Here is a 57,671-nt window from a genome sequence, read left to right on the forward strand (position 1 = left end):
AGTTCGTTGACTTAGAGTTAACTCTAACGATTAAGGTGTGTTTACGTTTATTCACTAGGAACATACCGATGGAACAATCACGCTTTAACAAAGGATTAGAACTACTCTCTCAAATTGATGGCGACGCTGGTCATAATGTCATCGAAACCTTACAAGATATTTGTCCAGATTTAGCTCAGTACACCATTGAGTATCCGTTTGGCGATATTTATGCTCGCCCGGGCTTAGACCTAAAATCGAGAGAAATCGCAACCGTCGCCGCGCTAACGGCAATGGGGAATTGCGCGCCGCAACTAAAAGTGCACTTAAATGCAGCGCTGAATGTAGGCTGTAGCGAGGATGAGATTAAAGAGATCATTTTGCAGATGTCCGTCTACGCAGGTTTTCCCGCGGCATTAAACGGCATGTTTGCATTCAAAGAAGTGCTAGCGGAAAGAGCAGAGTAATAACGACGTTGAAATCAATTTAACCGCAATTAAAAACGGCCCTTGGGGTTCGGGCCGTGATTAAAACAACGAGTGAATTAGCGCTCAGGAGTTTCAAGCAGTTTAACCGCGCAATCTACCGCGTTGTTAATGCCTTGACTGCTCTCCAACTTGCCTGAACTTGCAGGACCAAGGGCACAAGAATACAAAGCCAGCTGCTTATCGAACGGCAGATCCAACTGTTCATAGAGATTTTGTCGGATTCTTGCATGTTGTTCTGGTTCTTGGTTAGCAAGGCTAATCAACGTTTCATAAATAAGCGTTTTCATGTCTTTCCCTTTTCACTTTATTGCACGGGGTGCATATATATTGTATCCATTTGGGAAGCACAAATCAGAAGCTAGGTCACAGAACGCGTCGCTAAAAAAGTTTATGTACTCGGTAAATTGCAATACAAACTTAAAGTCGTTTAGAAAAAGGGCAACTGATAACTCGATAGATCAGCCGATTAACTAGCATTCGCCGCTGTTTGTTTATAATCGTGTCCGATATAAACAAAAACGTCGCTGTATCAGCGACGTTTTATCTCGACTTTAGTTAATCGAATTTTTTTAGTTGAAGTGCACTAGCATTTCAACGTCATCGCCTTGCTCTGGAGCCTGAAGAGCGAAGTGCACGTACCCTGCTTCAGTCATAGGAATCGCAAGGTATTCATTGCTGCCTGCATAGTTGGACGCATACTCGTGCTGCTCTACTGTAGGCCAATGCTCCCTACTCGCGTATAGATCGACATTACCAGTTTGAGAGTGAGCCGTTAGCCATACACGAACCTCTTCAACACCTTCAGGCACATAAACTGCTGCATAACGCTGCTTGTGAACGGTAAGCATTTTGGCTTCACCAGACTCTAATACCACAGGTGCTAAATCATCTTGCACTTGGGTTGGCGGTGTTTGCGCTTCCACTTCTAACGCAGCCACAAGATTCACTGAGTCATAGCTATCACGTCCAGTTAAGCTGATGTAGTAACGACCCGCTTTAACGTAACCATCTTGCTCTGGTTCAAACACAATCTCTTCATTGCTGCCATCAGCATATTGACTCATTTCGAAATCATAGTAATGCGCGACTTTGTTGTAGCTCATGTAAAGATCCGCATCACCCGCACCCTCAATAGATACATTGAAGTTAACGGTGTTGGCTGGAACATCAACGTAGAACAGTTTTTCGCTGTATGCTTCGCCACTGAGCTGAAGGCTTTGGTTCGCCGTCAATTCAGTCACTTTTGCTTCAGGGCTTGTTGGTTCTGTTGGTTCTTCTGGGTCTGTACCAGGTTGCTCAGGTTCCACTTTTAATGTGTCCAACCAACGTTCAAACTCAGCATCGTATTGTTGACCTAAAGACGTCACCTGCTGTGCCCATTGTTCGAACTGGCCAGAGCGCGACAATGCCAACAAGCTTTCAACGTCTTGTGGATGATTTTCTAACATGAATCGAACAGCTAGATAACCCCAACGATAGATACGATTGGTATCGTGAGAGTACGTGGTATCAAACACAGTGGAAAGGCTCAGTTTACCATCTGCAATCAGCTCAATCGCAGCTTGGTAACCTTGCTTGTAATGCATGTATTCAGCAAAACCTTCTAGCCACCAAACAATATGACCATGAGCCAAGTTATCGCTGAACGAACCGTATTGGTTAAATCGTGCATCTAAATAGTGCGTGTATTCATGTTCTAGGTTCAAGATAGAGAGATCTTCACCATTCGCGTAGCGATAAGCGACGAAACGCGCAGTATTGTCCGCTTTTGAAGGGTCACCTTCTAGGTACTGACCACCGTTGTCCGTTGTATTACCAAATAGGAATGAAGAGTAATCAACGTAACTAGCGTTACTCGCGAATACCGCCACTTCAACACGATCATTCAAATCATCAGCGACAGGTTGATTACCCGTATTCGCAACTCGATGGAAGTCGGCTTCTTTTGCCGCTAGCACTTCACACGCTTTCGCTGCTTGAGCATCGGTCAGATCTTCAGAGCGAATAATGGCAGGTCCCTGACATTCAAAACGATTTGGCATTACACGTGCAGCTAAATCTTGCTTGGCTTGCTCAATATTCAGACCATTTAGGCCTTCTGGTGCGTAGTAGCTCATCATTTCAACGGCAGCAAGCCATAGTTTGTCATGCTCACTACCCAGTGGATAACGCTGCATCACCTGTTGCATTACTGCCAATGCTTTGCGTTTGGTCTCCTGATCTGGGCTCGCGAGCAAACGACCAGTTTCACGTAATGCATTGAAAACGATAAAGCTTGCATCCGTATCTAATGCCCAAGCATTATCAGATGCGAATTTCACCAACGTATCAATATGGTGTGTATTGTTTGCCATGTATCGGTAGAACGCATCGTTCGCCGCATGGCCTGCCATAGAGCGGAACAAGTTGTTTAAACCATCGACCCATTGCGTGTCCTGTGCGGTTTCACGATTAAAGTGCATCAACGCGGCCATCATGCTATCCATGGTCAGCGGCAACTGCTTAACGTTATCAACCATCAAAGTCAGGCTCTTCATTGCACCAACTTGTTCACGACCTTGATCCAAAGCATGAGGGTTGTTTAGGAATAGGTTCGTCGACTGAGCAAAACGCTGACTCAACGCTTGCGAAAACTCAGGTGTACCAGTACCAGCGTTGTAGCGAACGTAGTAGGCCGCTCGAATAAATTCGCCTAGGTTCTCTAGAATACGAGCTTGATCTGCTTCACCACGATAGCGAGCGATTTCTTGATCCAGCGCGACTTGGATACGGCTTAGGCTCGCTTCACTATAGATATCATTCAGCGTTTCTGAAGGTGCTGAAAACCATGCGTGGTAGCAATCATACTCAGCACCAGAAACGGCAGTAGCCAGATCTCGCGATTGTTGTAAATCAGCAACAGCACACTGATTTTGTGCAAAAGAGAAGCCAGACACACTCGCTAGCATACAAGCAAGCGCCAAACGATGGCGCGGGAAAAAACGGATATGAGACATAACAACACTCATTGATTATTAACATACATTGAGTGGGGGTTTATATTCTTTACAGCTCAAACAGTGAAATCAGTGTCATAAAATTTATGAAACCGCTCCCAAAAATAGGTCTTTTACTCTAATTAAATGGGAGCAATCCCACTCCAAAAAAACTCACAATTATCAATAAAAACATTAATTTACCTTTTTCTAAATAACGACTTTATGAGGAAAATTGCCCTTAAACGCCCCCCTTAACTCTTCCAGATAGAGTTCACGACAATCAAAGGTTCTAAATTAAATTTTGATGCTTGATACCATCTATTTTTATTTGTGACTCATTCCCAATAAGTCACAGAGTGCATATCAAAAGGTTGGCATTAATGGTAAATTCTCCGCCAAATCAAACACATTTACTCCTCCAGTCATTGATGAGTGAATAAAGCAGATATTTGGCTAGGGATAATACATGTCACTTTGGGGATTTTGGGGAGCGGGGATTGCCTACTTCATGACAACGTTTGCCTTTGTTTTTGGCGGCATTTTTTGGTTATGTTCTGAAGGTAATACATTAAGAGAAACAAAGCGCCAATCATCAATAATGTCCGGGGTTATTGCTTGTACTATTGGAACTTGGGTGCTTGCTTTTGGTGTTTACGTTTACGGTTACTTTTGGGATAACTCTTCTCACTATTATTTTTATTTGCTCGCTCCATGGGGACTTGCCATTTTTGGGGTAAAACTTCGTAACCGCTGGGTTAAGCAATACGCGCGTGTAAAACACGCAAAAGAAGAACAGTGGCAAAAGCACTGGCGAGAATTATTAGGGGAAGATACTGAAGAGCTTCCACCATATACACATGATTACGAGCTCTACTCGGGCATTTGGCAAGCCAATGAAGCGCTCCAAGAACAGTGTTTTGCAGCCCTTCCTCACGGGAAAGCAGTCTACGAGAGAGTGAAAGCCTTCCAAACGATGGCCTCCCCCGCTGGTGACATAAACAATCAAGTTTTGCTGAGTAAACTCGATCAACTAGAGGATGAAATCATTCAAGTTCTTGAGCAACACTCGCAAAAGAAAGTAAGCATTGAAACTGGCGCAGGTACTTTACACAAAGAGTCAAAACGCAATGTTTATCACCATGAGAATGGCCCAACAGAAGAGCAACTGTACGACTCAATCAACCTCCAACATGATTTGGATCGAGAGCTACGCAACATTATCTATGATCGGCTCGGTTACGATGGCGAAGATGAGTACTTTTTCCTCCAAGCGCCACTCGAAGAGCTTACCGAGAATGAAACCGCAATCAACTGGATGCTCTGGGGGTTAGTAAGCAACCATTTTGCTGTTGACCCATACCAAACGGCGTTGGATCTCAGCCTAATGAATGCGGAACCAAGATGGGGGCAAAATGAACGGTTTGTAATGATTACGGCTCAATAAACGCAAGTACTAAGTCTAATTTTAATACAACCTATTCTGAGACCACCCTCGCGTTGGTTAACTTAGCCAGTAAGCGGCCAACGCGATCGCGCATTTCACGTCTATCGACAATCATATCTAGCGCACCATGCGCTAGTAAAAATTCACTTCGCTGAAACTCGTCTGGTAACTTTTCACGTACCGTTTGCTCAATGACACGTCTTCCCGCAAAGCCAATACTTGCTTTAGGTTCACCAATATTGATGTCTCCTAACATGGCTAAACTCGCCGAGACGCCACCATAAGTTTGGTCCGTCAATACTGAGATATAGGGTAATCTGTGCTCAGATAAGTGGTTTAACGCGGCGCTGGTTTTTGACATTTGCATTAGTGCCACCAAAGACTCTTGCATGCGCGCCCCTCCGCAAGCGGAAAAACATACTAACCCAGATTTTGTATTAATTGCGCTTTCAATTGCTCGGACAAACTTCTCGCCAACCACTGCGCCCATCGAGCCTGCCATGAAAGAGAATTCGAATGCACACGCAACAACAGGCAGCCCCAATAACTTGCCCTGCATCACCACCAACGCATCTTTTTCTCCAGTCGTTTTCTGCGCTAAAGCAATTCGCTCTTTATATCGCTTTAAGTCTTTAAAACCCAAAATATCTTGTGGCTCCAACTCACTTGCCAACTCTTGTTGTGTTCCACGGTCCAGAAAAGAGATCAACCTTTGACGCGCAGCCATTCTCATGTGATATGAGCATTTAGGGCATACTTCCAAATTTTCTTTTAACGCGGCACGATAAAGTATTTGTTCACACTCAGGACACTTTGTCCAAACGCCCTCAGGGATAGACGCTTTGCGCGAACCTATTATATTTTTATTCTCAAATAACCGTTCTAACCAGCTCATAAATTCACCACTATTGATTACGTTCTAGCGCGATATCTCGTTGTTTGTTCGCTTAAACTTGTAAATAAAATTGTATGTAACTTAGTACAGGGATAAAGTGCGATATGCTGGCTTGATAATCCAATAAAGTGGGATAATGAAATGTTTGATAACGTTGACCAAATCTGGTTAAAAAGTTTTCACTGTGTTTATGAGAACAACAGCTTTAAGCGAGCCGCTGAGTGTTTGAACATACCAACATCAAATGTCAGCCGGCACATTGCCCTGCTTGAAGAAAAGTTAAACATTAGGTTGTTCAATAGAACAACAAGGCGAATGACGCCTACCGAGGCTGGAGAAGAGCTCTATAGCAGCACTCGTCCGTTATTGGAGCAACTCAACGCCGCACTAGAAACTGTAACGCGCCACTCGCACACGGTAACAGGGGAACTGCGAATTCTTATGCCAGACACACCTGTACTGGCAAAAGCTATTGTTTCCTTTTGCAATCAATATCCAGCAATCTCTTTGCATTGTGATACAACGCTCGCCCCTAAAGGCGATGCTATCGATGGCTTTGATATAATATTGAGTTTTCACAGAGGTACTTTGTCAGACAGTAACTGGGTGGCGAGAGAGATAAAACGCTGGCCCAGTGCCATTTTAGCCGCGCCTCAACTAATTGAGAAATACGCCCCCCCTTACAAAATTACGGATCTAAGTCATGTTCCCTGCATCACGACGCTTACCGCAGTAAATGGTGCACCATGGGTATTCAGAAATCCTGCTGGGGGCCATATTACTCAAACTGTGCAATCTTCATTCAAAGTAAACAGCGGTCATCTCGCCAGATATGGCGCGTTATCAGGGCTTGGATACGCAATATTGCCAATTGAGTCATGCCAAAATGAGATCAAAAATGGTGAGCTAGAAATCGTCACTCTAGAGTACGAACCTGAGGATTTAGTACTTTACGCCTTTTACTCGTCTAGAAAACATGTAGCTAAGAAAATATCTATGTTTGTTGAACATTTAAAGCAAAACGCAAAACTTAACGCCTAGCTAAGCTTTACTCAACTAATTTATCATATTTTGTTTTATCGTCTAGAAAGGACAGACACCGCTAAGCGATTTGAGACTCGATTTTTTCAAATAAAAAAGCCAGCAATTAACATTTACTGGCTTTTTATTAAAGAGGGTCAGTTGGCGTTTAGATTCTAAACGCTCCTACGTGACGATCGAGTGTTCGCGATAGCTCCGCGAGTTGTTGACTTGATTCTTCTAGTTGCTCACTCGCCGTTAGCGCACTTTTCACTGAGTGGCTGACGGTATCCATGTTCATATTAATTTCGTTTGCTACCGTTGATTGCTGTTCTGTTGCGGTTGCTACTTGAGTATTGATATCTGAAATAGTCGTCACTTGTGCAGCTATTGCTTCTAAAGCCTGTCGAGCTAACTCGGTTTCTGCCGTTCCTTCTTCAATAAGAGCCTTACTATTGCTCATTGAATTCACCGCACTTTGAGCTTCAGTTTGTAGCTGGTGAATCATGTTGTCAATTTCATCGGTAGAATGAGCCGTTTTAGTCGCTAGGTTGCGAACTTCATCAGCTACGACTGCAAAACCTCGGCCGGCATCACCAGCGCGTGCCGCTTCGATAGCCGCATTGAGAGCCAATAGATTGGTTTGCTCCGAAATACCTCTAATCACCTCTAGAATACTACCAATCGACTGAGTATTTTCAGCAAGACTCACGATAATGTTGGAAGTGCTGTTCATCTCGTTTTCAAGATTAGTCATCGCCGTTTTGGTTCTTTCTAGCGTCGTGTAGCCATCTTGCGCTTCATTACTTGCTGCACTCGCAGCATTTGCCGCTCCAGCAGCATTGGAGGCAATTTCATTGACCGTCGCAATCATTTCGTTCATGGATGTGACAACCAGCATGGTTTGCTCGTTCTGCTCTTGCCCTCTTGTGAGCGCTTGTTGAGATTGCCCACGCAAAGCGACAGCTGAACTATTAAGCTCCACACCAGTATTTACAACTTGTGTAATAATCTCATGTACTTTCCCAACAAAAACGTTGAAAGCAGAAGAAATTTGCGCGACTTCGTCATTACCTTTCGCTGGCAAACGAACGGTTAAGTCTCCGTCTCCTTTTGAGATGTCTTGTAGAGCGTCTTTAAGCGCAGAAAGCGGTCTCATCAGTTTATTTAGCAGAAGTGACAGAATCAAAACACACATAACGAAGATCGCCACCATAGAGATCAACTGGTAAGTAATAATTCCATTCGTCGCTTGGCTCACTTCGGTAATAGGAATACCAATATCAAAAGTACCGTATAACTGACCATCCACATAAATTGGTGCCATGATGTCAAACACCCATACTTTCTGGACATCGGCATACCACTTTGAGTACTGTTTAACACCTCTCGTCGCGCCTTCAACAGTATATTCATCGTTATAGGTTTTGTTCAGCTTGTGCTTATCACTGTGGGCTACTGCCGTTACGTTACGGTCAATTACAACGGCATAACTCACGTCTGAACGTTGTTTCAGCCCCTCAACAAGCGATTGTAAATCTTGCATTGGATTGGCTGAGTTCTCCAAAATATAACTCGCATTTCCCGCTAGAAACTCAGCTTGAATTTGGGATTTGTTTAAGATGATGTCATCGATTTTCTGACTCGAAATTAGGTACGTTGATGCCATACTCGCCACGACAGCAATACCAAACATGGCGCAGACTGCTAATAAGATGATTCTTTTCATTATAATTGTCTCAATACAATTCAATTGATGCTCATTAATCGAGCGCTAAGCCTTTCTTCTCCAAAACCAACCAAACTGCATTTTGGGTCTGTTTGGCAGAGCAAGACATAACTTTATAACTATTGTATCTGCTTGGTTCCCGATTACTTTAGACAGAAGGAAAAAAAGTCTTCAAAACGTCACATTTCTACGAGGTTTGGCGAAGGGACGAGTACGCAAAAGGAAACGTTTGCATAGTTAAATTTAACTATGCGACCAAATTGGTATCGAACATTAAAGAAAAGAGTTCTAATTAGCGTTTTGCCGTCGGGAGCGCTGTGGTCAGTGCTCCCGTTTTATCATTTAGTATCTCAGGTTCAGATATTAGAGCCACAATTGCAGCGGTTGTAATCCGAGATGCTTGGTGAAGCGAGAATGACTTGGTTTGTAGATATGGCAGCGATGTCAGATCGAGTGATTCTCAATCAAGAATCGGCAGCAAAATATGCAAACCAAGGCATGAAGCCATTGCCCATAAAAAAGAAAGGAAAAAAATCTTTACCACAGAGTTTAACTCGTCAGCGATATGTATCCATGCATACCCATGTATAAACCAACTGCACTGATCAAGACGCCCGATAAGTAAGGAGCTCGACGTGCAACATCATTCAAACCGCTCCATTTAGATGTCGCTTTTTGCACGCCCACTGCTGCCACAACGCCAACAGCAACCAGAGTCAAGGCTAAGCCAATACTGAATGACACAACTAAAGTCGCACCAAGAGTCATTGCCTTAAGCTGCAAACAGATAAGCAAAACCGTTACCGCAGCAGGGCATGGAATCAAACCGCCCGTTAATCCAAACAGCAGAATTTGCCCATTCGTCACGTCTCGATTCTCAAAGCGTTTTTGAATGTCTAAAGCGTGAGCGCGTTCGTGAGCATCTTGATATTCCTTATCTTCGTTTTCTAAATGAGAACCAGGACGAAAATGTACATCAAAGTCATGGGTATGATCATGGTGCCCGATGATCAAAGTGACAGAAAGTCCATTAGAGACTTCAATGCAAGACGCCGATTCCAAGTATCCATCACGCTCTATAAAGTGATAAATATCAGCAGGTTGATAACCATCACTCGATAGCGAAACCTTGATACCTTCAGCAGTTAAAGGTTTACCGCTGAGTGTTCGCAACTGGAAACGGTGATGCTCCCCTTCCTCTGTAATCGAAAGCGAAACATGCCCATGTCCTGTATCCACAACTTGCGTCGTCCAATCGCGAGCATGATCCTGAGCTTTGTTCCAAGCTCGCTCATCGCTCCATGTTCTCCAAAACATCCATACGCCGGTTGTCACGATAATGACCCCAGAGATAAGTTGCATCCATGGTTCAGCCGCTTCAGCGGTGAATTTCTGGCTAATATACATCCCGCCAACAGCGATTAACCATACAATTGCAGTGTGAGAAAGTGTGGCAGCTAAACCCAGCATCACGGCTTGTTTGACCGTTCCTTTCACAGCGACAATGAACGCCGCCATCATCGTTTTAGAGTGCCCAGGTTCTAAACCATGCAAAGCGCCAAGCAAAATGGCACTGGGAATAAAGAACCACCCATTACCTTGTTGTAGTAACGCGACAAAATCCATTGTTGTTCTCTGTTGTTGATTCTAATTTATCGCAAACTATACTCCCCCCTAGTATTAAATACTACCCCCCAGTATAAATTGAGTGCTACATTATCAGTTAGAATAACTCGGCCCGTAACTTAAAGAAGATAAGACATGTCGCATACAACCAGAGATCAAAAGAAGCTCAACACTCGAGTCAGTAAAATACAGGGTCAGGTGAATGGACTTAAAAAAATGCTGGAAGAAGAGCATGAATGCCAAGATGTGTTGCAGCAGATTGCCGCTATTCGGGGAGCAGTAAATGGTTTGATGCGAGAAGTAATTAAAGGTCACTTACTTGAGCACGTTGTACTTGAGGAAGACAAAACTCAACGTGAAAAAGATATGGAAGTCGTATTAAAAGTACTGGACTCTTATATAAAGTAACCCTACTTCGCTAGAGTAAAGTCACTAGGGTTACACTCGAATATATCCTTTATATGTAATCGCTTACTAAGCGGGAAATAACAATTCCATTTCATATTGATTAAGTTGAAAATGGAACCTATATCGGTTCAAGTTAAATAGTTTATTTATAAGAACTAAAACGGCCCAAACATAGGGCCGTTCATATTATTAAAAAACTCTAAACTATCTGATAAAAATACATATTGTGATAGGTTTTTACTTTATGGAAGAGTACAAGTAAACCTTTATACCTCTTGTAATTCGACGTGCTTAGCGCTGTAAGATTTTGTAAATGCAACACACCCCAAAAGTACAGCAAGTGGTAACACAGGATCAAAGATTGAACCATGAGATCCGAAGAATAAGTTAAGAATCATGACTAATGAACCACCAATAGCCCAAGCAATTGTTGTTGGAATAGTCCAAATAATGAGTTGTTTCTTAACCTCAGTCACCCCCATTAATCGATTAACAATATGGAATAGCGAGTCATTAAAGTAGCCAGCAAATAGAGATCCCATCGTAGCTGCCGTCGCTGCGAATAAAAGGTTAACGTCAGGAATATTCACTAAAACTGGGGCAGATATAGAAGCAGCGGTTATCATGGAGACTGTACCAGAGCCCTGAATAATACGAACTAACGTCGCAATAATAAATGGAATCATAACCGCAGAAATAGGAAGCCCTGCAACTTGGTTGGCAATCTCTGCGCCCGCACCCGTTTCACGCAATACGGCACCTAACGCGCCACCAGCTCCTGTTACTAACAAAATGATGCCACAAGTGGAGATTCCTTGTTCCATCTTTTCATTCGCTTCTTCTTTGGTAAGGTTATTACCCAATGTGTAAACCGCTAGTAACGTCGCTATTGATAGTGCAATAGTAGGGCTGCCGATAAAAGCGATAAATTGACCAAATGTTGTTGCAGTCAGCCCTTCGAAACCGAAAGTCCCCTCTAATAAACCCATAACTGATTTCGCAAGTATAAGTAAAATAGGGATAATAATTGGAGCGATAGATTTACTTAAAGATGGTAGGTCTTTCGCTTCTTTACTTGCAATGTACTCTTTGTGATCATTAATCAGTTGCTCACTAGACTTCGAGAAATGTTCGGTTGGAATGAATTCAGGAAACTGCTTTTCTAACCATCTTGCATACCAAACAATACCCATGACACAAGGCGCTGCGATCATCAAACCAAAACCTAACATGCTGGCAAGATCGACACCAAAGATACCAGCAACGCCCAAAGGTCCTGGAGTCGGCGGAATAGCGTGATGCGCTACGACCAAGCCGCCCGCCAGAGCAACCGTAAGCGTTAAAATCGAGCGATTGGACGTTTTTGACAAAGACTTCGCAATTGGATAAAGAATGATAAGCGCGCTATCCACAAAGATTGGGATGCTAACAATATAGCCAGTTACAGCAAGAGCGGCCTCTTCTTTCTTTTTTCCTAACCACTTTATAAAATTATAGGCAATACTTTCTCCTGCTCCAGAAGCCTCTAAAATAGCCCCCATCATAACGCCGAGACCGATGACAATCCCTATACCGCCTAATGTTCCACCAAATCCTTTGCTAACGGTCGCAATCGTGTCGTCAACACTTAACCCACCAATAATACCTGCGATACATGCCGCAATTAACATCGCAATTAACACATGTACTTTTGTACGTAATACAAGAAAAACAAGGACTGATACGGCTACTATTAGTCCAATTACTGAGGTTGGTAACATTAGACAATCTCCATATTGTTAACAGAAATAAATTGTTGTAATACATCCTTGAAATTACTGTCTGCTTTAAATCCAAGCTCCAGTTCTTTAGTACAATCAATTTTTTGTGGCCAACTACTCACAATACGATCAATACCCGCATCATGCTCATAGGTAATATAATTAGAAAGTTGTTTACCCATTAGAGTGTCCATTGTTTGAATCATCTCAGCTGGTGTAGTTTGAATACCAGGTAAATTAAGCGTTCTATAGGACAGATTATTTAACTGCTCATAAGGCATTAGCCCTGCATATTGAATATTGTCCACCACTCTAGACGGGCTCGATATCCAAAGTTTTAGCGTAGGGTCTACAGGACAATTTGATTCTTGAGCATTCAAAGGCTCACGAATAATTCCGCTTACGAAAGAGCTAGCGGCAAGGTTTGGTTTCCCAGGGCGAATACAAATAGTCGGTAAACGTACGGATACAGCTTTAACAAAGCCTTTACGGGCATAGTCGTTCACCAATAACTCACCTATAGCTTTTTGCGTCCCGTAGGATGACTGAGGATGAAGTGCTGTTATTGGTGTAATCGTTTCCGGAAGATCACCACCAAATACAGCTAAAGATGAAGCAAACGTAAAACGAATATTAGGGTTTACTTTACGGCAACGCTCAAGCAATAACTGTGTGGTCGTCAGGTTTACAGCTACGCCTAAATCAAAATCTTGCTCAGCATGGCTCGATACAATTGCCGCTAAATGAAAAATGTGTGTCGTTTCGGCAGTAATAACTTGGTCTATATTTTCTCGCTTTGTCATATCCATGACTAAAGAAACGACTCGGTCATCAATGCCCTCTAAGCGCGACTTTTGAATGTCGACAATAGTAATACTTTCAGCTTTGTTTTCTTTTAGTAGTGATTTGGCAAGTAGGGTTCCGAGAAAACCCGCCCCTCCAGTTATGATAATATTCATAGTCACGACCCTTTGTTTTTGTAATTGGTTTCAAGTTATTTATGGATAGAAATTAAAATTGTTATAGGTATGGTTTAACCCAACTAAGGCCCAGCTGCGTGCTATGCCTTGGGTTGTATTCACAACCGATCCAGCCTTGGTAACCAGAGTCATCCAAAACATTGAATAGGTGTGGGTAATTCAGTTCGCCTTCCGATGGTTCGTGCCTTTCAGGCACAGAAGCAATTTGAATATGGCCTGTGTATGGCGCCACATCGCGAATCAACGTACTCAGATCACCGTCCATAATTTGTGCGTGATAGAGATCGAGCTGCAATTTCACGTTTGGACGAGCCACTTGTTTGATGAGTTCCACCGCTTCACGTTGATGTGCAACAAAGTAGTTCGGTACATCGCGATTGTTGAGTGGCTCAATCATCAGCTCAACACCTTGTTCGGCAAACTTATCCGCTGCATAACGAATGTTTGAGATAAAGGTTTCAATATGCTGATCACGAGTGAAGCGTGAATCAACAATGCCAGACATAGCGTGAACCTTTTTACAGTTCAGTGCCTTGGCGTACATCAGCGCAGTCTCGACGCTCGTTTTAAATTCATCCTCACGCCCCGGAATAGCTGCAAAACCTCGTTCACCTGCATCCCAATCACCTGGAGGCATGTTGAATAACGCTTGCTCAAAACCAAACTGCTGTATCTTGCTTGCTAGTTCTTGCGCTTCGAATGCGTATGGGAAAAGGTATTCCACCGCTTTGAAGCCCGCTTGGTGTGCTTTTTCGAAACGATCTAGAAAAGGAACTTCTGTGAATAACATTGTCAGATTTGCCGCGAATTTAGCCATTACTTACCTCTCCCTTTTAGGTCTTGAATCTCAGTATCCGTTAAGTAGCGGATGTTGCTGTCTTTCAGAATGAACGCTAGCTTCGCTGTCTCTTCTAGCTCTTCTGCGTTATCCACTGCATCTTCAAAGTCCGTACCCGTGATCACTGGACCATGGTTCGCCAGGAGGAAAGCTCGGTAGTCACTAGCCCGTTGCGCAAGTTCTTCAGCAATCTGAGGGTCGCCCGGGCGCAGGTACGGAATCACTGGCAGTTCGCCAATGCGCATTACAAAGTAAGGTGTAAAAGCTTTGATGGCATTCTCGCGATCTAGACCTTCAAGACAAGAAAGCGCCGTCAAGTAAGTAGAATGCAGATGCACAATCGCATTACACTTTGAGTTATTTCGATAAATCGCCAGATGAAAAGCGACTTCTTTTGATGGCTTTTCACCAGAGATATGGTTGCCATCAATATCCACAACCGAAAGCTCTTCAGCAATCAAGCGGCCGAACGAAGAACCAGTTGGCGTTGCCAGAAAGTGTCCATTAGGCAGTTTTAGAGAAAGGTTGCCAGCGCCGCCAGTCGCATAGCCACGTTCAAACATAGAGCGCGCCATAGTGACCATTTGCTCTCGCAGTTGTTGTTCTGTCATCAATTCTTTATTCATCACAACCTCACCTATTCAAAAAACGACTGTGCTTTGGCAAAGAAGTGTTCATCGCCGAAGTTGCCCGATTTCAGAGCCAAAGAAAGCTCGCCTTCAAGTGACTTCACCCAAGGTACACCTGGTGCGATTTGAGGACCGATATGAAAACCTTTTACGGCTAGGCTTTGGGTTACAACCCCTGAGGTTTCCCCACCCGCAACGATGAAATTTTTCACACCGTGCTGCTGAAGTTTGATTGCAAGTTGGCTAAAGAATTGTTCAACCGCGTGACTTGAAGAATGCGCGCCAAACTCTTGTTGAATCGCTTTTAACGCCGCTGCATCTGCGGTTGCGTAAACCAGTGGTGCGAACTCGCTTTCGATGTTGGTCATGACCCAATCAAACACTTGATTTGAGTAATCTTCTTCCGTCAAACACGCCTTCACATCAATAGCAAAGTGTGGCGCTTTTTCTTTGTAAACAGCGACCTGTTGGTTGGTCATGACAGAACAAGATCCAGATAACACAACGGTTGGTGCCTTTTTAGGGTTCCCCTCTTGCTTCGCATCACTTTGATCTTCAAGGTTCTCTATCCAGTTCTTAGCAATACCCGCAGCCAAACCAGAACCACCAGTTACCAGTTTTAGAGACTTCGCCGCTTTGCCAAGTGTGACAAGATGCTCTGCATTGAATGCATCAACCACTGCATAGCGGTTGCCTTGTACTTTTAGCTCTTCAAAGCGCTCAATTACCGCTTTTGGACCTTGTTCAATTATTTGGAAGTTCACCAGGCCAGATTTGCCTTGAGATTGAGCATCCATCATACGAACTAGGCTTGAATCAGTCATTGGGGTCACAGGGTGATTACGCATACCTGAGTCGCTTAGCAAGTCTTGGAATACAAATAGATGGCCGTTGTAAACTGTGCGACCATTCACTGGTAATGATGGGCATACAATGGTGAACGCTTCACCTAGCTCTGCAAGCAGTGCATCCGTTACAGGACCAATGTTACCTTCTGCTGTGCTGTCAAACGTTGAGCAGTACTTGAAGTAAAACTGCTGACAGCCATTTGCTTGCAGCCACTTAAGCGCAGCTACTGAATCCTCGATTGCCTCATCTACAGGACAGGAACGAGATTTAAGACTGATCACGACCGCATCTGCGTTTACATCAATCTCTTCTTTTGGAATACCGTTAAGCTGAACTGTGCGCATGCCGTTTTCTACAAGAAAACCTGCGATGTCTGTTGCGCCAGTAAAGTCGTCTGCGATAACGCCTAATAACATCATTTTTTCTCCGTTTTACGTGCGCTTACTTCTGTTTGTTTTCTACACCTGGAAGCTCAATACCATCAAAAATCTTGATAACGGCACTGTCGTCTTCCTGGCCAAAACCAGCATTGCTTGCACTCAAAAACATGTTTAGTGCTGTGCTTGATAGAGGAAGTGGAAATTTGAGATCTTTTGCTGTGTCCGATACGAGGTTTAGATCTTTCACAAAGATGTCGACCATAGATTTAGGGGAGTAGTCACCATCAACTACATGCTTCATGCGGTTCTCAAACATCCAAGAGTTACCCGCTGCATTCGTCACCACGTCGTACATCAGGTCAAGAGGAATGTTTGCACGTGCCGCTAATGCCATTGCTTCAGCACCAGCTGCGATATGAACACCTGCTAGCAATTGGTGGATAATCTTCACAGTTGCGCCTAGGCCAATCGCTTCACCGATGTTGTAGACTTTAGCTGCCGTTGCGTTGAGTACTGGTTCAAGTGCATCAAATGTGCTTTGCGCTCCCGACGCCATAATAGTCATCTCACCTAATTCTGCTTTTGCAGCACCACCAGATACCGGTGCATCAAGCATCACAAGATTGTGTTCTGCCAATTTCGCTTCAATTTGTTTTGCGTCTTCTGCTGAGATGGTTGCTGAAACCATTACTGGCGTATTCGGCTTAAGCGCTGTAGCAAGACCGGTTTTGAACAAGACCGTGTTAACTTGAGCTACGTTCACAACAAGAACTAGAACCGAATCAAGCTTATCTGCAAACTCAACTGCATTTGTAGAAACAGCTTTTGCACCGAATGAACCTAACTCTTCAAGCGCTTGAGAATTTAAATCGAAACCATAGACATCTAGGCCTGCACGCACACATGACTTTGCGGCGCCCATTCCCATAGAGCCTAAACCGATAACACCTACAGATTGAACTTCACTCATAAAAACAATGCCTTCTGGTCTATTAAACTTTGTTAATTCTTGTTTGGTTGATGTGATTATATGTGAAGATTAATACTAAGACCTCGCTTTGAATCACATTTTTTCACACAAATTAACAATGTCGTGATATATACCTCTTTATGGGCAGAGATATTCCGAGCAGTTAACACAAGCGAAGGCTGTTCTTACAACGTTGAGAACATAATTCACAGATATTCACAACAAATGAAAAGATTGGTAGGATACTGAAAAACAAGAATATAGAAGTGAAACTATGATCCCAGCAGAACGTCAAAGAACCATATTATCCCTGTTATCACATCAAGAAGTGTTAAGCATTTCAGATTTAACCGACCACCTTGGCGTATCACATATGACCATTCGTCGTGATATCGTGAAGCTTGAATCCTCAGGTAAAGTCGTTTCTGTTTCTGGTGGAGTGCAACTCGCTCAAGCTCTACATTCCGAACTTTCCCATGATGCGAAGGTCGAGCAACAAGCGGATGAAAAAATTCAAATTGGTAAGCTGGCGGCTACGTTAATTGGTCAAGACGCTACGATTTACTTGGATGCGGGAACAACCTCTCTAGAAATCGCCCATCAAATAGCAAATCGTAATGATCTTTTAGTGATCACCAATGACTTCTCTATTGCTGCTTTCCTTATGACGCACAGTGAATGTGAGCTTTACCACACTGGGGGAAAAATTGACCGCGAGAACCAATCCACCATTGGAGGAAAAGTCGCAGAGTTCTTGAATGGGCTAAATATTGATATCGCCTTTATTTCGACTTCATCTTGGAGCTTGAAAGGCTTATCAACACCTAATGAAAATAAAGTCCTCGTTAAAAAAGCAATCATCAAGGCGGCACAAACCAATTATCTGATCTCAGACTCAACTAAATACGGTCAGATAGCGAGCTTTCATGCATTAGACATCGAGCAATTGGACGGAATTATTACCGATCGAAACCTATCCGAAGTGGTCACTAAAGAATTAACGGATAAAGGATTACGTGTGTATAAAGAGTAACACTACCTAAACATCTGAGTTCGCGTAACTTTTATACTCGTTAATTTATAGGTGCTTCCAATATACATAGACCGTGCTGTGTACTTTCTGGCAGAAAACACATCCTCTTGTTTTCTAAATTACCAAATTACTGATTACATCTGGGATATGGAAGCTCACTTCACTTTATCGCTGCTCGTCACTTGTCATCAAAAATCAAATTCACCGCAATTGCCATCAAAACTAAGCCTGAAATTGGCAGCAAAACACCTAATGGTGAGCGCTCTATGTAAGGCAAGTTTTCCGCAATCAATAAGCCCCACTCAGGTTCTGGCGGCTTAACGCCAAGTCCGATAAAACTCAGAGACGTCAGGCTGAGCGTAATGTATGGCAAACGCAGAAACGCGTGACGAATCAATGGCGGCAGCACATAAGGCAACAAGTAGTAACGGAGTACTCGCCACTGACTGGTTCCCCAAATGGGCGCAAGATGCGTGTAAGGCTGCGCTTTGGCTTCCATCAACAAACTTGCACAGTGCGCCGCTAATGGTGCCCATGACACCATAACAATCGCAATCAAGGCACTGTTTGGGTTCATCCCCGTTAGACCAGCAATCAGCAGACCCGCCACAATGTATGGCACACCTTTGGTGATCTCAATTAAGCCTTGGCTATAACGAGTCACGAAGCCGAGCAACAAACCAATCACCAAACTTAGGAACGTTGCGATGATGCCCATTTTGATTGTCGACATCATACCGCCGCCAACGCGAGCAAGCAGATCTCGCCCGACCGCATCGGCACCAAACGGTGCTGCTAAGCTTGGCGATTCAAGGCGGGTAAATTGGATAGTGTAAGGATCGCGCATTAACGCCCATCCCGCACAACCAATCAGCAAGGCAAAGATTGTCGCACTGACAATACGTTTGGTGGTGCTTTGGGTAAAACGGAACGTGCTGTGACTGCTGATCAGCTTGCCACTTGTGACACTGTGCCCGAGTAACCAACGTTGCAATAAGATGCTCGCACTGCTGATCAACATCGAGAACACCAGCAACACCAACAAGCCACCTTGCAGCATCGGCAGATCTTGTGACTTCGCCGCGCCTAAAATTAGTCGTCCGATACCTGGAATGGAGAACACCTGTTCCACAGCAACCGCACCGCCGGTTAAACCAATCACCGTCATTGCGATTTGAGGAATCAAGTTACTAACGGCACGCCACCAGGCAAAGCGTAAGATTTGAAACTGACTGACGTTCGCCGATAGCCAAGTGATCACCCAAGGCTCATCTAGTACACGCTTGAGGCTGTCATTGAGCAAGCGCCCGAACAAGCCAGCAGCAGGCAATGCCATTGCCAAACTGGGTAGCCAGAGGTTTTGCACACCTTGCCAACCATAAGGCGGGAACCAGCCCAACCAGATGGAAAACACCATGATCAGCAACGAAGCAATCACGTATTCAGGCAATGAAACCAACACCGAACTGAGCGTGTCATGATGCTTATCTAAACGATTCTGTTGCCAACGACGCACAGTGTAAAGCACACTCGCCATGCACATTACAAATGCCATGCCTAGCGCTGTAAGCATCAGTAATAGCGACGTTTTTGCGGTTTGTTGAACGCTCTCCATGACGGATGCCCCGCTCACCCAAGAGACACCTAAGTCACCTTGCATGGCAAGCGTCAACCAATCCCACAGTCGCTCAGCAGCGCTGCGGTCAAGTTGAAGATCTTCTCGAATTGCTTGCAGAGCTTCCGCCGTCAGCAATTGTTGAGCACCCGCACGGGCACGCAGGATTGATTGGCTTGGGTCAATACCTGCAATATCCGGCATCAAACCCACCAGCACAACCACTACCCCGAGTGACAGGAAGCGCGACAAAAAACGCGTAAACCATTCAGGCATACAAGCGCTCCAACGAGAGCGCATGTTGGCAACAGACGACATCGAGTTAGTTCACCTCAGTAAACTGGTCGATCAGGCGACGCTCACGTGGGTCACGTTGTGCATTCTTCACGCGATCACTCTCACCTTGGATTACACGCTCGTGAAGCAGTGGAATCACAGCGTATTGCTCAAGGATTTTGCTTTCTGCTTCGATGATCGCTTGTTGGCGTTTCTCACCCAATGGTTGACGATCAGCGTGTTTCAATGCTGCGTCCACTTCTTCAGAGCAGAACTGACCTAGGTTGTAAGAACCTTTACAGCTAAAGTCACTTTGCATGTACGCCACTGGGTCACCAGAATCCAGCACTGTTGCACGTGACAACAAGAACGCATCGAACTTACCTGCTAGTGCATCGTTTTCGATTTGTGCATATTCACGAACGTCTAGTTCAACCACAAAGCCAGCCGCTTCAAGTTGTTGCTTTAGCAGCACCGCTACTTCTGGCAACTCAGCACGGTCGGTAAATGTACCGATGGTGATCTTCTCACCGTTCGCGTGGCGCATTTCCATGGTTTCCATACGAGGGTTCGCGTCACGAATTGGTTGAGCCCATGCCAATGCAGGACCTAACAAACCTTTCGCTGAGTCGGCGTGGTTCTCGTAAACCGTTTTGATGATTTGCTCACGGTTAACCGCTTGAGCTGCTGCTTTACGCAAACCGAACTGGCTAAACACATCTGATTTATTGTTTAGGTAAAGCGTGTTAGTACGCGGCATTGCGACTTCGTGCAGCTGTGAAGATTCCATCATCGCGATTTGCGATACAGGAACCGCTTCAACGACATCCGCCTCACCGGTACGTAGTGCAGCAGCACGAGCAAAACCGTTTGGTACGTATTCAGCAAAAATGCTGTCTACTTTCGCTTTTTCGCCCCAGTACCCATCAAAACGCTTCAGTTTCGCGCTGGTTGTACCGTTGATTTCTGTCAGAACGAATGGACCGGTACCCGCATTGATTGGCACAACACGACCGTTTTCTTGGTATGCAGCACCAGAAAGGATCGCTAACTGTGGGCTAGATAGACGGCTTGGCAACAATGGATCGTTAAAGGTCGTTTTGATTTCAACAGTGAAGTCGTCCAGTGCGCGAACTTGCCATTCGATACCATCCAAAATACGTGGTTTTGGTGCGGCATCTAATGCTTTTTGTAGAGAGTTCACAACCGCGTTTGCATCAAGGTCAGAACCATCGTGGAATTTCACGCCCTTACGTACCGTAAATTGCCACGTCATCGGATCAACTTGTTCCCACTCTGTTGCCAGCATTGGCTCTGCTACCGACTGATCGTTGAGGTTCACTAGCGTTTCTGCTGTGCTCCAACGTGACAGTTTGAACGCGTCATCTGAAAGTGGCGACAAACCTGTGCGTGGTGGTTGCATCATGGCAACGCGAATTTCCGTTGCTTGCGGTGCAGCTGCTTTTTCCGCTTCTGGCTTGCTTTCGCCAGAGTCAAAACAACCCGTCAACAGTGCGCTTAAAGCCAGCGACAAAGCTAACTTGGGAGTACTAAGGTGCATAAGAAACCTCTCCAATGGTTTTTGTGAATTCATTACTTTTGTGTTGAGCGCTCATCAAGGCTCTCGTGATCAAGTGTGATGGGTTATTTGTCACGTTCTGTGCTGTGCCGTGCTCGACAACGCGTCCTTTGTCTAACACTAGGATTTCATCGCATAGGGTTTGTGCCGCATCGAGGTCATGTGTCACCAAAATCAGGCGCATCTGACGACTCTTTTGAATGCATGCCAACAGGTCGAGAATCTGTTTACGACTGACGGGATCTAGGCTGCTGGTTGGCTCATCGGCAACCAACACGCAAGGTTCGACAATCAAAGCTCTGGCGATAGCCACACGTTGCGCTTGCCCAACTGATAATTGCTGCGGGTTGCGATCCAGCAATGTGAGATCCAAACCGACATCCACCAAGACCTTTTCCACCTTCTCATTGAGCTCTTGCGTCAAACCAATGTTGCTTAGCGGCTCCAGTAAGATCTGGCGAACGGTGTAATAAGGATTCAAGCTCGATTGCGGCTCTTGCGGAATCAATTGAATGTGCTGACACAACTCTTGGCGCTGCTTAGCCGAGCTACGCGATAGCGGATAGCCACACACATACACTTCACCAGATGTGGGTTTACGAAGACCAAACAGAAGTTCAATCAAAGTCGATTTACCCGCACCAGAAGGACCAACAATCGCAATGTTCTTTGTGTCGATGGCAAGATCCAATTGTTCGAGCGCTTTAAACGGTTTGCCCCCTAACCAACTTGGTTTGGAGTAATAGTGAACACTGGCTTGCTCAAAGCGAACTTCCGCCGATTTAGGCTGCGTGTGCCCGCTCAAGTTGTGCTTAGTCAAAATAGGCTCCAGAGATGAAGTTAAGGCAGCAGTTGCGCAAGTTGTTGGCAGAAAGGATGCGAACTTTGCTGAATGGCTTGCCATGGTGCGCCATAAGCCACCATGGTGTTGTCCGCAATCACCAAGACTTTGTCACACGCCAAAGCCGCAGATAGATCGTGCGTGATCAACAAACCACTGATATTGCGTTGCTGAACACTACTGCGAAACAACTCGAGGATCTCCGCTTCGGTGATTGGATCGAGCGCACTGGTGGGCTCATCAGCGATGATCAAGTTGGCACTACCAAGCAACGCAATCGCAATACAAATACGCTGGCGCTGACCACCAGATAACTGGCTTGGATGCTGCGCTAATGCTGCTTTTGGATCCGCAAATCCGAGTTGAGACAGCAAGGTCGTCACGGTGTCTCGGTTTGCTGAAGACAAGCGCGTTTTTTTGCCCGTCAATGCCAAACACAGTTGTTGTTCGACAGACGCCAATGGATTCAGCGCTTTAAGTGCATCTTGGAAAATGACCGCGGGACGCTGCAATTGACTACGTTGCAGCATGACAGTTTGTGCGACTTCACTGCTGTTAAGCTGGATACTTCCGTCTACCCAAATATCAGACGGCAAAAAACCTGCGACGGCTTTCGACAACATGGATTTACCAATGCCGGAAGGTCCCATAATGGCAAGAACTTCACCTTGAGACAGCTCAAAAGAAATGTCTTTGAAGAGTGTACGCTCTGAGTCTGTAAGGCTGAGATTATTAACGGAGAGTATTGGTTGAGAAATCACGGCATAAACTAAATGTAATAATATAACATCACAAATAATATCATGCGGGTTAAAGCAAGGAAACCAGTCGGAAAGGTTATTTCATCACCTTTTTCAGATTTATCAACAAGGGCAGATGGCTCCACCCTTGTTATAAGAACATCTAAATTAGGTCGTTTGTGACAGTGTGAATTAAAGACACTTTTGTTTAACTTGACCGAGGTATCGAAACAAGAAGACAAAGCGCCCAACGTAGAACAAAGTGAATGCCAGCCATAAACCGTGGTTGCCCCAATATTGCACCGCAATCAATTGAGTCACTAAGAACAACACCATGGTTAGAAAGGTAGAGTTACGCACTGGTCGCGTCGTCCCTGTACCGGTAAAGATGCCGTAAAACGTAAGACCAAAACCAGCAACCAACGGGAATGCCAATAACCAAGGGCTCATGTCTAGATACAGTTCAACAAGGTTTGGCAAGGTGGTAAACAACATCACCACTTGGTGTTTGAACAGCACTAACAGCAAGGTCAAGACAACAACGAACGCCGCGGTCCATTGCGTGTTTAGCTTAATCACGTTATCAAGCAATGTCGGATTCTTCTGCCCTACCGCTTTACCTGCAAAGACGCTCGACGCGTTCGCTACACCGTCGAACATGTAGCTGACGATAAAGGTCACTTGCATCATGATTGCGTTCGCAGCAAGCACATCAGAACCAAGCTGAGAGCCTACACGCGCCATCATGTTGAAGAACACCAATAGACACACAGTACGAAGCAGCAGATCCATATTGGAAGACGCAATGACTTTGAGATCTTTACGCGTCATTTTTGCGGTCTGAATGTGATCAAACAGCGGGAAGCGACAGGTTTTCAACACCAGCACCGCACCAATAACAAACGTCGAGATTTGCGCGATAAGTGTCGCCACCGCAACACCAGCAATGCCCATATCAAAGTACAACACAAATACGATATCCAGCACGATGTTCAGAACATTACCAAACACTTGCGTGAACAAGGTTTCTTTGGCTTTCGCCTGCCCCATCAACCAACCAATCACGGTGTAGTTCAGCAGTACAAACGGCGCACCAAAGATCATGATATCGAAGTAAGTCTTAGCGTTTTCGGCCACGACTGCATCAGGGGAGATAATCAGCTCTGCCCCCATCCAAATCACGGACTGCAACGCAATGAAAATCAAGCCAAGGCAGAGCGAAAGCACGAAAGGACGCAATAAGCTACTCGCTTGATCCTCTGGGCTATTTTTACCTAATGCGATTGCACTTTGCCCGGTAGTACTGACGCGGAAGAAGCCAAACAGCCAATACAAGGTATTCATGATGACGGTGCCGATCGCTACACCACCAATCATCTCAGCCACACCGAGTTTACCGATCACCGCGGTGTCCACCGCCCCCAATAATGGTTGGGTAACAGTAGAAACGATGAAAGGAAATGCGATTTTAAAATAGTCTTTATGAGTCAGGGACATCTTAAATTATGAACAGGGTTAATTTTTATAAGGTCGCTATCATATGCGAATGGCGTCCGAACATGAACCAAAGTTCGCCAGCAAGGAATAGCATTGATAATTGATACAACCAGCAAACGTATTCTCATACCAAAGCTTGAAATAGGATAACGACTTATGAGAAAAGCCAAGTTAATTGCATATAAATGAGTTTCTAGTTTGGAAAGATTAGCGTTTGGTGGAGCATGGCAGATCAGAATGTATCTGCCATGTCATAACGGTAGTGATTGGTGAAAAGAGACCGTACAGATGATATTTAATGCTTGTGGGTTTCATCTGACAATGTTTAGGTCGATACCAAGCCTTATGTTCTGTAAAGCACCTTCACAACATGCCAACCGAACTTGGTTTTAACTAAATGCGGCGTTAACACTTCGCCAGAAAAGCACACTTTGTCGAACTGAGGTACCATTTGACCACGGCGGAATTCACCAAGGTCACCACCGCGTTTGCCTGACGGGCAAGTTGAATACTTCTTCGCTAATGTCTGAAACTTTGCGCCTTTTTTCAGTTGCTTGATTATGTCTTCCGCTTGCTCTTTGTGCTTCACAAGAATATGTAATGCGGCTGCTGTATTTGCCATTGATCTATCTCTCACTATTCTGGTCGCGCAAGTGTACCCAATCCTTTTTAACAGACCAAACATTTCTTAATAATAGCTCAGCGGTAAAGGCCCTAATACACGAGGAATATAAAATCGTCTACATAATGAGTTTAAAATACAAACAAGTTTTGCTCAGTTAATCACTATGTCTCTAAAAGATTGTCTAAAAAGCTCACATTTGTCTCTCCGATGGTTGAAGCCTTCGTCTGATAAGATTAGATTAGACACAATTCGGTGGTGTTTATAAGGTTATTTTCATGGCAAAAGTCATTAGCAAAGCGAATCAATCTCAGGGCATGTTGATGTTTAAGCTCACCCTGCAACAGAGTTTCGCTATCGGTACGCTAAAAGTCCGTGAAATCGTCCCGTACATGCCAACGACAAAGATCCCTTACTCGCATCATCACGTCATTGGAACCGTTACGATACGTAACTTAACAGTACCAGTGATCGATATGTCAGCGGCTGTTGGCTTTCGTCCTATAAGTGAAGAAGAATATAAAAGCTGCTACTTGATCGTGACAGATTGCTTGCGAACCGTGGTAGCTTTTATGGTTCGTAGTATAGAGAAGATCATTGAGTGCGATTGGAAAGCTATTGAAACGCCACCTCCGAGCGCTGGAAAAAATATTTTCGTGACTGGAATTACTCGCTACGAGGATAAAACTGTTCAAATGCTGGATGTGGAACTGCTACTTTCCAAAATTTATCCGCAGTACGAGAATTCAAAGATCCCAATGCTGACAGATATTGAGCGAGAACGCCTAAAAGCACTCAGTATTCTATTGGTGGATGACTCTTCCATCGCTCGTAAACAGCTGTGTGACGCACTCGATAGCATCAATATTGGGTATCAAATCTGTAAAAATGGTTTAGATGCATTGGAACTGATGAAAAGTGACGCTGCGGCTCATCGCCCAATTGATATTCTGGTCAGCGATATTGAAATGCCCGGATTAGACGGTTATGAATTAGCATTTGAAGTTCAGAATAATTCCTCTCTGAACCATTCATACCGCATTTTACATACATCGTTATCGAGCGAAATCTGTGTAGACAGAGCTCACCAAGTTGGCGCGCATGAGGCACTTGAGAAATTCAATGCAGGAGAACTAATCGAAGCGATGCTTCGCGGAGCAAAAGAGCTAGAAGCCAAAGCTATGACTTCTTAACTCTTATTGGACGAGTTGATTTGAGAATATAATGCAGTGCTTGTCCTATCCCTGATGCTCACATCCGCTAATTTCTCAGCTCACTTCTTTGGCATCGCGTAACTACGAGAAACGAATTCCGTCTCTTTGACTTGATGAGTATGATTAATATAAGAAGCTAGGCTGTAAAGTACATTCGCTAATAAGTTCGCGTAACGAAACAAAATAGGTGCGGGCTGCTTCTTACCTGTATGTTCAACGGCAACTAATGCTCGTACCGTTTTTTTAGCTTGGCAACGGCACAAATGCAATTGACTGGCTGCCGGGTGTCCTCCGGGTAGAACAAAGCCTTTGAAGCCACCATCAATGCGTTGCTTGAGCAAAGCATAATCGGCCTTTAACTCTTCAACTTCCGTCTCTGTAATCGCTAACTTTCCGCGAACCGAACCATTTAGATGATAAACATTAGGCTGCATTCTTGTCAGTATATCACGGCTAAACTCGTCCAACTCCATAGCGAGAACAAGGCCAATACGACTACAAAGTTCATCTGCTGTAATTTCAAAGTCACAAACCGGACTGTCCTCGTAAATAAACGGATAGCAAATCTCGCTCAATTCCTTGCTTACAGGTTTCATGCTTTTGTTCCAATATAAAAAAGGGAGTCAGTATAACCTAACTCCCTTTAAACGTTCATTATGCCAAATAATCGACATTCATATGATCGGTTTACAATCAGGCACTTTCGACTTTCTTGTGACCTTCTTGAAGGTGAACAAAATCGACTAAATCATCACCAGACACTTGATACGCCTGACCAAAACCTTTAACAAATAGCCCCGATTCTGGCTTTAAGTTGAACAAAACGAAATCCTCTAGCTGGCTTAGACCATCAATAATCTCACCAAAACGCTCTTTCATTTGTCCAACAACTTGTTGCCACATCTCTGTGTCTCGCTCAACTACATTTGCTACCGCATCAAAAGTTAAGCGCTTACGAGCAAACAGCTGCTTTGAAGACTCTTCATCTTCGATCATCATCAATGAAACATTTGGATTTTCTAAAAGGTTACGGGCATGACGAGCGATTTTAGAAATGAGAACGAAATAACCTTCCTGGTTTTGAACATAAGGCGCGTAGCTTACATTCGGGCGACCTTCTGCATCGACAGTTGCAAGCTGAAGTGTACGGCGCTCCTGACGAAACTCTTTGATCTCTGGCCCTAAACGACCTTGCAAACGCTCTTGTTTAACTTGTTGATCCATATTGATACCTGACTTTACTAATTAGTATTCGAGTTAAGCCTCGATTATGTTTGTGATTACTTTTTTAATTCGGCTTGTAGGGCGCGAAATGCGGTTACTTGCTCTTCAATCAACTCGCGCTTTTCGTTACGGCCTAAATAAACCTTGAAAATATTGCTTCCGCACTCCGAGAAAAAACCAAAATAGTGACTCTCTCTACCCATAAACGGTTTACTGACTAATGCGACATTTTTAACGTTATCTAATTTAAGGTGGCCGTGCAGTTCACCTTCTCTACCCATTAAATTGTAATAGCCACGCGCCACTTTTCCTTTTGGAAACGGCGCTTTAACTTCAAAGATAGAACCAAAAGAGTGGACGATGGTCGTCACCGGGCCAAAACCAACCAAACTTTCTAGGATGCTTTGCGCTTGCTCTCCTGGTGCAATAGCCACCATTTCCTGAGGTAGAGCCGCAACAACCTCAAACTCGGAAATGCCAAGACGCTCTGCCATCGCAGCTGGCAATAATTGTGGTTCTTGCTCTAGTAATACTTCAACTTGTTGCTTGATTGATTCCATTGTGTCTTCCGTTTTTGTTCAATTTGTTTTCATTAATTATTGGATGCTTTCGGTACGGTTTCGTTCATCTCCGACGTGAGTACCTGAATACAACTTTGAGCCAATGACACTGCCCAGAAGCTGCCTGCAAGAGTAAGGACTGCGCTACGTTCATGTAGTTGTACTAAGCCTTTCGCTTGCCACACTTTAAATAGAGGCAATAAAAACCCGAACGCGTCCTCTCCCATAAATGATGGAAGTTGATTTGCTTGAACAATGCCACGGTCAAACGCAGATTTGAGTGCAGAAAAAAGTGGTTCTAGAGGGCTTTGCTTCATCATCATCGCGATGGTGCTTTGACCTTCTTTGACCGCTTTAATATAGGTCTCTAGTGTGCGGTGTTGCATCATCCCGTAGCCACCGATATTACCTCCAGCACCACAGCCAATTGGCAATACCTCTGCATAAGTCTTGGCTAAACTATTGTATAAACTACGCTCGCGGTTATCGATTGCCCAATGGTTCACACTCAGTTGCTTCATATGGTGTTTGGCCATAAAGCTCACACCGAGCTCATACATTCCCGCTTTTTCTGGTGTGGTCGCAGGTGGCGGGATTTTTCCCTTTTCTACGAGGTTGAGCATGGGAGCTGACCCACCAACCACTAACTGATACAAATCCAGTCCGTGTGCGCCAGTCGAGAGGAAATCATTTAAATCTTGCTCTAACACTTCTTTGGTTTGATAAGGTAAGCCATAGAGTAAATCGATAATGACCGGAATTTTGTCTTCTTTGGCGATCTCGCTCACTCGTTTGAGGACATCTTCTCTATCATCTAAACGTTTTGCGCTGCGGCGCACTTGTGTATTAAAACTTTGCACACCAAAAGAGAAACGATTAAACCCACCCTCTAAAGCGCCTTGATACAACTCATCAGAAAAACGATTGATGCGACCTTCTAAGGTGATTTCGCAGTCTGCAGCCAAAGGAAAGTGGTCTCGGATAGCCTGGCCTAACACACGAACCTGTACTGGAGATAAATCCGTTGGCGTTCCGCCCCCGATATATACGGCGTGAAAAATACCATTTTGTGTCCAAGGTAATGCCGCTTTCTCTCTAAGCTCCTGCATTAATGCTTCAAAGTACTCATCAACCAGTGTGCGACTTGCAGCATTTTGAAAGAAGTTACAAAAAGTGCAACGAACGCGACAAAACGGAACATGAATATAAAGACAGCGCTTATTGGTCGCTTTAATTGAGTTAGCCGTAATACTCGAAAAAATCGCCTGTTGTTGAGACGAGGGCACAGGTACGCTCGCTCCCCCGGCATGTGCAGAATGCTTCTTAACAAAAGCAAATCGCAATGGATCAGGACTATCACTGCCCAACACTGATTCATCAAGCTTATCGATATCGACGCTCATATATACTCGCTTAACTCCCATCATGTAAGGGATGGAAGCTGATCTTAAAAATTCTGCAAGAATCATAATTTGAGCGTAATGATAATGCAATTGATAATTGATCTTATTTCCATTGTAAGTAATAATCTGCCCAAGTTTTCATAGTTTCCCGAGATATTCCGTGAACGTACAAAGATATGTCATTGCAGGAGGTGCTTCCCTTGCCATCCATGCCGCACTTCTTTTTGTTTCTCAAGAGACAAAGGTGTTCGCGATGCCGGCTGGAAACCCAGCAAGTTCGGTAAGTCTAAATCTTGTGTCTGCTCCTCCCGCTGTCGAAAAATCTACACCAGAAAATGTAGCGCCACCAAAAGAGCAGCAGCCTCAAGACCAACCTGAACCAGAAAAGAAGATTGTAAAAAAACAGGTCGTCAAGAAAGACGCTGTTAAGAAGAAGGTAGTAGAGAAAAAACCTGAACCGGTTAAACAATCTAAACCTAAAGCGGTCGAGCCCACCAAAACCCTAACAAAGCAAAAGGTTCAGCCCGAAGCGAAACCAAAGAAAAAAACGGAACCAGTGAAGAAAGAGACGGTAGCTCAACAATCCGCACCTGCGAGCCAATCCAAAGGGGCAACGTCTCAGCCTGTCTTGGTCGACAAACCAACGTTTGTGAGTCAACCAACACAACCCCGTTACCCAAGATCTGCACAGAGACGCGGTATTGAGGGTGTAGCCTTGTATGAGATATGGCTAGATGAGAATGGTCACCAGATTAAACAGGTTTTGATTGAGTCTTCCGGCACAGAGTCGCTAGATGCCTCAGCACTTCGTGCGATCAAACAGTGGCAATTTACACCACATATTTCAGGTGGGCTAAAAGTCGCTCACCGAGTACAAGTACCTGTTCGTTTTAAGTTGGATGGATAATGGAACAACTACAAGAATTACAAACTCAATTTGGGCTGATGACATGGCCTTTGATCATTTGCTCAGCTCTAACGGTGATGATCATCGCCGAGCGATTATTCCATGTGTTAATTAGCCTTGGTGTAGGAAAGCGAGCCATTCGCCAAAAGCTCACAGGATTAGACCCAACAAATGGGAGCGAGCTTGAAGCACTTGCTGAAGAGTTGTCGAATAAGCGGCCGCTTCTGTACCGTGGTGTTGCGATGTTGCTTGCTCATCATTCTTTCTCGAAATCTTTAAGAGAAGATGCCGCAGGTATTTGGCTGCAAGAAAAACGCCATCAGCTGCATTCCGGCCTTCGTTTGCTGACGCTGATTGGTGTCATCAGTCCTTTAATTGGCTTGCTTGGTACGGTACTTGGCTTAATTGACATGTTTAAAGGCATCGCGGTTTCAACGGGGAATATCACTCCGAATGATTTGGCTGACGGCCTAGGTCTTGCTATGCGCACCACTGCCGCGGGTCTCATTATCGCACTTCCTGCCATTTCAGGAGCGCAGATCATTGGTTTGTGGGCGGATCGTGTAATCGCCAAGCTTGAGCACACTTTAAACTACGTCAACTTATGGCTTGAAGGTATCTCGTTACAGCATGTCTCGCCAGACCACTCAAAAGTAACACTGCGCTCTTCTGAAAAGATTGAGGCTGCAACTCAATGATTAAAACACCACAAGAAAATAGTCGTAACGGTTTAACCCCCGATTTAACACCGCTGTTAGACATTATTTTTATCGTCATGGTTTTCCTGATGTTAACCGCAGCGGTCAAACTCGATTCATTAGACGTCAATTTACCGAGCACAGAATCTCAGGCTGTTGCAGATGTCGATAAGCAATCCATCACGGTAAATATTCTTAAAGACGAGCCTTACTGGGCTATTAACGGCAAGACATATATCGATTGGGACAACTTTACCCTCGCGCTGTTAGAAGAGAGTAAGTCAAGCGATAAACCGATTGTAATTGGAGCAGAAAAAACCGCGAATATTCAGTCGCTAGTACAACTTCTCGGCTTTTTACAAGAAAACGGAATTCAAGCAACTCAGTTACTCACTGAAGAGCCATCATAAAAATAAGTAAGATAGAGATCCTTTCAAAATGAAGAACACACGCATCACTATTCATGCTGTTGTCACGGCAGCTATTTCCCTACTTGCGAGTAGTCAACTTTTTGCCAATGAAACGCCATCCTCAGAGCGCGTTGTTAGCGCAGGCAGCGCCGTCACTGAACTCTTGCTTGAACTCGACGCTAAAGATAGCTTGGTTGCTATCGACGTCACCAGTCAATTACCAAAAGGAATGGAACTGCCTAAAGTGGGCTACCATCGTCGTCTTTCAGCGGAGGGGTTGCTCGCCTTACGTCCGACAAAAGTCATTGGTTCTGATGAGATGGGGCCGAAAACAACATTGAGCCAATTGAAATCGGCTGGCGTAGATGTAGAAATCGTTAATACTGATGCAAATGTCGAGGGCCTTTATCAACGTATTGATCAAATTGCGAACCTTATGGATCGCAAAGCTCAAGCTGAAAGCTTAAAGCAAGATGTCCAGGCGCAAGTACAAGCACTCAATGCAAACCAACCTGATCAAGCGAAGAAAAAGAAAGTGCTCTTTCTGCTGATCCATGAAGGGCGACCTGCAAATGTTGCGGGCTCACAAACGACACCCGATGCAATTATTCAACTCGCCGGCGGACAAAACCCAGCCGCTACACAACTCTCGTCTTACAAGCCTCTATCCACAGAAGCGATGGTAGAGATGCAGCCTGACGTGATTCTTGTTAGTGGTCGCAGCTATGAAACGTTGGGTGGTGCCGATGCAATTTTAAAAGCAATGCCGCTTCTTGCTGCAACACCCGCTGGAAAGAACAAAGACATCATAACGATTGATGGCCATGCTCTGGTAGGTGGTTTGGGCCTTAAAAGCCTTGCAGAAGCTAAACGCTTGAATGCACTGCTTTACCCATAGAGACATGACATGTTGTTAAGACGCATCCCCCTTTCAACGACGTTATCAGTGCTTAGTGGATTTTTAGCATTTATTGCTATCGCCTCTATTACCGTTGGCCCAATGAACATTAGCTTTGCTGACAGTTTGCGTAGCCTAACGGGAGGCAGTTCTGATCTCGCTCCTCACATTCAGTTGGTCATTAACGAAATCCGATTGCCTCGCACCATTTTGTGTATGTTCATCGGCGCCATTTTAGCAATTTGTGGTGTGGTTATGCAGGGCTTGTTCCGTAACCCATTAGCCGAGCCTGGTATCATTGGTGTGTCTGCTGGCGCTGCTCTTGGTGGTGCATTCGCTATTGTTGTATTTGCTGAATTTAGCCAAAACTATCCGCAACTAATGAACTTAGCGGCTCTGCCTCTTTTTGCTTTCATTGGCGGTGCACTAACGACTATTCTCGTTTATAAACTCGGCACAAGTAAGTTTGGTACCTCAGTTACAATTATGTTGTTAGCCGGCGTTGCCATCAGCGCGCTCTCGGGTGCTGCGATTGGCTACATGAACTTTATCGCAGATGATCAGATGCTGCGAGACTTGACGCTTTGGTCGATGGGCTCATTAGCTGGTGCAAATTGGTCAGGGATTGCTCTATCTGCTGTAACACTCGTCATCCTATTGCTCTGGTTTCAGAAGAAGTCGATGGCGCTGAATGCTCTGTTGTTAGGGGAATCAGAAGCAAGACACTTAGGAGTTCCGGTTCAAAAACTCAAACGTCAGCTTATTTTACTTTCTGCACTGGGTGTTGGTATTACGGTGAGCATCAGTGGTGCAATTGGCTTTATTGGGCTCGTGATTCCTCACTTAGGGCGCATGCTCGCTGGGCCTGACCATCGAACGCTATTACCAATATCTGCCTTAATGGGAGCACTGCTTCTTACTGCCGCAGATATGTTTGCTCGTGTTGCCGTGGCACCAGCTGAATTACCAGTTGGAATCGTGACCGCATTGATTGGCGCGCCCTTTTTCATCTACTTATTGTTCCAGCAAAAAGGGAAGATTTTGTAATGAACCAGATCGTTTTATCGGGGAAAAACATTTCGATGACGTATGGCAACCGTGTGGTGCTCGATGACATCAACATTGATATCCGAGCTGGTGAAGTGACCGCCCTACTCGGCCCCAATGGCGCAGGTAAAAGTACTTTGCTCAAGCTTCTATGCGGTGAGATCTCTTCGAATCATCACATCACCTACTTCGGTAAACAAAAGCATGATTGGGAGCCTGAAAAAAGCGCCAAACATATTGCAATGCTCCCGCAGCACAGCACCTTAACCTTCCCATTTCTAGCCAGAGAAGTAGTAGAGCTGGGGGCAATACCGCTATCACTGTCCAATAAAGAAACCACTAAACTGGCTTTACATTACATGGAACAAACCGACGTATTGCATTTAGCAGAAAGCCTGTACCCGTCTTTATCTGGTGGAGAAAAGCAACGACTGCATCTAGCACGAGTGATGACACAACTACATCAATCTGGCGAAAAACGAATCTTAATGCTTGATGAACCTACCTCAGCGTTGGATCTCGCCCACCAACACAACACGTTAAAGATTGCTCGTGAAACGGCAAAAGCACAAAACGCAGCGGTGGTTGTGGTGTTACATGACTTGAATCTAGCTTCTCAGTACGCAGACCGCCTTGTACTCTTGCATAACGGGAAACTAGTTTGTGATGACACGCCATGGAATGCACTAACGTCAGAGCGCATTGAGCAAGTTTATGGCTATCGATCTATTGTGACAAAACATCCGACGCTAGACTTCCCTCAAGTGCATGCCGCAGCATAAAGCGTATCTCCTCTAAGCCGTCTCTAAAACACTTTGATACGACAAAGGCCCGCAATATGAGAATTGCGGGCCTTTGCTTTGATAGTGGCAGAATTTGGTTCTTTAAAGGCTATTACTTGCTCATTTGGATCAATGATCGACCAATCAACCACTCAAGCTCTTTGTCACCACCCGCACCAAACTGGCTTTCAACCATTTTGTATAAGCGGTCAATACCATTAGCAGCAAATTCTTGCGCATTTTCAGCGGTGACAATGTGATGGAATAGCAGTCGTAAAATCGCGAGAAACTCAGCATCTTCCAGCGCTTTAATCCAACTTTGTGAAAATGCATTTAATCCTTTATCAAACTCTAAGTGTTCAATAAACATTTTAAAGATACGGCCATCCAGTGCGGCGGTGAAGTCCGTTTTCTTAGGGAAGTGATGGCTAATACCGGTACGCGATATACCTGTCTGCTGGCTTAGCGTCGTGTACGACATTTTGTCGTAACCTAATCTGAGTAGCTGATCAATAACGGCATCCATGATCTTTTGGATAGTGATTTCGGTATCTTCTTTACTACGCTTTGGCATATTTTAAGCTCTTCTCTTTGTAAATCCATCTAACTCACTATTAAATGAGGCCAGAATGAAATCATTCTTAGCATTATACCCGGCTCGCCGATGCGGTTCGATTAGCGAAAACCTAGAAATCAGGTTGCTAAGCGCTGCACTTGAAAGCGCTTTGGGTATATGTATTGCGACTATTTAATATCATGTCGAGTTCCAAACCATAACGTCTTTACACTGCGTAATGTGTAATTTTCAGTTATGTTTTTGTCAATACATGCTACTCAAAATAAGGCGAAAAGTTAGTCTCATCAAAACCTTGCGCCAATTATTCATCGAAACTATTCAAAGACCAAGAATGATAATTATTAAAAATAATCAATCAAGAAATAGTCTTATAAATTAACCATTAGTTCAACTGGACTGAGCAAAATCTCGTCACTATGTTCGTTAATTGATTTTAAATGTTGATATATATCACATTAACGTTCTTGATGATTTAGTAATCCAATCTTTAACCCTTACTTAACAAGTGCCTATTCTGTTCCTTTTTTACGCAAAAGTCGTCATTTTTGTAGATACAGATCAAATACCTGATAGAATACCCTTAGTATTTACAAGAGGATTCGTTATGAGTGTCGAATTAGAAAAAAACCAAGTATGTGAGGCCTGCGGCTGTGCTGGCGAGATAGGCTTTATCATCAAAGAAGGTGACGAAGTTGCCGACGTAACGGTTTTCGCACAGACAAAAACAGAGCTAGAGTCTGAACTACAAAAATACATCGAGCTCGCTAAATCAGTATGTGCTGATGTTGAATACAATGTTTCAGAAATAACCGAAGAATCGAACCAAGCGACGGCTCGATTCAAATTTGAAGTAAGTGCTGAAAAACTTATCTTTGAATTAAAAACTCGCTCACTCGCGCGTTAATGAAAAAAGCGAGCATGATGCTCGCTTTTTATTTTTCCAATCTCTTAATCTTAAACCGCTCTAAATGAAACAGACAACTTCGGCGCGTTTATTTATCTTTTTTGAACACGACCCACTTTAACGAGCCATTGGTTTCAAAATCGTTCTCAGCGGTACACATCAGTAATACGCCTTCAACATTAATCACGGCCCCTGTGGTGTAGGCTTTATCATCGTAGTAACAGATACGCTGACCTACCTTACCGTCAACAACTATTAGCGCTTTGTTTTCTGGTGTACTGTATGATTTAGCAAAAACGGAACCCGACAGCAGTACTGCAAAAACACCAGCGGTAAAAATAGATACACTTTTTAACTTCATGAAAATCTCCCTCAAACCTCAATAATACTAACAAGGACCCTTGTGAAGTTCTTGGAAGAATCTCATATTATTCAAATATCTACTGATATTTTTCTCACCTCTACACTTGGGTCTGCTTCACATTCAATCATTTAATTTATCTCATTTTAGTAAGCTTGAAGTTACTTAGCTCAGTAAAGAAGCGCACACTTTTAACGTGTATCTCTAATTTGAATATTTAAGTTATGAATCAAAAACTGTGAGCAAAAAATGCATAATAGGTTTATTTAAGTATAAGATAAGCACCTGTTGATCTCGGTATTTAACTAACTCTTTGACTATGCGTTTTGTTTCCCTATGCCTTACTTCAATCCTACTCTGCTCGTCTCCTTTGGCATATGAGCTAGATTACTATTCTAAGTTTGGTCACATCGATAATTACGGCAATCTTGATCTTAGAAACAAGCCTTACACCCAACTACCCTCTGGCCTAGTGGTAAAGGGCAACTTAAACATCTCACAAACCCCTATCAAAACCTTGCCTAAAGGGCTTGATGTTGAAGGCAGTCTGGAAGCAACTAACAGCGCACTCAAAGTTATTCGCTCAGGAACAAAGATAAAAGGCTATGCAAACCTACTAGGTAGTAAGATCGAAAACTGGCCTAAAGGCATCAAACTAGGCGGTTACCTAAATCTGACAGATACACCGTTAAAAGCGCTTCCAGCTAAACTTCGAGTAAAAGGTGATCTAAGTGTTATTCGCACCCCCATTTCTGAACTTCCTGAAGGATTGGTGGTTGATGGTAATCTTTATATTGGAGGATCAGCGCTGAAAGTATTTCCAGACACAATGACGGTGAAAGGGAATATCTATTTAGGTGGTAACAGGATCACCAAATGGCCTAGCAATTTAACCCTTGGTGGCGCCGTCGCACCTTAAAGAGCAGATAAACAAAAGCCCCGGCAGACCGAGGCTTTAAGGCATTCTGAATCAACAGCGTTCAGTGACGAAAGTTACTCTTGGTTATTCACAGGATTGGCATAGCTCGCCACCAAATAAGGTCTTGCGCCTTCAGGTAGCTGATCCAACTTATCCGCGAGATGACGCTTAACTGCTTCCGTAATGATGCTCGAATCTTCATGCCCAGCAGCTAACAAGTTGATTGGGTACAACTTGTAGTTGTTGTGAATTTGGCGGTCGATTTCACCAGCAAGAGATTCCGGCGTTTCAAACTCTTGCTCAATCACATCACCAAACGCAACATGTACACGGCCTTTATAGCCAACGATACCTTGAATGATGCTTTCGATATCTTCAAATTCGCCTTTTTCATAGCGGCCATTTTCTGCTTTTTCGTACAGCTCTTTTGCTTTGGCAATGTCACATGGATCATTTTCATAGGCAATCGAGACAGGAACGATTTTCAGAGAACGCGTGTACTCACCAAAGCTGATCTTTTGTTTACGACCTTCAACATGGAACATTTTTAAAATCGCAGGATCAGTAAAGTCGTTTCCATCTTTAGCACGGCCTTCCTTTTGGGCAATCCAAATTGAATTGCCAGTATCAAGCGAATGTTTGATATAGCTTGAAAGTTGTCCCAATGCTTTCATCATTTCTCTAGGCGCTTTAGCAGAGCGCTTAACGATGAAGCTCTTATTGAGTCGCATCAATTCTGTCGCACATGGCTTCTTCAGCAGGTTATCGCCAATCGCTATACGAACTGTACGGTGCCCACTTTGGTACAAGCCATAGTTTACGAGCGCAGGGTCCATCGCAATATCACGGTGGTTAGAAACGAATAGGTATGACGTGTTTTTATCCAGCTTATCCAAACCAGAAAAAGTGACGCCATCCGTTGTCTTATTCAATGTATCTTTCAGATACTTCTTCACTTCAATCTGAATTGCTTCGACAGAATCAAGCTTGCTCCACTTAGCTTTCAGGTAGATGCGCAGGATCGGGCTCATTAGCGTTTTGAACCATGCTGCTTTATTAGCAAAGCGATGTTCTAGGATAGCAGTGATAAATTCATCATCTTGAATTAGACGATCCAGCGCTGCTGGAATTTCTTCGTCGTTGTAAGGACGAATTTCAATATAAGGATCGGTATTGGCTGTCATTGTTCATTACATATCAAAAAAAGCTGGCACATTTTACGCATAGTTTTGCTGACAAGCAGCATTTCAACCCATACTTTTAACATGGTCATACCAGTTAAGCCACCATTTATCATGCTAAAAAATTCTCTCAGCAGGTTGGAATCGTATGGGTTTAACGTTACCCTTAGCGCCAAAAAACACTGGTACTCATAATGAACTACGCAATTGAATTTCACGACGCTAAATACCCCTTTCTTGATGTAGCTGCGCGTAAAAAAGCACTGAAGCACAGTCTACTATCTGTCATCGAAGGGTTAGCCGTCATTAAATTGGGTAAGCAGGAGTATGCCATTGAACCAGGCCAATATTTTTGGATTCCTCAAGGATGTTTGAGCTCCCTCACCTTTTTACCTAATTCTCGTGTATATCGTTGTGATTTTTCTGTGCGTTTAAATGACGACTTCTCACAACAGGCGGGCTTTGTGAAGCCTTCACCGCTACTAAAAGCGCTCGTCGAGAAGCTAGCAACCACTGCCGAACGCTCGGATCTGCAAACCGATCTACTGACAGTAGTAAGACATGAAGTATTGACGCTGTCTCCTAAACTAGCGCACTCAACGTTAACGAGAACCATCAATCAATGGACTCCTGGCTGTGACATGAATATTTCTAAAGAGCTTTGCTTGGTACTAACACTACGTGAAGCAAGAAAAATGAAACTGTCTGGGAAGAAGGAAGAGCAAATTGTTGACTCTCTTTTTGCTGGTAACACCGAAGAATATGAACAGCTTTGCTTTTTAGTCTTTGGAGAAGCGCTATAACTGCTCTTCAACAAGCTACGTGTTCAGCATTACGTAGAATTACGGACACAGAAAGTAGATTAAAACAAAAAGGGCGTACATTGATAATGTACGCCCTTTTTTCATTTGCTTGAGATGCCTAGAAAGGTACTTCTATCTGCATCATCCAGTCAGCGTCATAATATTCGTGCCAACGATAATCAAACCGCATTCTTGGCTGTCCGTCGGATTTATCACCAAAACCAACGCTGAACATCAACCCGTGACTACGAAGCCACTCTTCTGTATCCATTTTACTCTCTTCGTCTCGAAGCTCTTCCGGCATCCAAAAACCAAGACCAAAGTAATTCTTTTCTAAGTTTTGAGTTAGAAGTGGGGTGTCTTCCGGCTTAATCGCCCACTCCTCCCAATAGTTTTCTGTTGGTCCTTCAAGCTTCGCTTCCGCTGCATACCAAATCAATGCTTCAGTACTTAACACGCCGATGGAATCTAAAATTTCTTCACAGATTGGAAGCGTGTTATCTTCAAACACCACGGAACGATCAGAAAAATAGTTACACGCGGAATGAGCTTGTGTCACCACAAGCAGCGCACATGCACTAAATAAAACTGCTCTGACCATGAAAATCTGACCTCTCAGTTCCCAGACAATGTTTCTCTGTATAAGCCTTTACTAAGTAATAAATCACGTACGGAAGGTGTTGTATAGGCGCCGATCTCTTCACCCTCGGCCAATGCTTTGCGAATATCTGTGCTTCTGACTTTTACTTTTTCAGGACATGCCATAACAGTCCAACGTTCCGTAATCTCTTCAGCTCTACTAAATTTAGCAAATTTGAAGAAATTATCAGGACCAATGACAAAAGTTATATCGGCAGTTGGGTAAATTTCTTGAATTTTTTCTAACAACGCATAGGTCGTCACACTTTGTCCAGGTTGGTATAAAGCTTGCTCTGCATCAGAACGCTGAACATTAGAAAGCCCCATATCCTTGATGAACGCGTCAACCATTTTGCACCGAGTTGGGTAATCAAGCATGTTCTTGCCCCAAGCGTGTGCAATGCTTGGCTCAAGTAGCACAAGATCAAAGTGGCTCAAAGACTCAATAACACTTTTATGCCCTAAACTAGGTGGGTTAAATGCACTACCAAAAATGGCGATTTTTTTCATATCCGGTGATTACCTGGTTGAAGAGAGTTTTCTAATCTGATGATTTCGGTATGATACTACTAATCTTTACAGCTTTTGACCCTAAAGTCGCGTTTAATGAGCCTCAACTGTATGGTTTATGACCATTTGAGCAAATGCGCTTTAGAGTCTGAAATATTTGCAGGAAAAGGAACCCTAAATGGAACAATCCATCCGTGACGAAATGCGCGTACTCCCTTCAATTGATCCGCATTTTGAAATTGAACGCCGTGTCGCTTTTATTAAGCGTAAATTGCAAGAAGCGGGCTGTAAGTCTCTTGTTCTTGGCATCAGCGGTGGCGTTGACTCAACGACATGTGGTCGTTTAGCTCAGTTGGCTGTAGACCAACTAAACGAAGAAGCGGGCAACAATAGCTACCAATTTATCGCAGTTCGCCTGCCTTACGGGGAGCAAAAAGATGAAGATGAGGCTCAGCTCGCTCTGTCTTTTATCCAGCCAACCCATTCTGTATCGGTGAACATCAAAGCAGGTGTTGACGGGCTTCATTCGGCTTCTCACGTTGCATTAGAAGGCACAGACCTTCTACCAACTGATGCAGCAAAAGTCGACTTCGTAAAAGGCAATGTAAAAGCGCGTGCTCGCATGGTTGCTCAATACGAGATCGCGGGCTACGTAGGCGGCCTTGTTCTTGGTACTGATCACTCAGCAGAAAACATCACTGGTTTCTACACTAAATTTGGTGATGGCGCTTGTGACATGGCACCATTGTTCGGATTAAGTAAGCGCCAAGTTCGTGAAGTGGCTGCTACATTGGGTGCACCTGAGCAACTAGTGAAGAAAGTGCCAACGGCAGACTTAGAAGAGCTTGCTCCACAGAAAGCAGACGAAGATGCCCTACGCCTAACTTACGAGCAAATCGACGACTTCTTAGAGGGCAAACCTGTTCCACAGCAAGTGAGTGACCGTCTGGTAGCGATTTACAAAGCAACGCAGCACAAACGCCAGCCAATCCCGACGATTTACGACTAAGCGATATTTTCAGCTCTCTTTAAAACTCAAAACGCTGCTAAAAATAGCAGCGTTTTTTTTGTCTAGGAACAGTTTTTGTCGAAGGACAAAATTGCTCTCGCCTAGTTGGTTACTGTTACGTCCGTCTCTGGCACAGCACAACACGCCAACACGGTTCCCATTGCACGTTCCTCATCAGTCAGCGCGGGCACGTCCGGATGATGAACTTGCCCCGACGTAAGCTGAACTTTACACGCGCCGCATAAGCCAGCACGACAGCTATTGCTGATGGCCTTCCCAGCATCTTCGAGCTGATCTAACAACGTTTTTTGGTTGTTGCCTACGACTTTAGCTCCATTAAAGTCAATAGCGAGACTTTTCTCTGGCTTTGACGTAAGAGAAGAAACTCCAAACGCTTCTTGATGGTAGTTTTCCTCTGGCAGCCCTTTTCTTAGTAGAAGACTTTTTGCTTTATCCATAAAGCCATCCGGGCCACACACAAACACCTGCCGCTGTTCAACATCTTTGATTTGCTTAATGTGTGACAAACTTAAACGCCCTTTCAAACCAAACCAATCAACAGCAGGTTGCGTTAAACAGATTTTTACTTCTAGCCCTGGGTGCTCACGCTTTAACTGCTCCAACTCTGAGCGACAAGGAATATCATTCTCGGTGCGACATTGATGGTAGAAAACCACATTATCCAACTGATTGTGATCCGCTAAGTAACGCACCATTGATAACATTGGTGTTACTCCGCTACCCGCAGAGAGTAACAGCAGAGGCTGCGCTTCATGCGTTTTAAGGTGGAACTGACCGTCAGGTTGTTCTGCCTCTAAAACATCACCGACTTGTAAGTTGTCTAAGAGTGAGTTAGAGACTCTTCCACCCGCGATACGCTTTACAGAAATAGCATAACGACCCGGGCGAGAAGGACTGGATGATAAGGTATAGCGTCGACCCACTTTCTTACCATCAATATTCACCTCTATTGGCAGGTGTTGTCCTGGCAAGTAATTAGGCAACGAACCTTTGTTTGGCTCTAACCATAAGGTCACAAAGTCTTGGGCAATTTCTTCACGCTCAACACATGTAAGCTTCATGCGCACTGGCGAGTTATCTGCGTAAAACTCCGGCTCTTTGTACTCCAATACTTCAACTTTATCGCCTTGACGAATAATGCCTTCATTTCGCGCGACAAGATTCTGGCCAAAGAACACACCACCGACATCGTTTGCACGGAACTGTTGCAAGGTTTTGAGCGGCTCTTTGCTCTCACGGAATGTGCCTCTTTGGGTATTCACCGTAGTCAGGATACAGCGCTCGCAAGGTTTGAGAGACTCAAACTCTACCTCACCGATTCGTATGCGCTTCCATGAATCTTCTTCAAATGGCTTAGTATCAGAGACAACTAAGTTAGTACGAAACTGATCCATTGAGTGTAGCTCTGAACTTCTTCGGTTCAGCTCATCAAGTGAAGCTTGGCTGATCACTAAAACCGGATAACCATCAGCAAAACTGACGTTTTGACCTAGCTTTTCACGGACACGATTCGATTGCTCACCACTAAACAACAACTCAACGCGTTGCCCCAACACACGACTAAACCAGTCATCTGCATCATCTGTCGTGGTATAGGCAGTAAATGTATCTTTCCAAACCGTTGCAGGTGTCTCCTGCATTTTGAAATCTTGGTAACGGATTTTAAGTGGCTCCATACCCAAACTACTAAACACCACTCCATCGGACAATAAGGCAGACTTAATGGTTACCATTTGCGGATACTTTCGCGCAGTGATCATCGAGCCATCAGCTTTCGCAATCATAAAGCGACGATCGAAGCTCAATCCTTGCTTCTCAACCCATACGGACGACAGCGATAATCCGCCAACTGACTTAACCGGAAAAACATTAATTTGGGATAAAACGGGTTGCGACATGGCCTTCTTCCTACGGGTGTTTTTAATTTGTTGCGGTATTGTATACTCAAATCACATTAAGTTGCAGAGTCTACTGCCTCTTCATCCATCGCAACTTTCTCGAAACCATATTCTTATAAATTTGGTTTTAGTGACAAGTATTTACTACACTCAATATTCGCGTTTTTTAACACCGTTCTGACCAAATACCGTTTGATAAAGTGTGATACGACACACATAATTCACCCAAGTTATCACTACTCCCATTTATCGATTTGGAGCTTAATTATGGATACAAGAAAACTGGTTCTGATTTTGTTATGTATCTTTCTTCCGCCTGTCGCGGTGTTTATGGAGAAAGGTCTAAATAAAGACTTTTTGATTAATCTAATATTGACGTGTTTCTTCTTTCTACCAGGTACGATCCATGCGCTTTGGTTAACAATGAAGTAACCACTTACACTCTCACTCTTTATAAAATTGAAAAATGGGATGAAATATGAGGACAATTCCTCTATCATCCTGTCGCCTAAGCGCAAGCGTTTGCTCAAAAGCAAATACGGCGCTTAGGCTCCAATCAGACAACTTTTCAATGGTGGGAGCAATTAATGACAACACTGACTATCACTCGTCCTGACGACTGGCACGTTCACTTACGCGATGGGGAAGTTCTTAAAGACACCGTTCGCGACATCAGCCGCTACAATGGCCGTGCGCTGATTATGCCAAATACCGTCCCACCTGTTACTACAACTGAGCTCGCCCTAGCCTACCGTGACCGAATTCTCAAAGAGCAACATGGCGAACAGTTTGAGCCTTTAATGGCGCTTTACCTTACAGATAACACGACACCAGACGAAATACGTAAGGCTAAAGCAACCGGACACATTGTTGCTGCCAAGCTCTATCCTGCTGGCGCCACAACAAACTCAGATTCCGGTGTGACCAATGCGAAAAACATTTATCACGTTTTAGAAGCAATGGAAGAAGTAGGAATGTTACTTTTGGTTCATGGGGAGGTAACACATCACGATGTTGATATATTCGACCGAGAAAAAGAATTCCTTGATACCGTCCTCGCTCCTATCGTCAATGATTTCCCTAATCTTAAAATCGTACTAGAACATATCACCACCGCCGACGCAGCAAACTTCGTTAGCAACGCCTCAGACAACGTAGCGGCTACCATCACTGCCCACCACCTTCTTTTCAACCGTAACCACATGCTTGTGGGTGGTATTAAACCTCATTTCTACTGTTTGCCAATTCTTAAGCGCGGAACCCACCAGCAAGCGCTGATCGAAGCAGCAACTAGTGGTAGCAAGAAGTTTTTCCTAGGTACAGACTCAGCGCCACATGCGAAAGGGGCAAAAGAATCGGCTTGCGGTTGTGCTGGTTCTTACACTGCACACGCTGCGCTAGAGCTTTATGCAGAAGTCTTCGAAAAAGAAGGCAAGTTGGAAAACTTGGAAGCTTTCGCAAGCTTCAACGGTCCTGATTTTTACGGCATTGCACGTAACACAGATACAGTAACGTTAGAAAAATCCGCTTGGGATGTGCCAGAAACGATGCCATTTGGCAATGATATCGTTGTGCCTATTCGAGCAAATGAACAGATCGAGTGGAAAGTGAAGTAAGTACTTTACTGACGTTTCACCCATAAAACAGGGTCATGCTTTTTGTAAAAAGAAGTCATGACCCTTGTTATTATCGTCTCATGTTTTAGATGTGATTATTGACCACGAAGCTTTTCAACCATCGTCCATACAGCAACCACAATCAAACCCGCTACAAAACCGATAATGCCGTTAAGCAAAATAGGCAGAATGGCTGTAGCAACCGAATGACCACTAAAGTTCATAATAATCGGTTCTACAAAGTGGTGAATGGCGGGCACGTTATGCACTACAATCCCGCCACCGACTAAAAACATCGCAGCAGTTCCCACAATCGTTAACAACTTCATCAGCTTTGGTGCAAAAGCGACCAAGGCCCCTCCGACTTTCGCTACCCAACCTTTACCGTTTGAGCGACTTTCAAGGTAAAGGCCTAAATCATCTAGCTTCACAATCCCAGCGACTAGTCCATAAACTCCAACCGTCATAATCACTGCAATTAAACTGACAACTAAAATTTGCGTAACAAGACTGGCTCCTGTCACGGTACCTAACGCAATCACGATGATCTCTGCTGAAAGGATAAAGTCTGTTCGAATCGCACCAGAAACTTTACGCTTTTCATACTCTTCTATCGACTCGCCAGTATTAACTAGCTCCTCTTTTTCTTCGTGCGGATGCGAGTGAGGAAACACTTTCTCAAGTACTTTCTCTGCCCCTTCAAAGCAGAGAAATAAGCCGCCAATTAGCAATAATGGCATGATAAGCCATGGAATAATCGCGCTAATAAGTAAAGCTGAAGGAACTAAAATCAATTTATTTTTGAATGAGCCTTTTGCAACCGCCCAAACCACTGGAATCTCTCGCTCAGATGCAACACCAGACACTTGTTGAGCGTTTAACGCTAGATCATCTCCCAACACACCTGCGGTTTTCTTTGCCGCCATTTTTGACATTAAGGCGACATCATCAAGCACCGTGGCAATATCGTCCAGCAGTGTGAGTAAACTTGCTCCAGCCATTTTTGGTCTCTTATATTAAATTGAGTAAGTAACAAAATGTAACACCAATGAATCACTCATCAAAGTGATGATTTTGCAAAGAATACCACCCCAAATGGTGTTTTATATTGCCGTAAAGATAAGACAGGTCTAGTCTTGTGATACCTTTCAGCAGTCAAAAGAAAAAGTATAGATGAAAAGTGGATACATTTACCCGATTGGTACTCCTGGCCAACCTTGGACCGAAGAAGAACGTAAAGCTTGGTTAGCAACGCAAGAAGTAAAACGTAGCTACCAAGATGAAGTCGTCAGTAAAATCGATGCCCTACGCGAGCGTTTTGATGTTGAACAATATGGTGCGCTCTCATACAACGAGGCACGCTTCCCTCTGTTTTGTATCAAAACACGCAATTGGGATTCAACTAAACCTGTTGTGTTGGTCACAGGCGGCGTGCACGGTTACGAAACCAGCGGTGTACATGGCGCATTAAAGTTTGTAGAAACAGAAGCAGAGCGCTATGCAGAGCATTTCAATATTGTCGTTGCACCCTGCGTAAGCCCTTGGGGTTACGAGGTGATCAACCGCTGGAATCCAAACGCGATTGATCCAAACCGCTCTTTCTATAAGGATAGCCCTGCCGAAGAGTCCGCTAACCTCATAAAGCTAGTTGCAACTTTAGGCGATGTGTTAATGCACATTGATCTACATGAAACGACAGATTCTGACGAAACTGAGTTCCGTCCAGCCTTAGCTGCTCGTGATGGTATTGAGTACATTGAAGGTATGATCCCAGATGGCTTTTACACGGTGGGAGATAGTGAAAACCCTCAGCCTGACTTCCAAAAAGCGGTCATTGAGTCAGTTGCAAAAGTGACTCACATTGCACCAGCAGATGAAAACGGCGAAATCATTGGTTCACCCGTCGTACAGTTTGGCGTTATCAACTACCCAATGGTAAAACTGGGCCTGTGTGGCGGCGTAACAAATTGCGTTTACGGCACGACAACGGAAGTGTACCCAGACAGCCCAACGGTGACCGACGAAGAATGCAACGATGCACAGGTTGCAGCCGTAGTTGGTGGTTTGAATTACGTACTAAGTAAGCTCGAATAACACAGGTTAACAATAAAGCAACTGACGATGTCTTTGAATTGTGAATCAGCTTTACTTTGCTCCAAAAGCAAGTTGAGACATTAATCCGCTAGTTTATTAGAAATTACCGCATTAACATCGCTAACACTGAAGATGCGAAGCATCACGACTTTATGACGCTATTTTAATGCGGTATCTAATAAATCCTAAAATACAAACGACATCTAGACATCATCGTCACTACTAACTCCTCTTCCTGAACAAACTATCGTCATACCATTTAAATCAAACCTCAACCAACGAGCTTCTGAAGCGAAAAACATCCTTAAACAATAAGAAAGCTTAATGCTCTTTGGCTTTATTTTTTAATCACTTACCCAAAAGCACATGCATTAACCATTGCCTTGTTTTTTATACGCGATTGATCCTTTTAGAGAAACATATATGAGCCTCATTGCTTAACCGAAAAAACAAAGATATAATGAAAATAATTATCATTTGTATTTTAATTTTAAATCGAGAACCTCTTTCTCTTTGCATTGAAAGCGGCACTTTTCTTTTGCTAGTTAATCCAGTTTTAAAGCCAAATCAGCACGTTGAATTTTTAGGTATGGCCTAGTGATACTTTGAGGGCTGGATTGTGACCTTAATGTTTATAAAAAATAACTTGGTTATGTTTTGTTGGAATTTAGAACCTATATGCGAATAGATATTCATTATTCGTATTCCATCCCCAAGTCATAAGTTAAGAGAAACTCATTTTATTTTGGGGCAGATTCTGTATGAGTATTCACGTAGTAAGCCTGTTTTTTATACTGTGCTTAACTTCAATTTTCGTCGGCGCAAACCAACTAGATTGGTCGTTATTGCTGACCATGGATGACAAAGCTTGGCTACCGATTACTGCTAGCAGATTACCAAGGCTAATCGCACTAATTCTTACCGGATCTGGTCTCGCAATATGTGGTGTTATTCTTCAACATATTGTTAGAAATCGTTTTGTTGAGCCGGGCACCACAGGCGGTATCGATGCGGCAAAGCTCGGTATTTTGGTATCTATCGTCATGCTTCCATCCTCAGACAAGCTTGAACGTATGCTCTTCGCCGTACTATTTTGCTTCGCCGCTGGCCTTATCTACATTGCCATCGTACGAAAAATTAAATTCAGTAACTCTGCGTTAATACCTGTGATTGGGCTTATGTTTGGTAGTGTACTAAGTGCTATAGCGGAGTTTTATGCTTATCAAAACAACATCTTACAGAGTATGTCCGGTTGGTTAATGGGAGATTTCTCCAAAGTGGTCCAAGAACACTATGAAATAATTTTCTTGATTTTACCCATCACCCTACTGACTTACTTATATGCACATAAGTTTACTGTGATGGGAATGGGCGAAGATGTTGCGTCCAACTTAGGAATTAATATTGCGTTCACTGCCGCCTTGGGTCTAATGCTAGTTTCCGTGACAGTTGCTATAACAGTGGTGACCGTAGGTGCCATTCATTTTATCGGTTTAGTCATACCTAACCTAGTCGCACTAAAATATGGCGATCACCTTAAAAACACCCTACCAATCGTTGCACTAGGCGGCGCTTCGTTACTTATTTTTTGCGATGTCATAGGCAGAGTTGTTGCCTTTCCTTTTGAAGTCCCAATTGGATTAACAGCCAGTGCTATCGGGGGAGTCATGTTTCTTGTGTTTCTTTTGAAAGGAGCACGAGTATGAGATCACATTACTCAAACATGCGAGTGAGCATTATACTCGTTTGCATGCTGTCTATCGCCTTTATCTTTACAAGCTCTGGGTGGGATTTTGATTACGTCATCCCTAAGAGGCTGATTAAACTTGGTGCCATAGTTATTGGGGGCAGCTGCGTGGCCATCTCTGCTGTTATTTTCCAAGCTTTAGCTGGTAATCGTATTCTTACGCCATCCATTATGGGATATGAGTCGGTTTATCTGGTTTGGCAAACCCTACTCTTATTACTAGGGGGCACTTCTGGCATTGCTACATTAGGTGTTGTCGGTAATTTCGCTGTCTCTGCAATACTCATTCTGTTGTATTCCTTAACGATTCAATCTTGGGTACTCAATAGATTTAAACATGACATGCACCAAGTTCTGCTGATTGGCTTTGTTTTGACAATGGTGCTGACAACTCTTGCTCAATTTATCCAGCTCAGAATAAGCCCTGGAGAATTCTCTATCCTTCAAGGGCTCAGCTATACCTCGTTTGAGCGAGCGAAACCTTCTACGTTACTTTTTTCCAGTATTGCGTTAAGCGTTTTGGCACTCTTTGCTAACAGATGGTCACGCGAGCTAGATGTGATAGGTCTAGGTCGAGACCAAGCGATGTCATTAGGACTAAATGATAAGCAATATGTACCAAAGTTCTTTGCTGTAATCGCCATTTTAGTAGCAATTTCGACGAGCTTGATTGGCCCAACGGCTTTTATGGGAATTTTTATTGCCAATATTGCTTATTCCGTTACTAGCGCACCGAACTACAGACACATATTGCTCGTTGCTTGTGCTATTGCAATTGTCATGTTCTTGTCTGGTCAACTTCTGGTAGAGCACTTATTTAACTTTAAAACCACCGTCTCTATTTTGGTGAATGTCCTTTGTGGGGGATATTTCCTAGCCATCACGATAAGAACAAGAAGCCACATATGAAAACTGTTACTCGCCTGTTTAAAGACAACTCACTGACAAAAAGGAAATACCCCATGTTTAAGAGCCCCCTACGTTTGAGTATCGCGCTTGCTTGCTGCGCTCTAGGAACCTTATCAGGTTGCGAGCCGGAAATAATTAAAATTGAAGATACTCAGCCATTAGAAAAGCTCATCGTGATTGAACACAATCTCGGAGCAACTACTATTTCTCATCGCCCTCAACGAGTGGCAGCATTAGATATGAACGAAGTGGACTTTTTAGATCAGCTAAATGTTCCAATCTCAGGAATGGTGAAAGACTTTGTTCCTCACTTTCTAGCGAAATACAAAGACACACCTGAGATAGCGGATCTTGGTGCGATAGTTCAGCCTAATATGGAAAGGATCTATGCCCTAAAACCAGATCTCGTATTGATGACTCCGCTACATGCTAATCAGTATGAAGAACTCTCTCAACTCGCTCCGACTTTACATTTTGACATCAACTACCGTAATAGTCGTGACCATCACGTCGATACCATTAAGAAACACCTTGTAGAGCTTGGTGAGATCTTTGAAAAGCAGGAGCTAGCCCAACAGAAAGTTGCCGAAATCGATGCAAAAGTCGCAGAAGTGCGCGCTGTTACGAAAGAGCGTTCTGAAAAAGCTTTGGTTGTCATGCATAACAATGGTGCTTTCAGCTCATTTGGCGTTGAGTCTCGTTATGGCTTCGTTTTCGATGTTCTGGGGGTAAAACCAGCGAGTGAAAAAGTGGAGACAGGTTTGCATGGTCAGCCAATTTCTAGCGAGTTCATTAGCCAAGCTGATCCAGACATTCTTTACATCATTGATCGAACAGCAGTAATGGAAGGAAAGCCTGTCATTGATGCGGAACACTTAGCAAACCCACTACTCCGTCAAACCAAAGCATGGAAAAACGACAACGTCGTTTTTGTTGATGCCGATGCTTGGTACATCACTTCAGCAAGCATCACATCTCTGAAAATCATAATTGAAGACATCCTAAAAGGTTACCAAAGCTAAATCTAATAACAATGAGTTGGATCTTAAGTAATTCAACACTCAATCGACGTCAGAACGGATGTGAGCTAGCCCAAACAAAGAAAAGGAATCTATAATGACTCATGACTATCATCAGATAGCGATGGACTCTTCACAGAAAAACAAACCAAGCCCATGTCATATCGCCCTCTTTATTTCACTTCAATTTAGTACTTTTGTCGTACCAATTAGTATCGCTCAAGCTGAAGAAGTCGTAGATGAATCAATGACAGTTTATGGTGAAGCAAACAGAGTTTATGCCGCTGGCAAAGTTTCTCACGCGAGTAATATAGGAATGCTTGGCGACAAAAACTTCATGGAAACGCCTTTCAATACGATTGGATACACAGAAAAACACATTCAAGACCAACAAGCACGCGATATCTCAGATGTAATCTCAGCTTCTGATCCCTCTGTTTTCACCAGCGGTGAAACCGGCTTAAACAAAGAAAGTTTCAAAATAAGAGGTTTCAACTCAGACATTAGCGACGTTATGTTTAATGGATTGTATGGTATCGCTCCTTATTACCGAACCTCTCCTGAAATGTATCAACGTATTGATGTACTTAAAGGTCCTGCTTCTTTGCTCAACGGTATGCCACCGAATGGATCTGTTGGTGGCACCATCAACTTAGTGACAAAAAGAGCACAAGAAACACCAATCACATCTTTCACCGGCAGCTACTTATCGGACACTCAATTCGGAGGACATATCGATATTGGACGTCGCTTTGGTACAAATGAAGAATTTGGTATTCGTTTCAACGGTGCATTTAAAGATGGAGACACCGCTATAAACAACCAAAGCAACAAAACTCAACTTGCATCATTAAGCCTTGATTGGCGTAATGACATTGCTTTCCTTGAAGCAGATTTTTACTACAGTACAGAGCGAGTTGAAGGTGCAAACCGTGGGTTAAGCATCGCTTCTGGTCTCAAAATCCCATCACCTCCTCCATCTGACACATTATTGACGCCAAGTTGGGCCTACAATGATAGCGAAGATAAAGGGATGATGATTCGCGGGGAGCTAAGCGTTAGTGACTCTGTAACTGTATACAGCGCATTGGGTGGTAGCCGTACAGATTTTCATTCAAATGTACCGCAACGAATCAAAATCATCGATAACGAGGGTAACCTAGAGGTATCTCTCGGATCAGTTAAGCTTGAGAACAAACGGACTTCAGGTGAGATAGGTGTTCGTAGCAACTTTGACACTGGCCCAGTAGAACACCACCTTGTACTGAATAGTACTTACTTTAGAGAAGATAAAAATGATTCTCCAACAGGTAATAATAATCCAGCCCCTTGGAACTCGAATATTTATGATCCTGTTTGGGGACCAGAAAATTCAGTTTACGACAACTACTATGGTTTACCTATCGATTCAACTCAGGTCAGCTATGGCATTGCCGATACGTTATCTTTTGTTGATGGGAAATACCAAATCACGCTCGGCTTGCGTTACCAGAGCATTGATTATGAATCTGGAATAATAATGAACGGAATGTCGCTTCCTACCACCAAGTTTAAGGAAAGTACTTACACTCCCGCACTTGCAGCATTATACAAAGTTTCGAGCTCAGTTTCGCTTTATGGTAACTACACCGAAGGCTTAACGAATGGGAAAACAGCAGGCTCTAGCGCTGCAAACGCAGGAGAGGCTTTTGAACCCCAAAAAACCAAACAGACTGAAGCTGGCGTGAAGCTTGACCTGGACGGCTTTGCTCATACGTTCAGTTTATTTGAGATTAAAAAGCCAAATGGGTACCAAGATCCGGATACCAACATTTTTTCTTTCGGTGGTGAACAGCGCAATCGCGGTATTGAATGGGGGTTCTACGGCACACTATCAAAGGACTATACACTCATCGGTGGTATCGCCTATACAGATGCAGAGATTACAAAAGCAACAGATGTGACAGAGGAGGGGAAACAAGCAACTAAGCTACCCGATTTACAAGCTAAACTCGCATTAGAATGGAACCTCCCTGCGATGCGTGATCTCACGCTTATCGGCCAAGCGAACTATATGTCTGAACAATACATTGATGCACAAAACACTCAGGCATTACCTGCACAGACTATTCTTGATCTTGGCGCACGCTACAACTCAAATATTGCTGAAACAAGCGTGGTTTGGCGCCTTAGCGTAAACAATGTACTGGATGAAGATTACTGGACAACCACCCACTATGCGGACCTAGCTCTTGGCGCACCACGTACAGTGATGCTGTCAGCTACTGCGGATTTCTAATCCCTCCACCTCCCCTTTAGCCTGCCTTCTAAGGGGGACTTACTCCCATTTGGCTGTTCATGAAAATTCACAACAAATCAAAGGAAGTACTCATCTTCAACATTCAAGCAGACAAAGAGCTCGCAACACCTACGGCCAAAGTTAATTCAAAACATAATCCATCAACGTCCACTTCCATAGGCTTTATATGAAAAACGATAAGAGCTCAATATGCTCTACCACGTTCTCCTTATTTTCGCTTGATAGGCTAGATAAGGTGACAATATGATAAGTAAAATCAGCCAACATTACGTTACGCCTAGCTTAATGCCAGCCTTAAAGCCATCGATTAAGAAGCTTGCTTTGGGAACGTTTTGTGAAGCACTTGCCGCTGTGGCAAAAGTTGGTGCACTGCTATGCTTGATAAACCTTATCGATAAATTTGCAAACCAATGGATTTACGGTGCCATAGGACTTTGGGCGGCTAGCGCACTTGCCTCATCAGTGGGCTCGTGGTTAGTTCATGATGCCGAGTCGCAGTTTTCCACTCGATTACGTCGCCAAGTTGCTCAGCACTTGACGCGCTTGCCAAGCAAGACCATCTCTCAATATGGTGATAATCAACTGCGTCGCATAGTTTCCGAAGACATCAGCACGCTTCACCACATGGTTGCGCATTTGCCTTCAGAACTCGTGACATTCATTGTCGTACCCGCAACTTCTATTTTTATCATGTTGAATCTCACAGGTCCGGTAGCGATGCTTACTCTGCTCCCTGGTCTAATTGCATCATTGTACTACCTACTCTTTTTACCTAGGTTCGCCGCTAAACATGGCAAAGAGCGCATGACAATAATGGGTGATATCGTTACCGCAGTAAACGACTACACAAGAGGTATCCGAGTAAATCGAATTTACGGCACGCAAGCAGGAGCACTCGACAGCTATAATGATGCCACAAGACGCTTTACTCACGGCATAGTGAAATGGGTTGGTAGCGTTGCCCTTCCAGCAGCAATTGCTACCGCATTACTTCAAGCGGTTTCGACTTTCGCAATGGCCTATACCATTGGCTATGAATTAAGTCCCGTGGCAATGGCGTCGCTATTCTTTTTTGGTTTGGCCGTCGTATCACCCGCACTGAAGCTTGGCCATGGATTGGACTACGTTAACGCAGGAAAGAATGCTGCAAAGAACATCAGCGACTTTTTACAGCAACCACAAATAGAAAGTGGCAGTTTGAGCGCGGGAGAAAAACCGCTATCACTACAAGCATCAAATATCGTAGTGGCTAATGGAACCGTTAATATTATTGATAACTTCTCCCACTACTTCCCACGCGGTTCATTTACAGCCATCATGGGGCCTAGCGGAGCAGGCAAAAGTACGTTACTACGTCTATTAGCAGGTCAAGAAACACCTCTTTCAGGCTTCGTTACCTTAGGAGGCAATCAACTGTCTAAACTCTCTGAGATATCCCGATACTCCGCCATACGCTATGTACCCCAAGATATCGGTGTACTCAAAACTACCATTAGGCAGAATTTGAAACTATCAACGCCAAGTTCAAGTGACGACGAGCTGAACCAAGCTTTGCAACAAGCTCAATTAAAGATTGACCTCAATTCTGATGCAAGCGTGCTTTCAGGAGGCGAGCAACAACGTGTCGCAATAGCTAACACATTTCTAACTCAAGCCAACGTTCTATTACTGGATGAACCAACCAGTGCTCTCGATAAAAATACGGCCTTCACTGTGATCAGAAATCTCGCGAAGTTTGCGAAAACACAAGACAAGATATTGATCATAATTACTCACGACTCAGAACTCGCGAAACTTGCAGACACTACATTGATGCTCAACAGAAAGGCTCAACGACAGGATGAAGAAGTATGACGGCTCACAATACCCTCTATTCCAATTCGACAATTCCACAAAGTGCAAAGCACCGTCTATATCGAGTCGCTATAGGTTGGGGACTAGTTGCATTATTTGAGGCAACGGCTTACACATTTCTTGCAATATCTATTGTCGAACAAGCTTCACCATTGAACGTCATAATAGCTGCTGTTCTAACTGTGATAGTTACCGTTATTGTAACTCGTTCTGGATTTCTCTCTGGTGCGAAACTGGCTGGGGATCTTTATTCATCAGTAGGTCATTCGCTCAGTAAAGCAAAGTTAGCTTGGTTTAATGATCAGCATAGAACTCAGCTCACTCAACTAGCAGAACGAGGAATACCTGGCTTTATGGCCATTCCTGCTCATCAGCTACAAACATTTTTGCACGCTCCAATGTTACCCATATTTTTAATTATCGGTATTGGGGTCGTTGGAGGAGGTGAAATTGCACTACTCAGTGCCGTATTGTTACTAGTTGCACTGCTCGTTCAGTACAAGGCGCAAAGATACCTAAGTCGCTCAGATAGCGACCGACATGACGCAGAGCTTCAAGCGACTAAATCAACACTTGAGCTCATAGATCACCTTGAGTTACTTCGCTCAACAGCGGGGCCTGAGCGCTCAATCGAGCGTATTGAACAGAGTTGGCACGCACAAGAAGAAGCTCATTCAACTATTAATCGTAACGCTTCTATCGCAACCTTAGTATCAGGATTGGCAACGATTTTACCCCTTGCAGGTATCGCCATCTATCTCGTCTTAGAGCCGATTACTCAACCCTTATTAGCCTTGGCTTTATTGATATTGATTACCCGTGCAGCTGCACCTTTGGGTGAACTCGCGTTGGCAGGCTTTGCGATTAACGACGTAAAATCCTCAATTAAAAATTACGCTCAGTTAACGAATGTCCCTGTTCTGCCTGAGCCTAATCCTCAATTTGCAACCTCCCCCAAAAACCATAAGTTCGAACTGAACCTTGTGGGCCATTTAGATCTCTTTGAAGATGCTAGCACGGAGATCAAACAAGGTGATACCGTCGTCATCAATGGAGTCAGTGGCAGTGGGAAAAGCACTTTACTGGGCCTGTTTCTAAGGTTTGATGATCCTGACCAAGGTCTTATTTCGCTCGGAGGGATAGATCTAAAGAATATCCCTTATGACGTGCTCACCCAGCATATAGCCTATGTTGCTCAGGAACCGGTCATTTTTACTGGCACATTGGCGGATAACATTCGGTTAGGTAATCCCAATGCAAGTGATTATGAAGTTGAGAGCTTTGCAAGACACGCACAATTGGACAAACTTATTGACTCATCTCCTAAAGGAATACATCAAACAGTAGGACAAAGAGGCTCAGGGTTGTCAGGAGGTGAAAGACAGAGAGTTGCAATTGCGCGAGCTCTCATTAAAAAGGCGCCAATCCTCATTTTCGACGAAGCGACGGCAGCATTAGACGAAGCAACCGAAAAAAGTATTGCTCAACATATTCAAACATTGAACTCGACCGTGATTATTGTGACGCATCGCGATCAGAATATATGGTCACCCACATTGGAACTCACGATTGAGGGTAGAAGAGTTATAGTTGCACAGTACAACTCTACTTCCTTGAAAAGTAGGGACAAATTGGCGGCTGAAGAAACTAATAACAATCAATACTTAAATCTAAGCGGTGTCAATTGAGTTTTTTGTCACTTTAGCACATTGTATCATCTAAAGAATCTTACAGGCATGTTGTAAAGCAATAATAATAAAGCGAATTCTCAAGGTTATAATTCTGACTCAATCTGACACAAGATAGACGTAGGTCTTTCCAATACCATCAGCTTTTCGAGTCGGTCATCATACAGCGCATTGTCAATTTTTTTAAAATAGACTCTACACTTTTACAACAATCGATTCTTGTATTGCTCCGGTGTCATGCCGGAGTATTTCTTGAACATCGCGATAAAAGGGCTGGCTTGGTTATAACCTAACGTCAGAGCGACTTCTTTTACGGTCTGCCCTTTACGCAGCAACTCCATAGAATGCAAATAACGTACACGTAAGCGCCACTCAGTAAAGCTCATTCCTAATTCACTCTGGCAATGTCTCGCTAACGTGCGTTCTGTGGTATGCACTTTTGCCGCCCACTCCGCCAAACTGATCTCATCCGTCGGCGATTCTTCTACTGCTTTTAAAATCGGTTCAAGATACTTATTGTCGGTAGTCGGTAAAAAGTGATGTTCGACTTCTTGCTTTGCAAGCTGGTCCAATAACACTTGTACCAAGCGCTTGTCTTCATCAGTTTGCGCCACATTAATGTCTCGCTGACGAAAGTCCTCAATAATAGATGACACGATTGGAGTCACTTTGATCAAGCTCGTTTTGGTAGGAAAATGCGCTGTCAATTCAGGGGCAATGTTCAAAGAACAATATTCGATTGGCTTACGGTTGTAGCTAGTGTGACGAATTCCGGCGGGAACCCAAATAGCAAGATGTGGAGGTGCTAGAAATCTTGTGTCTTCTGCATCCATCTCCAGAATCCCACCGCTGATCAGTTGCACTTGCCCCCAAGGGTGGCTATGAATTCGTGTTTCTGTATTAGAGAGAAACGCTTCGAAATTCATAAATACATCTGATGGCGCACGATCGATTGATAAGGAGGGGTGAAGATTTCTGGCGCTCTTTTTCAAAATTGTCTTCCTATCGCTTACGATGTCTTTTAAGAGATACTTTTTATTATAAAGACCTGCCAGACTAGCGCCATCAATAATTGTGCTATAGGGTTCTCATGATTTATTTACTTCCGTTTTTCACCGTTATGATTTGGGGTGGTAACTCAATTGTGAACAAGATGGCTGCGAGCGCCATTGAACCAAGTGCGATGAGTTTCTACCGTTGGTTTGTCGCAATGGTACTCCTAACGCCATTTTGCCTGCCTGCAATCATCAAACAACGACACATTATTCGACCTTACTTAGCTAAGTTGGCGTTTCTTGCGTTAC

At 43.9% G+C, this 57,671-nt stretch carries 56 protein-coding genes (2 of these 56 cut by a window edge); 27 read left to right on the forward strand and 29 right to left on the reverse strand.

The features are described from left to right. Together R7Z78_RS01500 and R7Z78_RS01505 are read left to right on the forward strand one after the other, a co-directional pair. A protein-coding gene (locus tag R7Z78_RS01500) for a MerR family transcriptional regulator (RefSeq protein WP_005375386.1) crosses the window boundary here: on the forward strand, nt 1-10 show its end. 347 nt of this gene lie to the left of the window's left edge; only the last 10 of its 357 coding nucleotides appear in the window; the start codon falls outside the window, past its left edge; it ends in the stop codon at nt 8-10. A gap of 58 nt (nt 11-68) precedes the next feature. Further along, complete coding sequence (locus tag R7Z78_RS01505; protein WP_005375385.1) at nt 69-446, forward strand: carboxymuconolactone decarboxylase family protein; 378 nt, start codon at nt 69-71, stop codon at nt 444-446. Between the two features lie 77 nt (nt 447-523). On the opposite strand, the gene R7Z78_RS01510 is transcribed toward R7Z78_RS01505, so the two are convergent. Together R7Z78_RS01510 and R7Z78_RS01515 are read right to left on the reverse strand one after the other, a co-directional pair. Beyond that, complete coding sequence (locus R7Z78_RS01510; RefSeq protein WP_005375384.1) at nt 524-754, reverse strand: PAS factor family protein; 231 nt, start codon at nt 752-754, stop codon at nt 524-526. 282 nt (nt 755-1,036) lie between these two features. Beyond that, nucleotides 1,037-3,463 carry a M9 family metallopeptidase gene (locus tag R7Z78_RS01515; RefSeq protein WP_005385091.1) on the reverse strand — a complete coding sequence of 809 codons (2,427 nt, stop codon included), beginning with the start codon at nt 3,461-3,463 and terminating at the stop codon, nt 1,037-1,039. A gap of 448 nt (nt 3,464-3,911) precedes the next feature. Between R7Z78_RS01515 and R7Z78_RS01520 the strand changes: the two genes are divergently transcribed. Next, complete coding sequence (locus R7Z78_RS01520; protein ID WP_065275418.1) at nt 3,912-4,889, forward strand: hypothetical protein; 978 nt, start codon at nt 3,912-3,914, stop codon at nt 4,887-4,889. Nucleotides 4,890-4,920: 31 nt separating this feature from the next. On the opposite strand, the gene accD is transcribed toward R7Z78_RS01520, so the two are convergent. Next, complete coding sequence (gene accD / locus R7Z78_RS01525) at nt 4,921-5,784, reverse strand: acetyl-CoA carboxylase, carboxyltransferase subunit beta (RefSeq protein ID WP_104976477.1); 864 nt, start codon at nt 5,782-5,784, stop codon at nt 4,921-4,923. A gap of 141 nt (nt 5,785-5,925) precedes the next feature. Between accD and R7Z78_RS01530 the strand changes: the two genes are divergently transcribed. Next, nucleotides 5,926-6,825, forward strand: coding sequence for a LysR family transcriptional regulator (locus R7Z78_RS01530; protein WP_017821535.1), 900 nt, complete (start codon nt 5,926-5,928; stop codon nt 6,823-6,825). A gap of 148 nt (nt 6,826-6,973) precedes the next feature. On the opposite strand, the gene R7Z78_RS01535 is transcribed toward R7Z78_RS01530, so the two are convergent. Together R7Z78_RS01535 and R7Z78_RS01540 are read right to left on the reverse strand one after the other, a co-directional pair. Continuing rightward, on the reverse strand, nt 6,974-8,533 hold the full coding sequence (locus tag R7Z78_RS01535; protein WP_104976476.1) for a methyl-accepting chemotaxis protein: 1,560 nt from the start codon (nt 8,531-8,533) through the stop codon (nt 6,974-6,976). Between the two features lie 549 nt (nt 8,534-9,082). After that, nucleotides 9,083-10,159, reverse strand: a complete 1,077-nt coding sequence (locus tag R7Z78_RS01540) for a nickel/cobalt efflux protein RcnA (RefSeq protein ID WP_104976474.1) — start codon at nt 10,157-10,159, stop codon at nt 9,083-9,085. Nucleotides 10,160-10,294: 135 nt separating this feature from the next. On the opposite strand from R7Z78_RS01540, the gene rcnR reads away from it, so the two are divergent. Next, nucleotides 10,295-10,567 (forward strand): Ni(II)/Co(II)-binding transcriptional repressor RcnR, encoded by a 273-nt coding sequence (gene rcnR, locus R7Z78_RS01545; protein WP_005375370.1) that lies wholly within the window; start codon nt 10,295-10,297, stop codon nt 10,565-10,567. 266 nt (nt 10,568-10,833) lie between these two features. Here rcnR and R7Z78_RS01550 read toward each other — a convergent pair whose 3' ends face one another. The 6 genes from R7Z78_RS01550 to ltnD all read right to left on the reverse strand — a co-directional run bounded on the left by R7Z78_RS01550 (nt 10,834) and on the right by ltnD (nt 16,973). After that, nucleotides 10,834-12,327: a GntP family permease gene (locus R7Z78_RS01550; RefSeq protein ID WP_005375369.1), complete on the reverse strand. Its 1,494-nt coding sequence runs from the start codon at nt 12,325-12,327 to the stop codon at nt 10,834-10,836. Further along, entirely contained in the window at nt 12,327-13,286 is a 960-nt protein-coding gene (gene denD, locus R7Z78_RS01555) for a D-erythronate dehydrogenase (protein WP_017635260.1), read from the reverse strand. The genes R7Z78_RS01550 and denD overlap by 1 nt, the downstream gene beginning before the upstream one ends. A gap of 61 nt (nt 13,287-13,347) precedes the next feature. After that, nucleotides 13,348-14,124: a 2-oxo-tetronate isomerase gene (gene otnI / locus R7Z78_RS01560; protein WP_047101720.1), complete on the reverse strand. Its 777-nt coding sequence runs from the start codon at nt 14,122-14,124 to the stop codon at nt 13,348-13,350. Then, nucleotides 14,124-14,771 (reverse strand): aldolase, encoded by a 648-nt coding sequence (locus R7Z78_RS01565; protein ID WP_005385078.1) that lies wholly within the window; start codon nt 14,769-14,771, stop codon nt 14,124-14,126. Before R7Z78_RS01565 ends, otnI begins: the two co-directional genes overlap by 1 nt. An 11-nt stretch (nt 14,772-14,782) precedes the next feature. Continuing rightward, nucleotides 14,783-16,039: a 3-oxo-tetronate kinase gene (otnK, locus tag R7Z78_RS01570; protein ID WP_033906866.1), complete on the reverse strand. Its 1,257-nt coding sequence runs from the start codon at nt 16,037-16,039 to the stop codon at nt 14,783-14,785. Between the two features lie 25 nt (nt 16,040-16,064). Further along, the gene (gene ltnD / locus R7Z78_RS01575; protein ID WP_033906788.1) at nt 16,065-16,973 is read right to left on the reverse strand and encodes an L-threonate dehydrogenase; all 909 of its coding nucleotides are present in this window, start codon (nt 16,971-16,973) and stop codon (nt 16,065-16,067) included. Between the two features lie 274 nt (nt 16,974-17,247). On the opposite strand from ltnD, the gene R7Z78_RS01580 reads away from it, so the two are divergent. After that, nucleotides 17,248-18,006, forward strand: coding sequence for a DeoR/GlpR family DNA-binding transcription regulator (locus tag R7Z78_RS01580; protein ID WP_033906787.1), 759 nt, complete (start codon nt 17,248-17,250; stop codon nt 18,004-18,006). Nucleotides 18,007-18,184: 178 nt separating this feature from the next. On the opposite strand, the gene R7Z78_RS01585 is transcribed toward R7Z78_RS01580, so the two are convergent. From R7Z78_RS01585 to ppiC, 6 genes are all read right to left on the reverse strand, one after another. Then, nucleotides 18,185-19,939: an ABC transporter permease subunit gene (locus tag R7Z78_RS01585; RefSeq protein ID WP_104976473.1), complete on the reverse strand. Its 1,755-nt coding sequence runs from the start codon at nt 19,937-19,939 to the stop codon at nt 18,185-18,187. A gap of 4 nt (nt 19,940-19,943) precedes the next feature. After that, nucleotides 19,944-21,458, reverse strand: a complete 1,515-nt coding sequence (locus R7Z78_RS01590; protein WP_005441857.1) for an ABC transporter substrate-binding protein — start codon at nt 21,456-21,458, stop codon at nt 19,944-19,946. Next, nucleotides 21,448-22,296, reverse strand: coding sequence for an ABC transporter ATP-binding protein (locus tag R7Z78_RS01595; RefSeq protein ID WP_104976472.1), 849 nt, complete (start codon nt 22,294-22,296; stop codon nt 21,448-21,450). Before R7Z78_RS01595 ends, R7Z78_RS01590 begins: the two co-directional genes overlap by 11 nt. A gap of 20 nt (nt 22,297-22,316) precedes the next feature. Then, nucleotides 22,317-23,078, reverse strand: a complete 762-nt coding sequence (locus R7Z78_RS01600; RefSeq protein WP_104976471.1) for an ATP-binding cassette domain-containing protein — start codon at nt 23,076-23,078, stop codon at nt 22,317-22,319. Nucleotides 23,079-23,249: 171 nt separating this feature from the next. Next, on the reverse strand, nt 23,250-24,554 hold the full coding sequence (locus tag R7Z78_RS01605; protein ID WP_104976470.1) for an MATE family efflux transporter: 1,305 nt from the start codon (nt 24,552-24,554) through the stop codon (nt 23,250-23,252). 343 nt (nt 24,555-24,897) lie between these two features. Further along, entirely contained in the window at nt 24,898-25,239 is a 342-nt protein-coding gene (ppiC, locus tag R7Z78_RS01610; protein ID WP_080276970.1) for a peptidylprolyl isomerase PpiC, read from the reverse strand. A 215-nt stretch (nt 25,240-25,454) separates the two neighbouring features. Here ppiC and R7Z78_RS01615 point away from each other — a divergent pair, with 215 nt between their 5' ends. After that, complete coding sequence (locus tag R7Z78_RS01615) at nt 25,455-26,369, forward strand: chemotaxis protein (protein ID WP_033906782.1); 915 nt, start codon at nt 25,455-25,457, stop codon at nt 26,367-26,369. Nucleotides 26,370-26,449: 80 nt separating this feature from the next. Here R7Z78_RS01615 and R7Z78_RS01620 read toward each other — a convergent pair whose 3' ends face one another. From R7Z78_RS01620 to hutW, 4 genes are all read right to left on the reverse strand, one after another. Further along, a complete protein-coding gene (locus R7Z78_RS01620) occupies nt 26,450-26,986 on the reverse strand; it encodes an ATP:cob(I)alamin adenosyltransferase (protein WP_033906781.1) in 537 nt (178 codons plus the stop codon). A gap of 97 nt (nt 26,987-27,083) precedes the next feature. After that, the gene (hutZ, locus tag R7Z78_RS01625; protein WP_005375331.1) at nt 27,084-27,614 is read right to left on the reverse strand and encodes a heme utilization protein HutZ; all 531 of its coding nucleotides are present in this window, start codon (nt 27,612-27,614) and stop codon (nt 27,084-27,086) included. Between the two features lie 56 nt (nt 27,615-27,670). Then, a complete protein-coding gene (gene hutX / locus R7Z78_RS01630) occupies nt 27,671-28,174 on the reverse strand; it encodes a heme utilization cystosolic carrier protein HutX (protein ID WP_005385051.1) in 504 nt (167 codons plus the stop codon). A gap of 32 nt (nt 28,175-28,206) precedes the next feature. Further along, on the reverse strand, nt 28,207-29,577 hold the full coding sequence (gene hutW, locus R7Z78_RS01635; protein ID WP_104976469.1) for a heme anaerobic degradation radical SAM methyltransferase ChuW/HutW: 1,371 nt from the start codon (nt 29,575-29,577) through the stop codon (nt 28,207-28,209). Nucleotides 29,578-29,737: 160 nt separating this feature from the next. Between hutW and R7Z78_RS01640 the strand changes: the two genes are divergently transcribed. Genes R7Z78_RS01640 through R7Z78_RS01665 form a run of 6 tightly spaced genes read left to right on the forward strand, consistent with a single transcriptional unit; the run spans nt 29,738 to nt 34,319 of the window. After that, complete coding sequence (locus R7Z78_RS01640; protein ID WP_104976468.1) at nt 29,738-30,484, forward strand: energy transducer TonB; 747 nt, start codon at nt 29,738-29,740, stop codon at nt 30,482-30,484. Continuing rightward, nucleotides 30,484-31,182, forward strand: a complete 699-nt coding sequence (locus R7Z78_RS01645) for a MotA/TolQ/ExbB proton channel family protein (protein WP_005385044.1) — start codon at nt 30,484-30,486, stop codon at nt 31,180-31,182. Before R7Z78_RS01640 ends, R7Z78_RS01645 begins: the two co-directional genes overlap by 1 nt. Then, complete coding sequence (locus R7Z78_RS01650; RefSeq protein ID WP_005375322.1) at nt 31,179-31,592, forward strand: ExbD/TolR family protein; 414 nt, start codon at nt 31,179-31,181, stop codon at nt 31,590-31,592. Before R7Z78_RS01645 ends, R7Z78_RS01650 begins: the two co-directional genes overlap by 4 nt. A 28-nt stretch (nt 31,593-31,620) precedes the next feature. Further along, a complete protein-coding gene (locus R7Z78_RS01655) occupies nt 31,621-32,490 on the forward strand; it encodes a heme/hemin ABC transporter substrate-binding protein (protein ID WP_005375320.1) in 870 nt (289 codons plus the stop codon). A gap of 9 nt (nt 32,491-32,499) precedes the next feature. Then, nucleotides 32,500-33,537, forward strand: a complete 1,038-nt coding sequence (locus tag R7Z78_RS01660) for a FecCD family ABC transporter permease (RefSeq protein WP_054578656.1) — start codon at nt 32,500-32,502, stop codon at nt 33,535-33,537. Continuing rightward, nucleotides 33,537-34,319 carry a heme ABC transporter ATP-binding protein gene (locus R7Z78_RS01665; RefSeq protein ID WP_005385036.1) on the forward strand — a complete coding sequence of 261 codons (783 nt, stop codon included), beginning with the start codon at nt 33,537-33,539 and terminating at the stop codon, nt 34,317-34,319. The genes R7Z78_RS01660 and R7Z78_RS01665 overlap by 1 nt, the downstream gene beginning before the upstream one ends. Nucleotides 34,320-34,431: 112 nt before the next feature. Here the strand turns inward: R7Z78_RS01665 and R7Z78_RS01670 are convergent, their stop codons facing one another. Then, nucleotides 34,432-34,893, reverse strand: a complete 462-nt coding sequence (locus tag R7Z78_RS01670) for a TetR/AcrR family transcriptional regulator (RefSeq protein WP_005385033.1) — start codon at nt 34,891-34,893, stop codon at nt 34,432-34,434. A gap of 607 nt (nt 34,894-35,500) precedes the next feature. Between R7Z78_RS01670 and R7Z78_RS01675 the strand changes: the two genes are divergently transcribed. Next, a complete protein-coding gene (locus R7Z78_RS01675) occupies nt 35,501-35,800 on the forward strand; it encodes a YfcZ/YiiS family protein (protein ID WP_005375307.1) in 300 nt (99 codons plus the stop codon). Nucleotides 35,801-35,888: 88 nt separating this feature from the next. On the opposite strand, the gene R7Z78_RS01680 is transcribed toward R7Z78_RS01675, so the two are convergent. After that, nucleotides 35,889-36,161 (reverse strand): YnjH family protein, encoded by a 273-nt coding sequence (locus R7Z78_RS01680; RefSeq protein WP_104976467.1) that lies wholly within the window; start codon nt 36,159-36,161, stop codon nt 35,889-35,891. Nucleotides 36,162-36,480: 319 nt separating this feature from the next. On the opposite strand from R7Z78_RS01680, the gene R7Z78_RS01685 reads away from it, so the two are divergent. Further along, entirely contained in the window at nt 36,481-37,080 is a 600-nt protein-coding gene (locus R7Z78_RS01685; protein ID WP_017821237.1) for a hypothetical protein, read from the forward strand. 74 nt (nt 37,081-37,154) lie between these two features. Here R7Z78_RS01685 and R7Z78_RS01690 read toward each other — a convergent pair whose 3' ends face one another. Further along, nucleotides 37,155-38,264, reverse strand: a complete 1,110-nt coding sequence (locus R7Z78_RS01690; protein ID WP_005385027.1) for a 1-acyl-sn-glycerol-3-phosphate acyltransferase — start codon at nt 38,262-38,264, stop codon at nt 37,155-37,157. Between the two features lie 191 nt (nt 38,265-38,455). Between R7Z78_RS01690 and R7Z78_RS01695 the strand changes: the two genes are divergently transcribed. Then, entirely contained in the window at nt 38,456-39,064 is a 609-nt protein-coding gene (locus R7Z78_RS01695) for a hypothetical protein (RefSeq protein ID WP_005375302.1), read from the forward strand. A 118-nt stretch (nt 39,065-39,182) separates the two neighbouring features. On the opposite strand, the gene R7Z78_RS01700 is transcribed toward R7Z78_RS01695, so the two are convergent. Together R7Z78_RS01700 and R7Z78_RS01705 are read right to left on the reverse strand one after the other, a co-directional pair. Continuing rightward, nucleotides 39,183-39,665 carry a hypothetical protein gene (locus R7Z78_RS01700; RefSeq protein ID WP_104976466.1) on the reverse strand — a complete coding sequence of 161 codons (483 nt, stop codon included), beginning with the start codon at nt 39,663-39,665 and terminating at the stop codon, nt 39,183-39,185. 14 nt (nt 39,666-39,679) lie between these two features. Next, nucleotides 39,680-40,213, reverse strand: a complete 534-nt coding sequence (locus R7Z78_RS01705; protein ID WP_005375300.1) for a nicotinate-nicotinamide nucleotide adenylyltransferase — start codon at nt 40,211-40,213, stop codon at nt 39,680-39,682. 178 nt (nt 40,214-40,391) lie between these two features. Between R7Z78_RS01705 and nadE the strand changes: the two genes are divergently transcribed. Beyond that, nucleotides 40,392-41,222: an ammonia-dependent NAD(+) synthetase gene (nadE, locus tag R7Z78_RS01710; RefSeq protein ID WP_005385021.1), complete on the forward strand. Its 831-nt coding sequence runs from the start codon at nt 40,392-40,394 to the stop codon at nt 41,220-41,222. Between the two features lie 101 nt (nt 41,223-41,323). On the opposite strand, the gene R7Z78_RS01715 is transcribed toward nadE, so the two are convergent. Beyond that, nucleotides 41,324-43,141 (reverse strand): hybrid-cluster NAD(P)-dependent oxidoreductase, encoded by a 1,818-nt coding sequence (locus R7Z78_RS01715; protein WP_104976465.1) that lies wholly within the window; start codon nt 43,139-43,141, stop codon nt 41,324-41,326. 267 nt (nt 43,142-43,408) lie between these two features. Between R7Z78_RS01715 and R7Z78_RS01720 the strand changes: the two genes are divergently transcribed. Both R7Z78_RS01720 and pyrC read left to right on the forward strand, forming a co-directional pair. After that, on the forward strand, nt 43,409-43,573 hold the full coding sequence (locus R7Z78_RS01720; RefSeq protein ID WP_005375297.1) for a YqaE/Pmp3 family membrane protein: 165 nt from the start codon (nt 43,409-43,411) through the stop codon (nt 43,571-43,573). A 155-nt stretch (nt 43,574-43,728) separates the two neighbouring features. Then, the gene (pyrC, locus tag R7Z78_RS01725; protein WP_104976464.1) at nt 43,729-44,757 is read left to right on the forward strand and encodes a dihydroorotase; all 1,029 of its coding nucleotides are present in this window, start codon (nt 43,729-43,731) and stop codon (nt 44,755-44,757) included. A 95-nt stretch (nt 44,758-44,852) separates the two neighbouring features. On the opposite strand, the gene R7Z78_RS01730 is transcribed toward pyrC, so the two are convergent. After that, nucleotides 44,853-45,758, reverse strand: coding sequence for a DUF808 domain-containing protein (locus tag R7Z78_RS01730; protein ID WP_104976463.1), 906 nt, complete (start codon nt 45,756-45,758; stop codon nt 44,853-44,855). 172 nt (nt 45,759-45,930) lie between these two features. On the opposite strand from R7Z78_RS01730, the gene R7Z78_RS01735 reads away from it, so the two are divergent. The 7 genes from R7Z78_RS01735 (at nt 45,931) to R7Z78_RS01765 (ending at nt 56,367) form a co-directional block, all read left to right on the forward strand. After that, complete coding sequence (locus R7Z78_RS01735) at nt 45,931-46,851, forward strand: M14 family metallocarboxypeptidase (protein WP_104976462.1); 921 nt, start codon at nt 45,931-45,933, stop codon at nt 46,849-46,851. Between the two features lie 761 nt (nt 46,852-47,612). After that, complete coding sequence (locus tag R7Z78_RS01740) at nt 47,613-48,557, forward strand: ABC transporter permease (protein ID WP_033906772.1); 945 nt, start codon at nt 47,613-47,615, stop codon at nt 48,555-48,557. Then, nucleotides 48,554-49,507 (forward strand): iron chelate uptake ABC transporter family permease subunit, encoded by a 954-nt coding sequence (locus R7Z78_RS01745; protein ID WP_104976461.1) that lies wholly within the window; start codon nt 48,554-48,556, stop codon nt 49,505-49,507. Before R7Z78_RS01740 ends, R7Z78_RS01745 begins: the two co-directional genes overlap by 4 nt. Before the next feature lie 53 nt (nt 49,508-49,560). Next, nucleotides 49,561-50,529 carry a siderophore ABC transporter substrate-binding protein gene (locus R7Z78_RS01750; RefSeq protein ID WP_104976460.1) on the forward strand — a complete coding sequence of 323 codons (969 nt, stop codon included), beginning with the start codon at nt 49,561-49,563 and terminating at the stop codon, nt 50,527-50,529. A gap of 94 nt (nt 50,530-50,623) precedes the next feature. Next, the gene (locus tag R7Z78_RS01755) at nt 50,624-52,804 is read left to right on the forward strand and encodes a TonB-dependent receptor (protein WP_104976459.1); all 2,181 of its coding nucleotides are present in this window, start codon (nt 50,624-50,626) and stop codon (nt 52,802-52,804) included. 264 nt (nt 52,805-53,068) lie between these two features. Beyond that, nucleotides 53,069-54,679: an ATP-binding cassette domain-containing protein gene (locus R7Z78_RS01760; RefSeq protein WP_005375287.1), complete on the forward strand. Its 1,611-nt coding sequence runs from the start codon at nt 53,069-53,071 to the stop codon at nt 54,677-54,679. After that, the gene (locus R7Z78_RS01765; protein WP_017821247.1) at nt 54,676-56,367 is read left to right on the forward strand and encodes an ABC transporter ATP-binding protein; all 1,692 of its coding nucleotides are present in this window, start codon (nt 54,676-54,678) and stop codon (nt 56,365-56,367) included. The genes R7Z78_RS01760 and R7Z78_RS01765 overlap by 4 nt, the downstream gene beginning before the upstream one ends. Before the next feature lie 203 nt (nt 56,368-56,570). On the opposite strand, the gene R7Z78_RS01770 is transcribed toward R7Z78_RS01765, so the two are convergent. Beyond that, nucleotides 56,571-57,359, reverse strand: a complete 789-nt coding sequence (locus R7Z78_RS01770; RefSeq protein ID WP_005385013.1) for an AraC family transcriptional regulator — start codon at nt 57,357-57,359, stop codon at nt 56,571-56,573. 98 nt (nt 57,360-57,457) lie between these two features. Between R7Z78_RS01770 and R7Z78_RS01775 the strand changes: the two genes are divergently transcribed. Beyond that, nucleotides 57,458-57,671, forward strand: partial view of a DMT family transporter gene (locus R7Z78_RS01775; RefSeq protein WP_085569343.1) — the start only. 692 nt of this gene lie beyond the right edge of the window; the window shows 214 of its 906 coding nt (coding positions 1-214); the start codon lies at nt 57,458-57,460; its stop codon lies off the right edge, out of view.

Source organism: Vibrio sp. 1167 (assembly GCF_033340375.1).
GTDB lineage: Bacteria > Pseudomonadota > Gammaproteobacteria > Enterobacterales > Vibrionaceae > Vibrio > Vibrio alginolyticus.

Excerpts from the sequence above, each read along its gene's own strand:
- pyrC (WP_104976464.1), top strand. The coding sequence starts at position 43,729 with ATGACAACACTGACTATCACTCGTCCTGACGACTGGCACGTTCACTTA.
- R7Z78_RS01590 (WP_005441857.1), bottom strand. The coding sequence starts at position 21,458 with ATGCACCTTAGTACTCCCAAGTTAGCTTTGTCGCTGGCTTTAAGCGCA.
- R7Z78_RS01745 (WP_104976461.1), top strand. The coding sequence starts at position 48,554 with ATGAGATCACATTACTCAAACATGCGAGTGAGCATTATACTCGTTTGC.
- R7Z78_RS01565 (WP_005385078.1), bottom strand. The coding sequence starts at position 14,771 with ATGAATAAAGAATTGATGACAGAACAACAACTGCGAGAGCAAATGGTC.
- R7Z78_RS01730 (WP_104976463.1), bottom strand. The coding sequence starts at position 45,758 with ATGGCTGGAGCAAGTTTACTCACACTGCTGGACGATATTGCCACGGTG.
- nadE (WP_005385021.1), top strand. The coding sequence starts at position 40,392 with ATGGAACAATCCATCCGTGACGAAATGCGCGTACTCCCTTCAATTGAT.
- R7Z78_RS01520 (WP_065275418.1), top strand. The coding sequence starts at position 3,912 with ATGTCACTTTGGGGATTTTGGGGAGCGGGGATTGCCTACTTCATGACA.
- R7Z78_RS01535 (WP_104976476.1), bottom strand. The coding sequence starts at position 8,533 with ATGAAAAGAATCATCTTATTAGCAGTCTGCGCCATGTTTGGTATTGCT.
- R7Z78_RS01540 (WP_104976474.1), bottom strand. The coding sequence starts at position 10,159 with ATGGATTTTGTCGCGTTACTACAACAAGGTAATGGGTGGTTCTTTATT.
- R7Z78_RS01685 (WP_017821237.1), top strand. The coding sequence starts at position 36,481 with ATGCGTTTTGTTTCCCTATGCCTTACTTCAATCCTACTCTGCTCGTCT.
- rcnR (WP_005375370.1), top strand. The coding sequence starts at position 10,295 with ATGTCGCATACAACCAGAGATCAAAAGAAGCTCAACACTCGAGTCAGT.
- accD (WP_104976477.1), bottom strand. The coding sequence starts at position 5,784 with ATGAGCTGGTTAGAACGGTTATTTGAGAATAAAAATATAATAGGTTCG.
- R7Z78_RS01680 (WP_104976467.1), bottom strand. The coding sequence starts at position 36,161 with ATGAAGTTAAAAAGTGTATCTATTTTTACCGCTGGTGTTTTTGCAGTA.
- ltnD (WP_033906788.1), bottom strand. The coding sequence starts at position 16,973 with ATGAGTGAAGTTCAATCTGTAGGTGTTATCGGTTTAGGCTCTATGGGA.
- R7Z78_RS01530 (WP_017821535.1), top strand. The coding sequence starts at position 5,926 with ATGTTTGATAACGTTGACCAAATCTGGTTAAAAAGTTTTCACTGTGTT.
- R7Z78_RS01650 (WP_005375322.1), top strand. The coding sequence starts at position 31,179 with ATGATTAAAACACCACAAGAAAATAGTCGTAACGGTTTAACCCCCGAT.
- R7Z78_RS01700 (WP_104976466.1), bottom strand. The coding sequence starts at position 39,665 with ATGGTCAGAGCAGTTTTATTTAGTGCATGTGCGCTGCTTGTGGTGACA.
- R7Z78_RS01665 (WP_005385036.1), top strand. The coding sequence starts at position 33,537 with ATGAACCAGATCGTTTTATCGGGGAAAAACATTTCGATGACGTATGGC.
- otnI (WP_047101720.1), bottom strand. The coding sequence starts at position 14,124 with ATGGCTAAATTCGCGGCAAATCTGACAATGTTATTCACAGAAGTTCCT.
- R7Z78_RS01655 (WP_005375320.1), top strand. The coding sequence starts at position 31,621 with ATGAAGAACACACGCATCACTATTCATGCTGTTGTCACGGCAGCTATT.
- R7Z78_RS01765 (WP_017821247.1), top strand. The coding sequence starts at position 54,676 with ATGACGGCTCACAATACCCTCTATTCCAATTCGACAATTCCACAAAGT.
- denD (WP_017635260.1), bottom strand. The coding sequence starts at position 13,286 with ATGAATATTATCATAACTGGAGGGGCGGGTTTTCTCGGAACCCTACTT.
- ppiC (WP_080276970.1), bottom strand. The coding sequence starts at position 25,239 with ATGTTTGGTCTGTTAAAAAGGATTGGGTACACTTGCGCGACCAGAATA.
- R7Z78_RS01755 (WP_104976459.1), top strand. The coding sequence starts at position 50,624 with ATGACTCATGACTATCATCAGATAGCGATGGACTCTTCACAGAAAAAC.
- R7Z78_RS01620 (WP_033906781.1), bottom strand. The coding sequence starts at position 26,986 with ATGAAACCTGTAAGCAAGGAATTGAGCGAGATTTGCTATCCGTTTATT.
- R7Z78_RS01695 (WP_005375302.1), top strand. The coding sequence starts at position 38,456 with ATGAACTACGCAATTGAATTTCACGACGCTAAATACCCCTTTCTTGAT.
- R7Z78_RS01750 (WP_104976460.1), top strand. The coding sequence starts at position 49,561 with ATGTTTAAGAGCCCCCTACGTTTGAGTATCGCGCTTGCTTGCTGCGCT.
- R7Z78_RS01660 (WP_054578656.1), top strand. The coding sequence starts at position 32,500 with ATGTTGTTAAGACGCATCCCCCTTTCAACGACGTTATCAGTGCTTAGT.
- R7Z78_RS01515 (WP_005385091.1), bottom strand. The coding sequence starts at position 3,463 with ATGTCTCATATCCGTTTTTTCCCGCGCCATCGTTTGGCGCTTGCTTGT.
- R7Z78_RS01760 (WP_005375287.1), top strand. The coding sequence starts at position 53,069 with ATGATAAGTAAAATCAGCCAACATTACGTTACGCCTAGCTTAATGCCA.
- R7Z78_RS01670 (WP_005385033.1), bottom strand. The coding sequence starts at position 34,893 with ATGCCAAAGCGTAGTAAAGAAGATACCGAAATCACTATCCAAAAGATC.
- R7Z78_RS01715 (WP_104976465.1), bottom strand. The coding sequence starts at position 43,141 with ATGTCGCAACCCGTTTTATCCCAAATTAATGTTTTTCCGGTTAAGTCA.
- R7Z78_RS01720 (WP_005375297.1), top strand. The coding sequence starts at position 43,409 with ATGGATACAAGAAAACTGGTTCTGATTTTGTTATGTATCTTTCTTCCG.
- R7Z78_RS01510 (WP_005375384.1), bottom strand. The coding sequence starts at position 754 with ATGAAAACGCTTATTTATGAAACGTTGATTAGCCTTGCTAACCAAGAA.
- R7Z78_RS01690 (WP_005385027.1), bottom strand. The coding sequence starts at position 38,264 with ATGACAGCCAATACCGATCCTTATATTGAAATTCGTCCTTACAACGAC.
- R7Z78_RS01705 (WP_005375300.1), bottom strand. The coding sequence starts at position 40,213 with ATGAAAAAAATCGCCATTTTTGGTAGTGCATTTAACCCACCTAGTTTA.
- R7Z78_RS01580 (WP_033906787.1), top strand. The coding sequence starts at position 17,248 with ATGATCCCAGCAGAACGTCAAAGAACCATATTATCCCTGTTATCACAT.
- hutZ (WP_005375331.1), bottom strand. The coding sequence starts at position 27,614 with ATGGATCAACAAGTTAAACAAGAGCGTTTGCAAGGTCGTTTAGGGCCA.
- otnK (WP_033906866.1), bottom strand. The coding sequence starts at position 16,039 with ATGTTATTAGGCGTTATCGCAGACGACTTTACTGGCGCAACAGACATC.
- R7Z78_RS01615 (WP_033906782.1), top strand. The coding sequence starts at position 25,455 with ATGGCAAAAGTCATTAGCAAAGCGAATCAATCTCAGGGCATGTTGATG.
- R7Z78_RS01585 (WP_104976473.1), bottom strand. The coding sequence starts at position 19,939 with ATGTCGTCTGTTGCCAACATGCGCTCTCGTTGGAGCGCTTGTATGCCT.
- R7Z78_RS01675 (WP_005375307.1), top strand. The coding sequence starts at position 35,501 with ATGAGTGTCGAATTAGAAAAAAACCAAGTATGTGAGGCCTGCGGCTGT.
- R7Z78_RS01740 (WP_033906772.1), top strand. The coding sequence starts at position 47,613 with ATGAGTATTCACGTAGTAAGCCTGTTTTTTATACTGTGCTTAACTTCA.
- R7Z78_RS01605 (WP_104976470.1), bottom strand. The coding sequence starts at position 24,554 with ATGTCCCTGACTCATAAAGACTATTTTAAAATCGCATTTCCTTTCATC.
- R7Z78_RS01505 (WP_005375385.1), top strand. The coding sequence starts at position 69 with ATGGAACAATCACGCTTTAACAAAGGATTAGAACTACTCTCTCAAATT.
- R7Z78_RS01735 (WP_104976462.1), top strand. The coding sequence starts at position 45,931 with ATGAAAAGTGGATACATTTACCCGATTGGTACTCCTGGCCAACCTTGG.
- hutW (WP_104976469.1), bottom strand. The coding sequence starts at position 29,577 with ATGAGCGTCGATATCGATAAGCTTGATGAATCAGTGTTGGGCAGTGAT.
- R7Z78_RS01645 (WP_005385044.1), top strand. The coding sequence starts at position 30,484 with ATGGAACAACTACAAGAATTACAAACTCAATTTGGGCTGATGACATGG.
- hutX (WP_005385051.1), bottom strand. The coding sequence starts at position 28,174 with ATGGAATCAATCAAGCAACAAGTTGAAGTATTACTAGAGCAAGAACCA.
- R7Z78_RS01550 (WP_005375369.1), bottom strand. The coding sequence starts at position 12,327 with ATGTTACCAACCTCAGTAATTGGACTAATAGTAGCCGTATCAGTCCTT.